This window comes from Xanthomonas sp. A1809 (assembly GCF_017746015.1).
Classification (GTDB): Bacteria; Pseudomonadota; Gammaproteobacteria; order Xanthomonadales; family Xanthomonadaceae; genus Xanthomonas; species Xanthomonas euvesicatoria.
On sequence record NZ_JAGHWZ010000002.1, the window covers coordinates 59,326 to 116,996 of the forward strand.

Below are 57,671 nucleotides of genomic sequence, written 5' to 3' on the forward strand. Positions count from 1 at the left end.
CGCAACTTCCGCAACGAAGGCGTGTCGACCCGGCACAACCCCGAGTTCACCATGCTCGAGCTCTACGAGGCCTATGCCACGTACCACCAGATCATGGACCTGACCGAGCAGGTGATCCGCGACACCGCACAGACGGTGCTGGGGACCACCCAGGTGAGCTGGGATGGCGCCGATATCGATCTGGCGCCGGCTTTCCGGCGCTGGCGCATGGATGAGGCCGTTCGCCACCACAATCCGGAGATCAGCGCCGCCGACTGCACCGACCGGGAGGCGCTGCTGCGCCATTGCGAGCGGCTGAAGATCCGGGTCAAGCCGTCCTACGGCTGGGGCAAGCTGCTGCTGGAGATCTTCGAAGCCACCGTCGAGCACACCCTGGTGCAGCCGACCTTCATCACCGACCACCCGGTCGAAGTGTCGCCGCTGGCGCGTTCCAGCGACACCGAGCCGGGGTACACCGACCGCTTCGAGCTGTTCATCAACGGCAAGGAGCTGGCTAACGGCTTCTCCGAGCTCAATGACCCCGAAGACCAGGCCGCACGTTTCCAGGCGCAGGTGCAGGCCAAGGACGGTGGCGACGACGAAGCGATGCATTTCGATGCCGATTACATCCGTGCGTTGGAGTACGGCATGGCGCCGACCGGCGGCCTGGGCATCGGGATCGACCGTCTGGTGATGCTGCTGACCGGCAGCACCTCGATCCGCGATGTCCTGCTGTTCCCGTATATGCGTCCGGAAGCCTGATTTTTTTGTGCCGGCGGTGTGCCGACGGCACAGATACTGCATATGCTAGGGCGGAGCCTCGAACAGCGTATCGTTCGGGGGAGTCGGCACAGGGGCCGGCGTCATCGCTTTTCCGTTCTCGAGATAGAGGAGCAACGGCTATGCAGGATGTTTTAGGGGGTCCGGGCGGCGCATTGTCGACGGATACATGGGGAAGCTGGGCGGAAAAGGCGGATCTGGGATTGAACATCGTCATTGTCGATGACCAGATGTCCGCGCGAACGATGCTGCGCCATGTCATCGAGGACATTGCGCCGGAGCTCAAGGTCTACGACTTCGGCGATCCGCTCGACGCCCTGGCCTGGTGCGAAGCCGGGCGCGTGGACCTGTTGCTGCTGGACTACCGCATGCCGGGCATGGACGGTCTGGAATTCGCGCGTCGGCTGCGCCGGCTGCCCAGCCATCGTGATATTCCGATCATCCTGATCACCATCGTGGGCGATGAGCCGATTCGTCAGGCGGCGCTGGAAGCGGGCGTGATCGACTTCCTGGTCAAGCCGATCCGTCCGCGCGAGTTGCGGGCGCGCTGCTCCAACCTGCTGCAGCTGCGCCAGCAGAGCGAAAGCGTCAAGCAACGCGCGTTGTCGCTGGAGCAGCGCCTGCTGGCCAGCATGAACGAGGTCGAAGAGCGCGAGCGCGAAACCCTGTCGCGGCTTGCGCGCGCGATCGAGTATCGCGATTCGGGCACCAGCGCGTTCCTGGAGCGCATGTCGCACGTGGCCGGCCTGATCGCCGAGCAACTGGGGCTGTCGGAAGAGGAGGTGCGCATCATCGAGATGGCCGCACCGCTGCACGACATGGGCAAGATCGCCATTCCCGATTCGGTGCTGCTCAAGCCCGGCAAGCTTACCGATGACGAAATGAGCGTGATGCGGCGCCATCCGCGCATCGGCTACGAGCTGCTCAGCGGCAGCCAGAACCGTTTCATCCAGGTCGGCGCGTTGATTGCGCTGCGTCACCACGAACGTTATGACGGCACCGGTTATCCGGATGGCCTGGTCGGTGAGGCGATTCCGCTGGAAGCGCGCATCGTCGCAGTGGCGGATGTGTTCGACGCCTTGCTGTCGCCGCGCCCGTACAAGGAGGCCTGGACCATGGACGCCGCGCTGGCCTATCTGTATGCCCAACGTGGCCGCCTGTTCGACCCGCGCTGCGTGGATGCCTTGTTGCGCGGCCGCGCGCAGTTGGAGCAGATCTGTGGCGAGTTCTCCACCGCATCGGCGCGACCCGGGGTGTGAGGTGAGGGCGGCGCTTGCCCAGCTGCGTCGGCGACTCGCACGGCGCCCCGACAGCGAGCACGGTCAGGCGGTGGTGCGCATCGTGATGCTCTGGCTGATCCTGGCCTACACGCTGGTCTGCGCCCCGCATTGGCAACTGAGCGATGGCCATCTGCAGCGATTGCTGTGCCTGGTCGCGATCGGGCACGGTGGGGCATTGCTGCTGTTTGCGTGGATCGTTGCGAAGCCGCGGCCCTCGCACCTGCGCCGGACGCTCGGCATGCTGGCGGACTATGGCCTGCTCAGTCTGGCGATGACCTGGTTCGCCGCTCCGATGGCCTGCCTGTACGTGGTGGTGATGTGGGTCACGATCGGCAATGGCTTGCGCTTTGGCAGGCATGCACTGCACACGGCGGTGGCCATGGCCGTGCTCAGTTTTGGCGCGACGCTTGCCAATGGCCCGTATTGGCAACAGCGGATCGAGCTCGGGATCGCCCTGTTGGCGGCGCTGGTGGTCATTCCTCTGTCGTTGTTGCGGCTGATGCAGGACAGTGCCGATGCCGCTGCGCGTATCGCCGCGTATGCCCATGGCGCCGATGCTGCAGGACCGCGCGGCCCACTTTCATCCCCATCGAAGCGACCGCAGGTCTGAGGCGTCTATGAAGTCTCCATTGCCATGGTTGAAGCGGCGTCTTTCGGGGCGGGCGGATTCGGAACACGCGCAGAACCTGATCCGCATCATCATCACCACGCTGTTCATTTCTTACCTGGGGTGGCGCTACCACCACACCCATGGCGATACGCTGATGGCCACCTGGTTGATCCTGGTCGGCGAGCTGGTGGTGTCGCTGGGGCTGATGGTGGCGATCCTGCTGCGGCCGCACGTGTCGCACACGCGTCGCCTGATCGGCATGGTGCTCGACTACACCTGCACCGGCGCAATCATGGCAATCCAGGGCGAACCGGCTTCGCCGCTGTATGCGGTCTGCATGTGGGTGACCATCGGCAATGGCTTGCGCTACGGCAGTCCCTATCTGCGTGCCGCCACGGCGATGGCCAGCCTGAGTTTTCTCAGCGCGATCCTGATTTCGCCTTACTGGAAGGCCAATCCCTATCTGAGCTGGGGGTTGTTGCTGGGCTTGATCGCCGTGCCGCTGTACTTCGACTCGTTGTTGCGTGCGATGACGCGCGCGGTACGCGAGGCGCGGCATGCCAACCAGGCCAAGAGCCGTTTCCTGGCCAATATGAGTCACGAATTCCGCACCCCGTTGAATGGGTTGTCGGGTATGACCGAAGTGCTGGCCACCACGCGTCTGGATGCAGAGCAGAAGGAATGCCTGAATACCATCCAGGCCTCGGCGCGCAGCCTGCTGTCGCTGGTGGAAGAAGTGCTCGATATTTCTGCGATCGAGGCGGGCAAGATCCGCATCGATCGCCGCGATTTCTCGCTGCGCGAGATGATCGGCTCGGTCAACATGATTCTGCAGCCGCAGGCCAAGACACGCGGACTGGATTACGCTACCGAGGTGGCCACTGACGTACCGGACCTGCTCAAGGGCGACACCGGCCATCTGCGCCAGGTGTTGCTCAACCTGTTGGGTAATGCGGTCAAGTTCACCGAGCACGGGCATGTGCTGCTGCGGGTCGCGCGGGTTTCCGGCAATGGTGCCGACACGATGCGGCTGCGTTTCGATGTCGAAGACAGCGGCATCGGCGTGCCGATGGACATGCGTCCGCGCCTGTTCGAGGCGTTCGAGCAGGCGGACGTGGGTTTGTCGCGCCGCTATGAAGGTACCGGCCTGGGGACCACGATCGCCAAGGGCCTGGTTGAGGCCATGGGCGGCGCGATTGGCTTTGCGCCCAATCCATCCGGCGGCAGCGTGTTCTGGTTCGAGCTACCGCTGGAGATCGGCGTATTGGAGACGGCGGCGCCGGCTCGCTCGCCGGTCGGGGCGTTGCTGGAGACTCCCGACGAGCTGGAAGCCTCCAACGTCATCGCCTTTTCCAACCCGTTCCTGCGTCACCGCGCGCGCGTGCGCAGCATGCGCATGCTGGTGGCCGACGACCATGAAGCCAATCGCATGGTGTTGCAGCGATTGCTGGAGAAGGCAGGGCATAAGGTGGCGTGCGTCAACGGCGCCGAGCAGGTGCTGGACGCGATGGCCGAGGAGGATTTCGATGCGGTGATCGTGGATCTGCATATGCCGGGCATGAGCGGCCTGGACATGCTCAAGCAGTTGCGCGTGATGCAGGCCAGCGGCATGCGCTACACCCCGGTGGTGGTGCTCAGTGCCGACGTCACGCCAGAAGCGATCCGCGCCTGCGAACAAGCTGGCGCACGCGCGTTCCTGGCCAAGCCCGTGGTGGCTGCCAAGCTGCTCGATACGCTGGCCGAACTCGCCGTCAGCACCCGTGCGCTGGCGACGCCGGCGACGGTGGTGCAGGCATCGACCAGTTTCGAAGGCGTGCTCGATGCCAGCGTGCTGGACGAACTGGCGGCGTTGGGCATGGGCGAAGAATTCGAACGTCAGTTCGTCCGGCAGTGTCTGGATGATGCGCACAACTGCGTGGGCGCGATCGAGCGCGATGGCACGCGCTCGGATTGGGAGCAATTGCGCGAAAGCGCCCACGCATTGCGCGGCGTTGCCAGCAATCTGGGGCTGGCCCAATTGGCCGGCAGTGGCGGTGAGCTGATGCGCATGGCCGATTGGCAGCTGCAGGCCGAATGGCGACAGCGGCTGTCGGCGTTGCGCGACCAATTGCAGACCGGAAAGGATGCACTCGCCGCGCGCGTACAAAGCGCCAACGACGACGAGCGCTCCCCCCGGAGTAGTGAATAGCCCGCCGACGCATCAGCCGGCGTCAAGCCCTGAGCGGCGCGATTGCGCGCGAACCAGACGGTCCATGGTGCGCAATGACTTTTCGCCCAACTGCATCGCCGTATCGACCCAGATTTCGGTGATGCGCATCATTTCCTGCAGCGGCACCGCCGTGGTCATTTCGCGCACTTGCTGCATTGCCGCCCAGGCATGCGGCGTGCGCTTGCTTTCGCGGATCACTTGTTCGACCGCCGCCACGCCCTGACCGCGCGGCACGACGCGATCGACCAGGCCCATGCCGAGCAACTCCTCGGCAGAATACAGATTGCCTTCGAGCATGATTTTTTGCGCCAGTTGCGCACTGACACGCTGGCACATGAAAGAGTAGGCGCCCATCCCCGGGAACAGGTCGAACAGCACTTCGGGCAATCCCATCATCACCCCTTCCTCGGCGACGATGGTGTGGCAGCTCAACGCCGCTTCGAATCCGCCGCCCAGGGCATTGCCCTGCACCAGGGCGATGCTGTGCGCGCGTGCGCCCAGGCCGACATGGAACGCGTGCACACCGCGTACACAGCGTTGGGCGTAATTAAGCAGTCGAGCACGGTCGCCTTCGCGAATGAGTTGACAGAACAGCGCCAGATCGCCGCCCAGGTTGAACACATCGCTGTCCGATGCCAGCACCACGTGCGGAGCCAGCACGCCGGCGTTGTTCAGGCGTTGACCAAGGTTGGTCTGATAGCCGGTAATGTCGTCGACCAGGCGCGTCGAAAAGCAGGCACGCCCCGGGTTTGTGGCCAGGTCGGCATGCATATGGATCCAGTACACGTCACGCTGCGGTTCTTCGATGATGCGTAGGGTCGAGCCGATGTTGGTGCGAATGAAGGGTTGAACTGCAGACATGGTGGTTCTCCGTGATGACCGTCCGGCCGGCCGCCTTTCGGACGGAGATGAGGTTGAACGCGTGAGCGTGCGCCGACATCGGATTCTATGCGTGCAAAAGCGAACGCCCGCAAGGCCTTGCGGCAATGCGGGCGTCAAAGAAGGCTGAACGCCTTCGGGCTGCGGTATAAGCGGTATTACGTCTTCGGCGCGTCCCGTAATTCGCGGCGCAGGATCTTGCCGACGTTGGTCTTGGGCAACTCCTTGCGGAATTCGATCACCCGCGGCTGCTTGTAGCCGGTGAGGTTAGCGCGGCAATGCGCCTTCACATCATCGGCCGTCAGGGCCGGGTCCTTCTTCACGATGACCGCCTTGACGATCTCGCCGGACTTGTCATCCGGCACGCCCACGGCGGCCACTTCCAGCACGCCGGGCATTTCGGCGATCACGTCCTCGATCTCGTTGGGGTACACGTTGAAGCCGGACACCAGGATCATGTCCTTCTTGCGATCGACGATGTAGACGAAGCCCTGTGCGTCCATGCGCGCGATGTCGCCGGTATGCAGCCAGCCTTGGGCATCCATGACCTTGGCGGTTTCATCGGGTTTCTTCCAGTAGCCCTTCATGACCTGCGGGCCCCTGATGCACAGCTCGCCGATCTCGCCCACGGGCAGTTCCGCGCCGGCGTCGTCCTTGATGCAGGCATCGGTGGACGGAATCGGCAGGCCGATCGAACCGTTGTAGTCCTTCAGGTCCATCGGGTTGATGCACGCGGCCGGCGAGGTTTCAGTCAGGCCGTAGGCTTCGACCAGGGTCAGGCCGGTGACTTTCTTCCAACGCTCGGCGACCGAACGCTGGACGGCCATGCCGCCGCCAAGGGTCATCTTGAGCGAGGAGAAATCCACCTGATCGAATCCGGGCGTATTGAGCAGCCCGTTGAACAGCGTGTTGACGCCGGTGAACGCGGTGAAGCGGGTCTTTTTCAGCTCCTTGACGAAGCCTGGCATGTCGCGCGGGTTGCTGATCAGGTGGTTGCAGCCGCCGATCTTCATGAAGACCAGGCCGTTCGCGGTCAATGCGAAGATGTGGTACAGCGGCAGCGCGGTGATCACCACTTCGTGGCCTTCTTCCAGCTTGCCGGTACCCGCCAGCCACTGGTGCGCCTGCTGCATGTTGGCGACCAGATTGCGGTGGGTCAGCATTGCGCCCTTGGCCACGCCGGTGGTGCCGCCGGTGTACTGCAGGAAAGCGATGTCGTCGGGTTCGATCTGCAGCGTCGGCACGCGGTGCTTGCGGCCCAGCGCCAGCGCCTCGCGGAAGCGAATCGCGCCATTGATGCGGTAATCGGGCACCAGCTTCTTGACGTACTTGACCACGAAGTTGAGCAGTGCCGCCTTCGGGAAGCCCAGCATGTCGCCCAGGCCGGTGGTGATGACTTGCCTGACCGGCGTGTCGGCGATGACCTGCTGCACGGTGGTGCCGAAGTTGTCGATGACCACCAGCACGGTGGCGCCGGAGTCGATCAACTGATGCTTGAGTTCGCGCGGGGTGTACAGCGGATTGACGTTGACCACGGTCAGGCCGGCACGCAGCACGCCGAAGGTCGCGATGGGGTATTGCAGGCAGTTGGGCATCATCAAGGCGACGCGGTCGCCTTTCTTCAACTGCAGCTCGCCAAGCAGGTAGGCGGCGAATTGCTCGACCAGCTGGTCCGCCTCGCGGTAGGTGATGGTCTTGCCGAAGCTATGGTACGCAGGCCGGTCGGCGAAGCGTTTCACGGAGGTGGCAAACACCTCGGCCACCGTGCGGAACTGCTCAAGATCGATTTCGGCGGCAACGCCGGCCGGATAACTTTGCAACCAAGGACGTGCCTGATTCATCTGCCCCCCTCCAGGGTGTTCTCGACGCGCCGCAGTGTGTTCCACGGCGTTACAACAGCTGGCAGCATACCGTCATGGATGGAAAAGGCGAAGCGTGATGCAGAGCAGCATTCAAGTGTCGTGGCGCCTGGCGTGGATGGGGTTTTGCATGCTGGTCTTGCTCGGGTGCACGCGTGCTGCGCCGGAACAACGTCTGCGCGCCACGCTGGAGCAGATGCATCAGGCGATCGAGGCGCGCGAGATCGGCGATGCGATGGCGCCGGTGGCCGAGGATTTTGTTGGCGAACATGGGCTGGACGCCGCCGGGTTACGGCGCTTGATGCAAGTGCAGATGCTGGGCAATCAACAGCTCGGCGTGACCATGGGGCCGGTCGATGTGGCACTGCGCGGTGATACCGCCACGGTGCGCTTCACCGCGCTGTTGACCGGCGGCAACGGGCGCTGGGTGCCCGATCAGGCGCAGACCTATCAGGTCACCACCGGCTGGCGATTGCAGGGCAGCGACTGGCAGCTGTACCACGCGCAATGGGTGCCGGCGGCGCGTTGACCGCGCAGATGCAGTGGAGCGCGGCTGCCGCTTGGTGCGGCCGGACGCATGGCGCCAGGGCATGGATGGGGGGCGTGAGGCATCTGGCCGAAGCGCGCATCGCCCGGTGACGCCGTTGCGTTGCGACAAGGTGGAAGGTGGCCCTCCGGCTGGCTGCCGTTGGCTGGGCAATGCAGCCTGTTGCCGCCTTCTTCTGCGCCAAATATCTCGGTGGTGAGATCGATGTCCGTGTGCCGGCGATGGTATCGGTCACCACCAACGGCGGGGGAGGGAATTCAGTTCGACGTCGGGATGCACGCGTCCTTTGCTCACCACCGCGTGATCGCCGTTTTTTTTGAGAGGCCGGAAACGCCACTCCCGCCGAGCGGCGGGAGTGCGTTGCATCGTTGCAGCGCAATGCGCGCTGTGGTCAGGCTGCCTTGCGTGCCGCCAGCTGCCTCAGCACATACTGCAGCAAGCCGCCGTGCTTGAAGTACTCCACTTCCTTGGGTGTCAGCAGCAGCACCTTGACCTGGAACTGCTTGACGCTGCCGTCGGACTTTTTCGCATTGACGGTGGCACGACGGCTGGCGCCATCCTGCAAGCCGGTGATGTCCAGCACTTCCGAGCCATCCAGGCCGAGCGTCTGTGCATTTTCGTTTTCCAGGAACTGCAAGGGCAGCACGCCCATGCCCACCAGATTGGAGCGGTGGATACGCTCGAAGCTTTCGGCGATCACGGCCTTGACTCCGAGCAGGTTGGTGCCCTTGGCGGCCCAGTCGCGCGAGGAGCCGGTGCCGTATTCCTTGCCGGCCAGCACCACCAGCGGCACGCCGTCGGCCTTGTACTTCATTGCGGCATCGTAGATGGCCAGCTTTTCCGGCTGGCCGCCACCGGCTGGGTAATACAGCGTGTTGCCGCCTTCTTCGCCGCCGAACATCAGGTTCTTGATGCGGATGTTGGCGAAGGTGCCGCGTACCATCACATCGTCGTTGCCGCGGCGGCTGCCGTAGCTGTTGAAGTCGGCCGGCTGCACGCCGCGTTCCTGCAGGAAGCGGCCCGCCGGCGAATCCTTCTTGATGTTGCCGGCCGGCGAAATGTGGTCGGTGGTGATCGAGTCCCCGAACAGGCCCATGATGCGTGCGCCGTGCACGTCGTCTACGTTGCCCACCTGCATGGTCATGCCGTCGAAGTAGGGCGGGTTCTTGATGTAGGTCGAGGCTTCGTCCCACGCGTAGAGCGCGCCATCGGGCGAGGCGATGGTGTTCCAGCGCGTGTCGCCCTTGAACACGTCGGCATAGTTCTGCTTGAACATCTCCGGGCCGACGGTGGCGGCGATGGTGTCGCCGATTTCCTTGTTGCTCGGCCAGATGTCGCGCAGATACACCGGCTGCCCATCGCTGCCGGTGCCCAGCGGCTCGGTGGTGAGGTCGATGTCGGTGGTGCCGGCGATGGCATAGGCCACCACCAGCGGCGGCGAGGCCAGATAATTCATCTTGACCTCGGGGTGTACGCGGCCTTCGAAGTTGCGGTTGCCCGACAGCACCGAGGTCACCACCAGCTCGTCCTTGGCAATGGCCGCAGACACGTCTTCCGGCAGCGGGCCGGAGTTGCCGATGCAGGTGGTGCAGCCGTAGCCCACCACGTAGAAGCCAAGCTTTTCCAGGTCGGTGAGCACGCCGGCCTTTTCAAGATAGTCAGTGACCACGCGCGAACCCGGCCCGAGCGAGGTCTTGACCCACGGCTGCGCCTTCAGGCCCTTGGCCGCCGCGTTACGCGCGAGCAGGCCGGCGCCCAGCATCACCGCCGGGTTGGAGGTGTTGGTGCAGGAGGTGATCGCGGCGATGACCACCGAGCCATCGCGCAGCTGCCAACCCGCACCGCTGGCGCCGGCGCTTTCTGCCTGCGACGCCTTCGCACCGACGGCGGTGCCGCCGCCACCTTCGTTCTTGAGGCGGTCTTCCTGCTTGAGATCGGCCAGCTTCTTGCTGCGCGCATCGGCGAACGGCTTGAGGCTTTCGCGGTAGTTGGACTGCATGTCTTCCAGCAGCACGCGGTCCTGCGGGCGCTTGGGGCCGGCCAGCGACGGCTTGACCTGGCCCATGTCCAGTTCCAGCGTGGCGCTGTACCGGGCGGGCGGGGTAGTGGCGTCGTGCCACAGGCCCTGCGCCTTGGCATAGGCCTCGACCAATGCAATCTGCTCCTCGCTACGGCCGGACAGGCGCAGGTAGGTCAGCGACTCCTCATCGACCGGGAAGATGCCGCAGGTGGCGCCGTATTCGGGCGCCATGTTGCCGATGGTGGCGCGGTCGGCCAGCGGCAGGTGCTGCAGGCCGTCACCATAGAACTCGACGAACTTGCCCACCACCCCGAGCTTGCGCAGCATCTGGGTGACCGTCAGCACCAGGTCGGTGGCAGTGGCGCCCTCGGGCAACTTGCCGGTGAGCTTGAAGCCCACGACCTGCGGGATCAGCATCGACGACGGCTGCCCCAGCATGGCCGCTTCCGCCTCGATGCCGCCCACGCCCCAGCCCAGCACGCCGATGCCGTTGATCATGGTGGTGTGGCTGTCGGTACCGAACACGGTGTCGGGGTAGGCGACCAGCGTGCCGTCCTTCTCGGCGCTCATCACCACGCGCGCCAGGTTTTCCAGGTTCACCTGGTGCACGATGCCGGTGTTGGGCGGCACCACCTTGAAGTTCTCGAACGCCTTCTGGCCCCAGCGCAGGAAGCCGTAGCGTTCCTGGTTGCGCTGGAATTCGATCTTGCCGTTGAGGTCGAGCGCGTCCGGCTTGCCGAATACATCGACCTGCACGGAGTGGTCGATGACCAGTTCGGAGGGAATCTGCGGGTTGATCTGGTCGGCATTGCCGCCGAGCTTGACCACCGCATCGCGCATGGCGGCCAGGTCCACCACGCAGGGCACGCCGGTGAAGTCCTGCAGTACCACGCGCGCCGGCATGAAGGCGATTTCGATATCGGGCTCGGCGGCGGGGTCCCACTTGGCAACCGCTTCGATGTGGTCCTTGCCGACGGTCACGCCGCCGTCTTCATGGCGTAGCAGGTTCTCCAGCAGGATCTTCATCGAATAGGGCAGGTGGCCGATATCGAAGCGTTCGCCCAGCTTCGGCAGGCTGTAGTACGCGTAGCGCTTGCCGTGGACCTCAAGTGAGGTGCGAGTGGAAAAGGAATCGCTCATGCATCACTCCTATGGCATCGAAGGCTTTAGGTAGGTGCCCATTCTGAGCGATTCAGTGTGTACGTACGGTGTGTCCAGACCGATCTGCCAACTTGAGTAGGGCGGTGCAAGTACGTATCATGCGTGCATACTTTCTGGAGCATGCTCATGGAAGCCACCGTTGCCGAACGCGGACAGATCACGCTGCCGAAGGCCGTGCGCGATGCCCTGGGCCTGACCAAGGGCACCACGTTGAAGATCGAGCTCGACGGCGGGCGCATCATCCTGCGCAAGGACGTCAGCGAGGCGCTGCGCAAGGTGCGCGGCAAGTTCAAGCTGGTCGACGGCCTGACCAGCACCGATGCGGCCATGCGCGTGATCCGTGGCCGCGCGCCCGGGGATCCGTTCGACCCATGATCGCCCTGGATTCCTCGGTCCTGCTGGACATCCTGATCGGCGACCCGGTCTATGGCGAAGTGTCGGAGGTCTGCATCGGCGACGCGCTGGCGCGCGACGAAGTGGTGGTCTGCGACGCGGTGGTGGCCGAGGTGCTGGCCATGCTCGACACCCAGGTCGACCTGATGGAAACCCTGGCCTCGATCGGCGTGCGCTACGAGGCCACCCAGGAAGCGGCGGCAGTGCGCGCCGGCCATATGAACAAGCGCTTTCGCGCGCGCGGCGGCAAGCGCGAGCGGGTGGTGGCCGACTTCCTGATCGGCGCCCACGCCATGCTCCAGTGCGACGGGTTGATCACCCGCGACGAGGGCTTCTTCCGCGATTACTTCAAGGGTTTGAAGATCATCGTTCCCAAACCCGCACCCTGATCCACGTTCGCGCTTTACCACCTTCACCGCTGCTTTTTTGGAGAACCCGCATGTTGGAAGCCTATCGCCACCACGTTGCAGAGCGCGCCGCGCTCGGTATCCCGCCGCTGCCGCTGACCGCGCAGCAGACCGCCGAGGTCATCGAGCTGTTGAAGGCTCCGCCGGCTGGCGAGGAAGAATTCCTGGTCGAGCTGCTCAGCCAGCGCGTGCCGGCCGGCGTCGACGACGCTGCCAAGGTCAAGGCCTCGTACCTGGCCGCGGTTGCCTTCGGCACCGAGACCACCGCGCTGATCAGCCCCACCCGCGCCACCGAGCTGCTCGGCACCATGCTGGGCGGCTACAACATCCAGCCGCTGATCGACCTGCTGGACAACGCCGAGCTGGGCGCCACCGCTGCCGAGGCGCTCAAGCACACCTTGCTGGTGTTCGATGCGTTCCACGACGTGCAGGAAAAGGCGCAAGCCGGCAACGCCCACGCCAAGGCCGTGCTGCAGAGCTGGGCCGATGCCGAGTGGTTCACCAGCAAGCCGGAAGTGCCGCAGAGCCTGACCGTGACCGTGTTCAAGGTGCCGGGCGAAACCAATACCGACGACCTGTCGCCGGCGCCGGATGCGACCACCCGTCCGGACATCCCGCTGCATGCGCTGGCCATGTTGAAGAACAAGCGCGACGGCGCGGCGTTCGAGCCGGAAGAAGACGGCAAGCGCGGCCCGATCCAGGCCATTGCCGACCTCAAGGCCAAGGGCCATCTGGTGGCCTACGTGGGCGACGTGGTCGGTACCGGTTCCTCGCGCAAGTCGGCGACCAACTCGGTGCTGTGGTGGACCGGCGAAGACATTCCGTACATCCCCAACAAGCGCTTCGGCGGCGTGTGCCTGGGCAGCAAGATCGCGCCGATCTTCTACAACACCATGGAAGATGCCGGCGCCTTGCCGATCGAGCTGGACGTCTCGCAGATGGAGCACGGCGACGTGGTCGAGCTGCGTCCGTACGACGGCAAGGCGCTGAAGGACGGACAGGTGATCGCCGAGTTCGCGATGAAGTCGGAGGTGCTGTTCGACGAAGTGCGCGCCGGCGGCCGCATTCCGCTGATCGTCGGCCGTGGCCTCACCGCCAAGGCGCGCGAATTCCTGGGCCTGCCGGCGTCGGACCTGTTCCGCCTGCCGATGGACCCGCCGGACACCGGCAAGGGCTTCTCGCTGGCGCAGAAGATGGTCGGCCGCGCCTGCGGGCTGCCGGAAGGCCAGGGCATGCGCCCGGGCACCTATTGCGAGCCGAAGATGACCTCGGTGGGTTCGCAGGACACCACCGGCCCGATGACCCGCGACGAGCTGAAGGACCTGGCCTGCCTGGGCTTCTCGGCCGACCTGGTGATGCAGTCGTTCTGCCACACCGCCGCCTATCCGAAGCCGGTGGACGTCAAGACCCACCACACCTTGCCCGAGTTCATCTCCACCCGCGGCGGCGTCTCGCTGCGTCCGGGCGACGGCGTGATCCACAGCTGGCTCAATCGCATGCTGCTGCCCGACACCGTGGGCACCGGCGGCGACTCGCACACCCGCTTCCCGATCGGCATTTCGTTCCCGGCCGGCTCCGGCCTGGTGGCCTTCGCCGCCGCCACCGGGGTGATGCCGCTGGACATGCCCGAGAGCGTGCTGGTGCGCTTCAAGGGGCAGATGCAGCCGGGCGTGACCTTGCGTGACCTGGTCAACGCGATCCCGCTGTACGCGATCAAGCAGGGCCTGCTGACCGTGGCCAAGCAGGGCAAGAAGAACATCTTCTCCGGCCGCATCCTGGAAATCGAAGGCTTGCCGAACCTGAAGGTGGAGCAGGCGTTCGAACTCTCCGACGCCTCGGCCGAGCGTTCGGCGGCCGGTTGCACCGTGCACCTGGATAAGGCGCCGATCATCGAGTACCTGACCAGCAACATCACCCTGCTGCGCTGGATGATTGCCGAGGGCTATGCCGATGCGCGCACCCTGGGCCGCCGCATCAAGAAGATGGAAGACTGGCTGGCTGACCCGCAGCTGCTGCAGCCCGATGCCGACGCCGAATACGCGGCGGTCATCGAGATCAACCTGGCCGATATCCATGAGCCGATCGTGGCCTGCCCGAACGACCCGGACGACGTGAAGACGCTGTCGGAAGTGGCCGGCGCGGCCATCGACGAAGTATTCATCGGCTCGTGCATGACCAACATCGGTCACTTCCGTGCCGCGGCCAAGCTGCTGGAAGGCAAGCGCGACATCCCGACCCGCCTGTGGGTGGCACCGCCGACCAAGATGGACGCCTCCGAGCTGACCAAGGAAGGCCATTACGGCACCTTCGGCGCGGCCGGTGCGCGCATGGAAATGCCGGGCTGCTCGCTGTGCATGGGTAACCAGGCGCAGGCACGCGAGGGCGCCACGGTGTTCTCGACCTCCACGCGTAATTTCCCGAACCGGTTGGGCCGCAACACCAACGTGTACCTGGGCTCGGCGGAACTGGCGGCAATCTGCTCGCGCCTGGGCCGCATTCCGACCAAGGACGAGTACATGGCGGATGTCGGCGTGATCAAGACCAGTGGCGATCAGATCTACCGCTACATGAACTTCGATCAGATCCAGGAATATCAGGACGTGGCAGAAACCGTCGCCGCCTGATTCTTCCGGCAGGTTTGCTGTCCCGAAATGCCCGGCACTGCCGGGCATTTCGCTTTTCGGGCAATGGTTTCGTGTAGTCGTCACGATGCCCGGCGTTAAAGCAAATACCAGCTGACTGGATTGTGGCATTGCAACAAAAATCTGAAGTGCGCAGGTCTAGAGTCCCGCCGCTCTACCACTGCCCGTTGATGCCCATGCCCACTTGCACAATCTCCGGTCAAACCCTGCATTACACGCAACATGGCCGCGGTTTCCCGGTCTTGCTCGGCCACAGCTATCTCTGGGACGCTGCGATGTGGGAGCCGCAGATCCAGGCGCTGTCGCAGCATTACCAGGTCATCGTTCCCGAGCTATGGGGACACGGGCAGTCAGGTCCGTTGCCGCACGGCACGCAGCAGATCGGCGATCTTGCCGGGCACATGCTGGCCCTGCTGGACGCACTGAAGTTGCCGCAGTGCGCGGTGGTCGGCCTGTCGGTGGGCGGCATGTGGGCCGCCGAGCTTGCCCTGATGGCGCCGGAGCGCGTGCGCAGCCTGGTGTTGATGGATACTTTCCTGGGCGCCGAGCCAGCCGCCACGCGTGCGCGCTATTTCGGCCTGCTTGATGCCATCGAGACGGCCGGGCAGGTGACGCCTGCGCTGATCGAGGCGATCGTGCCGATCTTCTTCCGCCCTGGTATCGATCTGAGCTCGGCATTGCCGGCCGCCTTCGCGCAGCGTCTGGCGGCGATGTCGGCCGAGCAGTTGCGCGCATCCATCGTGCCGCTGGGCCGGCTGATCTTCGGCCGAGCCGACCGACTGGATGCCCTGTCCGCGCTGGATCCGGCCAATACCTTCCTGCTCGGTGGCGCCGAGGACATTCCGCGCCCGCCCGAAGAGGTGTGGATGATGGCCGAGGCAATCTGTTGCGATTACGAGCTGATCCCGGACGCAGGCCATATCGCCTCGCTGGAAAACCCGGCCTTCGTCAACGCGCAGTTGCTGGGATGGCTGAAGCGGACGGTGGGTGAGACCGAGGTGGAGCTGATGCGAGTGGGATGAGGGTGAGGAGGCTCATGACTTGCCACGCCATGGCCCGCCTTTCCTGGCTGGAAGGAAGTTCGAAGCGGTGATCGTTCGGCGGTTGCGTTATGACGGTTGCGCGCCCAGCCAGGCTTCCAGTGCCTGGGCCGGTAGCGGCCGCGAGAACAGATAGCCCTGCAGCACCTCGCAACCCAGGTCGGCGAGGAACAGGCGCTGCGCTTCGTTTTCCACACCTTCGGCGACCACGTGCTTGCGCAGGTGCTCGCCGATGCGCAGCACCGAGGTGGTGAGCGCGCGTGCGTCTTCGCTGTGTTCGATATCGCGGACGAAGCTCATGTCCAGTTTGAGTTCGTCGATCGGCAGACGATGCAAGTGGCTCAGGCTGGAATAGCCAGTGCCGAAATCGTCCAGCGACAGCGAGATGCCGGCTTCGCGAATGGCGTGCAGGTTTTCCAGCACGCCCGGTTGCCCGGACAGCATCACGCTTTCGGTCAGTTCCAGGGTGAGATCGGACGGCTGCACGCCCAGTTCGGCGATCAGCTGCAGCAGGTCGGGAAGCATGCGCGGGCTTTCGAAGCCGCTCGCCGACAGATTCACCGACACGCGCGCCACCGGCACGCCACGCTGGCGCCAGTCCGCGACCTGTTCGCAAGCACGTCGCAGTACCCAAGCGTTGAGCTGCGGCATCATGCCTTGCTCTTCAGCCACCGGCAGAAACCGCGCCGGCGATACCGCGCCCAGTTGCGGATGATTCCAGCGCAGCAGCGCTTCCACGCCATACAGGGCATGCGGCGCGGCGCTGTGCATCTGCGGCTGGTAGTGCAGCTGCAATTGATCGCGGCCAATGGCCTGGCGCAGCTCGGCCTCCAAGGCCACGCGTTCCTGCGCCATGCGGTTCATGTCGGAACTGAAAAAGCGGAAGCGCCCACCGCCTTCCTTCTTGGCGCGATTCATCGCCAAGTCGGCATGGCGCAGCAGGATGTTGATGTCGTGGCCATCCTCGGGAAACATCGCCACGCCGATACTGGCCGAGGGATGCACGGTCATATGGCCAACCGGCAGCGGGCTGGCGATGCTGACCAACAAACGCTCGGCGGCGGCACTGGCCTGCTCTGCGCTGCATTGCGGCAGCGCGAGCGCGAACTCGTCGCCGGATAGCCGCGCCAGCATCGCCGTGGCGGTGATCTGGTCGTTGACGCGCAAGGCGATATCACGCAGCAGGCCATCGCCTGCGGCGTGCCCCTGGCTATCGTTGATGAGCTTGAAGCGATCGATGTTGATGAACATCAACGCGGCCGGTTCGCCGGCGTATTCGGCCTGAGTCAGTGCCTGCTCGGCACGCGCGCTGAACATGATGCGGTTGGGAAGGCCCGTGAGCGTGTCGTAGAACGCCAGTTGATGCACGCGCTGGCGGATCTGCTCGCGTTCTAGCGCCAATGTGCACAGCTGCTGGCACAAATCGGTGAGCCGCATATGCCAGGCATCGGCACGTTGCGGCTTGCGGTAATACAGCGCGAAGGTGCCGAGCACGCGCGCGCTGTTGGAGCGGATCGGCGTGCTCCAGCAGGCGCGCAGGCCCCAAGGCAAGAGCGTGTCGCGATATGCCTCGAACAATGGGTCGGTGGCGATGTCTTCCACCATCACCGCGCGACCGCGCCAGGCCGCGGTGCCGCAGGCGCCAGTGCCCGGGCCGATCTTCAAGCCGTTGACTGCGTCGGCGTATTCGGGCGGCAGGCTGGGCGCAGCCAGCGAATGCAGGCGACCTTGATTGTCCGCACTCATCACCGTGGCCAGCACATCCGGTGCGATGCGTTCGACCTCGGTGCAAATCAGCGTCATCACCTCGATCAACGGGCGTTCCTGCACCAGGGCCTCCAGCACGCGGTGCTGCAACACCTCGTGCATCTTGGTGTCGGTGATGTCGGTCAGTACCGCCACGTAATGCGAGGGAGCGTGGTTGGCGTCGTAGATCGGGTTGAAGTTCAGCGAGATCCACAGCGGCGTGCCGTCCTTGCGATAGACCAGCAGGTCGGCACGGGTGTGCTGCAAGGCATCGGCGCGATCGCGAACGCGAGCGACCTCGCTTTGGTCGCTTTGCGCGCGGGTCAGGACATCGGAGGGACGCAGACCGACCAGCTCGGCTTCGGTGTAGCCGAACATGCGCTGGAAGCCGTCGTTGGCGTACAGCAGGCGCGATTGCAGGTCGCAGATGAGAATGGCGCTGCTGCTGCCATCCAGGGCTTCGGCGAGCAGACGCGCGCGGCGTTGGTCGGGCTGTTCGCCGGCCTTGGCCATGCCGGCGGTGACCGGGCCGGGCCTGATCTGGCCCGTGCCTGGGGCGTTGGCATGGATCGGCTCAGCCGTCAGCGGGGTGCGGTCCATCGCTGCATCCACGCCAGCGCCCACCACGCTTCCCGGTGCCGGAGGAAGCGTTGGGTTGGTCGGGTGCGAGGGATGCGCGGCCATGCCGGATCAGCGCGCCTGCGCCGACAATGCGAGCAAGCGCTCGGCCACGCGGTCCAGCGGCACCACTTCCTGCGCGGCGCCAAGTTTGTACGCGGCACCGGGCATGCCCCAGACCACGCTGCTGGCTTCGTCCTGCACCAGCGTCGGCGCGCCGGCCTGCAGCATTTCCAGCAGGCCGCGTGCGCCGTCGTCGCCCATGCCGGTGAGGATGGCGCCCACCGCATTCGGGCCGGCATTGGCGGCAACAGAACGAAACAGCACGTCCACTGCCGGCTTGTGGCGATTGACCGGCGGGCCATCGTCGATGCGGCAGCGCCAGCGCGCACCGTCGCGAATGATGCGCAGATGCTGGCCGCCCGGCGGCAGATACGCATGGCCAGGCAGGATGGCCTCGCCATCGGTGGCTTCGCGTACCGACATGGCCGAGTGGCGGTTGAGGCGCTCGGCGAATGCGGTGCTGAAGCTGGCAGGCAGATGCTGGGTCATCACCACCGCGGGCGCATCGGCGGGCATGTGTTCGAGCACCACGCGCAGCGCTTCGGTACCACCGGCGGAGGCGCCGATGGCGATCAAGCGGTCGGTCGTGCGAAAGCGCAGCGCGCTGCCGGCCACCGGTGCCGATTGCATATCCAGCGTGACTTTGGGCGTGCTCGGACGATTGAGTGCGCTGACCTTGGCTTTGGCGGCCATCTTGACCTTGCTGACGATCTCTTCGGCGTAGCCTTCCAGCCCGCGTGCGACGTCGATCTTGGGCTTGGACACGAAGTCCACGGCGCCCAGCGACAGGGCCTGCAAGGTGGTGTCGGCACCGCGCTCGGTCAGCGATGAAATCATCACCACCGGGGTAGGGCGCAGGCGCATCAGGTTTTCCAGAAACACCAGGCCGTCCATGCGCGGCATTTCCACATCCAGCGTGATGACGTCCGGATTGAGGCGCTTGATCTTTTCGCGCGCCAGCAACGGGTCGGCGGCCGAGCCGACCACTTCGATGCCGGCGTCGCGCGATAAAATCTCGGTGAGCATCTGACGCACGACCGCCGAATCGTCGACGATCAATACACGCACAGGGGTTTCCAGCGTCATTCGAACAACTCCACTCCACCGGTAACCGGTGCTTTGGACAGACGGGCGCGCACGGCCGATTCGGTGGCGGCGACTTCGGCTTCGTGTGCGTGCGGCAAGCGCTGCACGACGACGCGGCCAGTGGTCGCGAAGAACCACACCTTGCGCGGATGGATGCCACACAGATCTTCAGCGATGATGGGAATATGTTCGGCCTGCAGGTACTGGCGCACGAACTCGGCGTTGCGGGTGCCGACCGGGTTGCTGGTGAAGCCCTTCAGCACGTTGGCGCCACCGAAGACCTTGGCTTCGATGCGTTTGCGGTGCGCGCCGCGCTTGAGCATGTCGTTGATCAGCAACTCCATGGCATAGCTGCCGTAGCGCGTGGGCGCTCCGTCGCCGACCTGGCCTTCGGGCAACAGAAAGTGGTTCATGCCGCCGATCTTGAGCACCGGGTCGCGCAGGCAGGCTGCAACGCACGATCCCAAGGTGGTCGTCAACGCGGTGTCGTCGTCCACCACCAGGTATTGGGTGGGCAGCAGTTTGGCGGCAATGGTCTGGAACCGCGAATCGCGGTAGCGCATGACGTCGTCGACTTGCACGGCAGTACTCATGCTCAGGCTCCTGCGCGCGGAGCGCGCCGATACAGCGTGCGCCCGCACGGCTGGATCAGATCGGCCGCGTGCAGGTAGTTCTCCGAGTGCCCGGTGTAGAGCAGACCGTCCTCGCCCATGTGGCTGACCAGGCGCGACAGGATGCCGCGCTGGGTGGGCTTGTCGAAGTAGATCATCACGTTGCGGCAGAACAGTGCCGCATACGGACCGCCGACGTCGTAACGCGGTGCCAGCAGATTCAACTGGCGGTATTCGATGAGCTGGCGCAGCGCCGGAATGACCCGGCATTTGCCTTCATTGGGGCCACTGCCGCGCTGGAAGTACTTGCGCTTGATCGCTGCATCCAGCGAGGCGACACGGTCGATGGCATAGACACCGCGCGAGGCGGTTTCCAGTACCTGCGTGTCGACGTCGGTGGCGACGATGCTCACCGGCGGGGTCAGCGTGCCGAAGGCTTCGCAGGCGGTGATGGCGATGGAGTAGGGCTCCTCGCCGGTGGAGGCGGCGCACGACCAGATCTTCAACGGCGCCTGCGAGGCGCGCTTTTGCAGTTCTTCGCGCAGCTTGTCGAAATGGTGCGGCTCGCGGAAGAACGAGGTCAGGTTGGTGGTCAGCGCATTGGTGAATGCCTGCCACTCTTCTTCATCGTTGCCGGCTTCGAGCTGGTCGAGGTAGTCGCGGAACGAGCGCAGGCCGAGCACGCGCAGACGACGCGACAAGCGGCCATACACCATGTCGCGCTTGGCCGGCGCCAGTGCGATGCCGACACGCTGGTAGATCAGGTCGCAGACACGCTTGAAGTCGCGGTCGCCGAAATCAAATTCGCGTGTGTCTGAAGCGGAAGTCGTTGTCGTCATATCCATACGCGTCGTGAGCTATAACTGGATATCGGCCACGGAGCCGCGCAACTGAAGCGCCAATGCGTGGATTGGGCGCGGTTGGGCTCGCTAGCTCGTCCGATGGGGACGGCGGCTGGTGATGGGCGCACAGAGGCAAAGATGCCCCATCGGCGTGCTGCCGCAGCGTACGCGGGGATCAACGCAGGTGCCTGGCCCAAATGCACAACGCCCCGGCAGTGCCGGGGCGTTGTGGTGACAGCGGTGAATCAGAACTCTTGCCAGTTACCGTCGGCCAGTGCGGCCTGGGATTTGGCTGGCCGCGACGCGCTTGCTGCTGCGCGTGCCACCGGCTTGGCGGCGCTCTTCACTGCAACCGGGCGCGAGGCGATCGGCCGGACGCGTGCGCTTTGTGGCGCCTGCGTAGCCGAGTCGTCCAGCTTGAACACCGACACCGCTTCGGCCAGATGACCTGCCTGCTCTTCCATCGAGCGGGCGGCAGCAGTGGCTTCTTCCACCAGCGCAGCGTTTTGCTGGGTGGTTTCGTCCATCTGGGTGATGGTCTGGTTAACCTGCTCGATGCCGGACGACTGCTCCTGCGAAGCGGCAGAGATCTCGCCCATGATGTCGGTCACGCGCTGCACGCTGGCCACGATGTCGGCCATGGTGGCGCCAGCCTTGCGCACCAGTGCCGAGCCTTCGGCCACCTTGTGCACGGAGTCGTCGATCAGGCCCTTGATCTCCTTGGCCGCACCGGCCGAACGCTGTGCCAGCGTGCGCACCTCGGAGGCGACCACAGCAAAACCGCGACCCTGTTCGCCGGCACGCGCTGCTTCCACCGCTGCATTCAACGCCAGGATATTGGTCTGGAACGCGATGCCGTCGATGACGCTGATGATGTCGGCGATCTTCTTGGACGAGGCTTCGATGCCGGACATGGTGGTGACAACTTGCGACACCACTTCACCGCCTTGCGAAGCCACGCCGGTGGCGCCGATGGCAAGCTGGTTGGCCTGACGGGCGCTTTCGGCGTTCTGCTTGACGGTGGAGGTGAGCTCCTCCATGGAGGCGGCGGTTTCTTCCAGATTGGCGGCCTGCTGCTCGGTACGGTGCGACAGGTCACTGTTGCCCGAAGCGATTTCGCCAGCGGCCGAATTGATCGCAGTGGACGACATCTTGATGCGCCCGACGATGTCGGCCAGCTGCTCGGCGGTGGCATTGGCATCGTCACGCATCTGTGCGAACACGCCGCTGAACTCACCATGCATGCGCACGGTCAGGTCGCCACGCGACAGCGCGGACAGCAGGGTCGAAATCTGTTCCAGGCTGCCGGCATTGGCATCCAGCAAGCCGTTGAGCTGCTGCGCCAGCTGCAGGAAGAAACCCTGCTTGCCGTCGGTTTCCACACGCCCGCTCATGTCGCCACTGGCGGCAGCGCGCACGATGCGGGCCACTTCTTCTTCCACCTGCACTTCGATGGTGCGGTCGCGCCATTCGCAGACTTCGCCGCTGGTCTCGCCCTGTTCGTTCTTGATGGAGGTGACGGTCTGCGCCAGCACCACTTCGCCGAAACGCTCTTCGAAGCTGGTGACGCCATCGCGTTCCAGTGCGGCAATGGCCTTGCGCACGGTCGCATCCGACAAACCCAGGTAGCTGATGTGCTGGCCGATGACCTTGCTTGCGTCGAATTCGGGCGATGCCAGGCGGATGCTGCTTTCGTACTGCGCCACGATCTTCTTGAAGGCGTCGTTGGCGTAGATCATCACGCGCTCTGGATCGGTGATGAAGGTGCCGGTCGAGGACTTGTCCAGCGCGGTGCGGATGCGCAGGTTTTCGTCGGCAATCTCCTGGTCGCGTTCAATGCGTTCCTTCAGGTCGCGCTGCATGCGCTGCATGGAGCGCATCAACTCGCCCACTTCGTCCTGGCCCTGTACGTTGATCTGGCCGTCCAGCTTGCCGCCGGCAATTTCGGTGGCCGTGGTGACCGCGCCGCGCATGCTCTTGACGATGGAACGGGCGAACAGGAAGGCCAGGCCCAGGCCGCCGGCGATGCCGATCAACAGCACCACCAGGGTCAGCGTGACGGAGGTGGCGTGGACCTTTTCGGCCTTGGTCTTGGCCGCCTGCGCGAGCAGGTTATCTTCGGCAATCAAGGCAGCCAGCGAATCCTTGGCCTTGTTGTGCAGGGTACGGGTCTCGCCGACGAAGGTGTCGATGGCGTCGTCGGGCAGATTCAGCTCCATCATTTCGTCGACGCTGGCATAGGAGGCCGATGCCTTCTTCCAGTCCGCCACGAACACGTCGAACAGCTTCTTCTGTTGCGGGCTTTCGATCAGACGCGGGTAGCCCTTGATGGTGGCTTCGATCTCGCCATTGAGCTTCTTGGCGCGGACCTTGGCTTCCTGCTTGACCGAATCGCTGGCGCGCACCAGGTTCTGGTAGGCCGCATTCCGGTATTCGCCGAGCATGCCGCGCAGATCGCCCGCCTCGCGCACGCTGGACATGGTGTTGCCGGCCAGGTCGCGGGTGACATTATTGAGCGAAGCCAGGCCCGAATAGGCGATGACGCCCTGGACGAGCATGATCAGCAGCACGATGCCGAACGCCAGCATCAGCTTGGGCATCAGTTTCAGATTGTTGATCCATTGCATTGACACGATTCCCCGTAGAAGTCAGTCCGCATAGCCGCAACAGCACATCGCCACGCGCGAGGGCGTGGCGATGTGCGAGGCGATTACTTGATGGTGGCGAGCTTCAGGCTGGCCGGGGAGCTGACTTCGATTTCGGCGCGCGAACTGTCGCGCTGGATCTTGCCGAGGACGCAGACGTCTTTGCCTTCGAGCGTTTCGGGGGCGAAGCTGAACTTGCCGCGGTTGGCGCCGTCGATGCGTGCGGAGAAGGTGTGGCGCGGGAACATGCCGCCCATGTACAGGAAGGTGGGTTCGCCTTCCGAGCTCTGCGCGTACTTGGCCTTTTCGACCTTGCCGCACACCATGCCGTCCTTGCCGACGAAGCGCGTCGCCATTTCCGGCGGAATCATTTCCTGCGACTGGGCCGACAGCGTGGGAGCAACGATCACGAGAGCAGCGACGGGGAGGAGCGAGAGCAGGAACTTCATTGGGATTCTCCAGAAATCAAAAGTCGAACGGTGACCCGTTGTGTGGACGCGGGCTTCATTCAGCTATCGGCTAACCGCCGTTCAACTTGAATCCGGAAAACGTGATTGTTATCTCATTTCCATCGAGTGGTGCGTCGCGTGTCGGGAGCTTCCTGACACGCGATCGTCGTAAATGCGATCGCACAAAAGCGTTGCGGCCGCCGGAGCGGTGCAGTGGGTGCACGGCGCCACCGCATACGCTGAAAAGCGGCTACCGAACGGAGCGAATCAGCCAACAGTGGCGAGGGGCGCAGAAGCCGGAGTGCACATGTGCGACATCGGGATTCGGAGCGCCGACCACGCGCGTTCTGGCGGCCTGGCAGTCGTTTGGTAGCCGCTTGTCGTACATGGCGGCTCCTGCATTCCTCTACACCTCTCCGGCGACCGCAGGCGAGGCAACGCAGCCGTTTGAATCAGGCGGCTTCTTCCACCAGCTGCTGACCCAGCTCGGTGCTGTCCAGCAGCGTTTCGATATCCAGCAGGATCAACATGCGATCGTCCTGGGTGCCGATACCGGAGATGAAACGGGTGTCGACCGACGCACCGAATTCGGGGGTAGGACGGATCTGGTCGTCGTTGAGCGGAATCACGTCGGACACGCTGTCCACGACGATGCCGACCACGCGGTCCTCGACGTTGAGCACGATCATCACGGTGAAAGCGTCATAGCGCGCTTCTTTCAGGCGCAGCTTCAGGCGCAGGTCGATCACCGGCACGATGGTGCCGCGCAGGTTGATCACGCCCTTGATGTAGTCCGGCGCGTCGGGCAGACGCGTGACCGAATCGTAGCCGCGGATTTCCTGCACCTTCAGGATATCCACGCCGTAGTGTTCTTCGCCCAAAGCGAAGCTGAGGAATTCACCACCTGTGCCGGTGGCAGTGCTTTTATCGTTCATGGAAACTCCGGGCGTTGCGGCTAAGTGTCGGGTTGAGGCAGGACTGCGGCAGCAGAGACGGATGCGGGATGCCCTAGCAACATCGGCGGGGTAGGCGGCAACTTTAGGTGCCGGCCCCGCGTGGTACGCGAGGGTTCAGAACACGCCGCTCTTGCGCGCATTGCGCTGGCGGTCGACACGGAAAATGTAGCGCTGGATGGTTTCGTCGGCGCCGCGCGGCAGGTCGCTGAACTGCATGCCGATCCGGAAGCCTTCGCTGCCGTTGGGCAGGGCCTGCTTGTGCTGGCTGCACACGGTCAGCGGCAGCGTGATCGGGGCGGTGTCGGGCAATTGCAGGATGCAGTTGCGGTAGGTGCGTTGCAATTCGAGCAAGGGCATCCCGTCGGTGAGGGACACCGCCAGGCCGCCGCTGCTGATGTCGATCACGCGCAGCTGCAGGTTGAACTCGTTTCCCTGCGCCGCTTCCTGGCGGATGGTGCAGACGGGCGAATCGGTGATCGGCGTTTCCAGCCGGTACGATTCGCGCCGCTGCATGTGGTACATCGCGGCAGGCAGGTCGACGCGGAAGGCGACGTGGATGTCGCGCTCGATCCGTTCGGCGTTCTCCAGGCGGAAGCGGATATTCACCCGTTCCAGTTGGGCGTAGCACAGCAGGTATTTGGCGCCCTCGATGGCGCGGTTGGAGGCATCGTTATGGCTGCCGTCCAGGATCACGCAGTCGTCGTCTTCGTCCACTTCCAACACGGCGGTGGGCACGGCCATGTCGCGGCCAGCCACATGCATGGTCACGATGGCGCGTTGGTCGAGCAGCTGGCGCAGCAATCCACGGATCTGCCGCTTGTTGCGCAGCAGGTAGCGCTCGTCACCTTCGGCGAGGTGATCGGCGTCGTGGTCCAGCTCTGAGGTATCGCCTTGGGACATGGGCACAAGCACAGTAGAAGCGGGAAGGCGCCTGGCGGGTTGTCCCGGCGTCGCCTTGATATCGGCGGCAAAGCCAAATCTTTAAGGCGGCCGACCAAACTCTATGCCGATCGGTGGCCAGGCGCAGCCGCGATGGTCTGTGTGCAGCGCGTTCAGCCAAGCAAGCGTCAACGTCTGGCGCGAGGTCTTCGTTCTTCAATACGCCACCAGCGAACTATCTGGTGAGGGCACGGTGCCCTCTACGTGTTGTCGCTCGCTGCAGGATCCTTGCCCGCCCACCATCGCAGGACACGCTGCAACTACGTCCTTGTAAGCTCCTTGGCGGCATCCAAGCCGCCAAGGGTCCCGCGACGGTGGGCGGGCAAGGACCAGTCGCGTTGGTCGGTGTGCAGGGTTTCAACACCGCAACCAGCAACCCCAAGCCGCGCGAAGCGGTGTCCTAAGCACTTCAGCACCGCCACCAGAAAACTGTCTGGCGAGGTGTCCTTGCCGGTAGCCGGGCCGTTGGCGGCATGGATGCCGCCATCGAGCCGCCATGGACGGTTTTATGGCATGTCCCGCGGGCGGTGAGGGCAGCGCGCCCTCGATGCTGTGATCTGGCTGCAATGAATCGTCGTTGCCGTCTCAGCTGTAGGCATGGCGTGCGTTGGACAGCAGGGTGCTCAGGCGGTCCTGTGGCTCCAGGCGGAACACTGCCACCGCATCCACCAACTGTGCGGCCTGGTCTTCCATCGAGCGCGCGGCGGCAGTGGCTTCTTCCACCAGCGCGGCGTTCTGCTGGGTGGTTTCGTCCATCTGGGTGACGGTCTGGTTGACCTGGGTGATGCCTGCGGCCTGCTCGCGCGAAGCGCTGGTGATTTCGCCCATGATGTCGGTGACGCGCTGTACCGAGGTCACCACCTGCTGCATGGTGCTGCCGGCTTCGGAAGCCAGTGCCGCGCCGTTGCCGATGCGGGTGACCGAGTCTTCGATCAGGTGCTTGATCTCCTTGGCCGCGCCGGCCGAGCGCTGTGCCAACGTACGGACCTCCGAGGCCACCACAGCAAAGCCACGACCCTGCTCGCCGGCACGCGCCGCTTCCACCGCCGCGTTCAAGGCCAGGATATTGGTCTGGAAGGCGATGCCGTCGATCACGCTGATGATCTCGGCAATCTTTTTCGACGAGGCGTCGATATCGGCCATGGTGGTGACCACGCGGTTCACCACATCGCCGCCCTTTGCCGCCACACCGGCAGCATCCAGCACCAGGCGATTGGCCTGGTCGGCGTTGTCGGCGTTCTGCTTGACGGTGGCGGTGAGCTCTTCCATGGAGGCTGCGGTTTCTTCCAGCGCGGCCGCTTGCTGTTCGGTGCGACGCGACAGGTCGCCGTTGCCGGTGGCGATTTCGGTGGCGGCCGAATTGATCGTCAGCGACGAGTCCTTGATGCGGCGCACGATACCGGCCAACTGGTCGGCGGTGGCGTTGGCGTCGTCGCGGATGGTGGCGAAGACGCCCTGCAGCGCGCCGTCCATGCGTGCGGTCAGGTCGCCTTGCGACAGCGACGAGAGCAGGGCGGAGACGCGCGACAGACCGTCTGCGTTGTTGTCCAGCAGCGTGTTGAGCTGTTGGGCCAGCAGCAACAGGAAGCCCTGCTTGCCGCGCACGTCGATCCGCTCGCTGAGGTCGCCGGCCGCGGCGGCTTCCACCACGTGCGCGACTTCCTGTTCCACCTGCACTTCCTGGGTACGGTCGCTCCATTCGACCACATAGCCCATGCGCTCGCCGGTGGCAGCCACGACCGGGCTGACCACTTCCTGCACGATGCGGCCGCCGATTTCGACCTGTGCGGTGTGCGTACTCTTGAGTTGATCCAGCAGGCGTGCCTGCTCGGGATTGCGATGGAACTGGTCGATGCGGGTATTGCCCAGTGCAGCGGCATCGAAGTTGGGAAGATCGTGCCGCAGGACGTCCTGCATCTCCGACAGCATGCGCTGCAGCGGTCGATTGACGTAAATGATGCGGCGCTCGGCGTCGGCGATCATCACATTGGTGCTGACGTCGTCCAAGGCGGTGCGTACGCGCAGTGCTTCGCTGGCGATCAGGTGGTCGCGTTCCAGGCGCGCGCGCAGGTCATCGCGCATGGTGCGCGCGTTGAGCAGCAGGCGACCGAGTTCGTCATGCCGGTCGATGTCAATCGCGTTGTCCAGGCGGCCGGCCGCCACGTCGCCAAGCACGCGTTCCACTGCCAGCAGCGGGCGGGTGACCATCTTGCGCGCGGCAATGAACACCACCGCGATGCACAGTGCCAGCACCACCAGCGAGAACAGCAGCATGCTGCCCATCAGCGCGTCCAGCGGTCCGTCGATGGCACTGCGCGGCTGCGCGCCAATCACCGCCCACTGCCACGGCGCGTAGCGCTGTGCGGTGACTTCGAAGGCCTGGCTGGCGCCCTTGCCATCGCGCAGCTGCAGGTTGGCACTGGGCTGCTTGCCGTCCAGCACTGCCTGCAACAGGGCCTGCTGTTCGGCCGGCACCAGTGCCGCCAATGTGGCCGGGGTGCCCGGCGGAGCCGCGATGATCTGGCCCTGGTGATCGCCCGGCGCCATGTCGGCAATGACGAAATAGCCGTCCTGGCCCAGTTTGGTGGTGCTGACCTGGGCCTTGAGCGCGGCCAGGCCTTGGGTGTAGTTGCGCCCGACGAACAGCGCGCCAATGACCTCGCCGGCGGCATCGCGCAGCGGCTGGTAATGGGTCATGTACTGCTCGCCGAACAGCTGCGCCTGGCCGGTGAAGCTCTTGCCTTGCGACAGGGCGGCGTAGGCCTTGCCCTTGCGATCGAGCAGGGTGCCGATGACGCGTTCGTTCTGCTTGTTACGCAGCGAGGTGGTGATGCGCACGAAGTCGTCGCCGGTACGGGCGAAGATCGTGGCAACGCCGCCGGTCGCCTTGGCAAAGCGGTCCACGGCGTCGAAATTGAGATTCAATGCCTGCTTGCCGGCACGCAGCGAGGGGGTGTTCTGCTCGCCGATGGTGACCGTGCTGGCGCTATCGAGTTCGCGCGCGCCGGTGGGGAGCATGTCGTCGAACACGCTGCCCAGACGCTGGGTGCCTTCGCTGAGCGTGACGTCGTACATCGCCACCGACTGCTGCATCAGTCGGGTGCTGGAGCGCAGCTCGGCCTTGACCTGCGATTCGATATCGCCAGCGGACTGGCGATAGATGGTCAGGGCCAGCAGCCCCAGCGAAATGGCGATGACCAGCGTGAGCAGTGCGGAGAGCCGCGTACCGACCGAGAGGCGGTTGAAGGAATGCATGAGGAATCGACCTTGCCCGGGGGAGGGCGTTACGAATGCGTGAGCTTGGTAGCGGCCGTTTATGCTCGAAATTGATTGTTCCCGTTGAAATCAGCACAAAATTAGGCATTCCATTCAGCATTCGCTGGCTGAAAGCGGTTTCACATCGTCCACCTTGTCACCGACGATTGTAAATTTTGGGTGAAACCAAAAGTGTCCTTGAGGGAGGCGACGGGCCGCATACGGCGGGCGAAATGGCGCCTTGCGGCCGCCCGTCCGAGCAACATCCTGGGCAACCAATGCGAGGGTTGCGCAGTCGCCAGGCGGTTATGGCCGGAGCCGGAATTGGCTCACATCCTCGGTTGCTACGCACCGCTTCGCCTGAAGAGCGCTGGTGCGGTCTGTCGGTCTTACTCCGGGTGGGCAGCACAAAAAAAGGGCCGCTTCCCCTCGCAAGGGAAGCGGCCCACAAGATCTGCGGAGCGCGGATCAAAGGCTCTCGAAACGTCTGTGTTGCTGGACAACGGTGTTGCGTGAAACGCGCAGCGGCAGCTGCGACCGGTTGACGATGAGTACGGCGGCCGAATGCACCATAGCGACTAAAAACGATCCCGCTGGCGGTGCCGGTCGCCCGCCACTGCCGGCGACCGGTGGGCTCCGGCGCCGTCGCTTAAAACTCCTGCCAATTGCCATCGCCAACGGTCGACGTGGTTGCACTCACTGCCACGCGCCGCGGTGTCGCCGCGACCACGGCGGCACGTGCAGCCGGGCGCGTCGCCGGCCGCTGGTGGCTCACGGCGCTGGCGATGGCTGACAACTTGCGTGCCACCGGTGCGTTCGCATCGACCTTGAAGACCGCCACCGCTTCGGTGAGTTGCTGTGCCTGTTCTTCCATCGCGCGCGCGGCGGCAGTGGCTTCTTCCACCAGGGCAGCGTTCTGTTGGGTGGCCTCATCCATCTGCGTGACGGTGAGGTTGACCTGTTCGATGCCGGCCGACTGCTCCTGCGAGGCAGCGGAAATTTCGCCCATGATGTCGGTGACGCGCTGCACCGATGAGACGATTTCGGCCATGGTGCGGCCCGCCTGGTCCACCAGCTGCGAGCCGTCGGTGACGCGCTGCACCGAGTCGCCGATCAGGTCCTTGATCTCCTTGGCGGCGGCTGAGGAACGCTGCGCCAGCGTACGCACTTCACTGGCCACCACGGCAAAGCCGCGGCCCTGCTCGCCGGCACGTGCCGCTTCCACCGCCGCATTCAAGGCCAGGATATTGGTCTGGAACGCGATGCCGTCGATGACGGAGATGATGTCGGCGATCTTCTTCGACGAGGCCTGGATGCCCGCCATGGTGTCCACGACCTTGCCGACGACCTCGCCGCCTTGCGACGCCACGCTGGCCGCACCGATCGCCAGTTGATTGGCCTGGCGTGCGCCCTCGGCATTCTGCTTGACGGTAGAGGTGAGCTCTTCCATCGAGGCAGCGGTTTCTTCCAGGTTGGCGGCCTGCTGTTCGGTACGTTGCGACAGGTCGTTGTTGCCGGCGGCAATTTCGCTGGCAGCCGCATTGATCGAGACCGCCGAGGTCTGGATGTGCCCGACGATACCGGCCAGTTGCGTCACCGTGGCATTGGCATCGTCGCGCATCTGCGCAAACACACCCTGGAATTGGCCATCCATGCGCGCAGTGAGATCGCCCGCAGCAATGGCCTGCAACATGCCCGACAACGCTTGCAGGCTGCCATCGGCAGTGGCCATCAGCTGGTTGAGGCTCTCGACCATGATGCGGAAGTCGTACTGGAACTGCACTGCGTCGCCGCGAGCACTGAAGTCGCCGGCCGCGGCGGCCTGTGCCAGCTGCTTGATCTGCCGATTCATCGCGGCCAGGTTGTGTTTGACCTGCGCCATGGTCTCGGTGAGTTTGGCCTGTTCGCCGGGCAGGGCGTCCATGTCGTCGCTGAGGTCGCCGATCGCATAGCGGCCCATGATCTGCGCCAGGCGCGCGGTGACCTGGATGTGGCTGTCGACCAGCGCATTGGTGTCGCCGGCCATGCGGCCGTAGTCACCGGGGAACACGCCGGCATCCATGCGGAAGCTCACCTGGCCCGCATCGTGGCGCTTGGCCATGTCCAGCTGGGCGGTAATGAGGTTGCGCACCTGCGACTGCATCTTGTCCATGGCCTGCAGCAGACGCCCGGTTTCGTCGCTGGCATCGCTATGCACGGCGTTATCGAGCCTGCCCTCGGCAATCGCTTCGGCAGCGCGGGTGGCGCGGCTCAGCGGCCGGGTGAGGCTGCGGGTGATCAGCAAGCCCAGGGTGCCGCTCAGCAATACCACCATCAGCGAACCGCCCACCAGCAACTTGCGCGAATCGTCCATGGACTGCAATGCCACTTCGGCTGCTTCGGAGGCGAGCTTGTCCTGAAGGGCAATGTTCTCGCCGATCTTGTCCTGCCATTTCTGCATCGCCGGTGCGGCCTGGGTAAGCATCAGCGGCAATGCTTGATCGCTGTGGCCAGACATCACCAGGTCAACGACCTGGTTGTTCAAGTCACGCACCGGCTGCCCGAGGCGGTCGATCTCAGTACGGATGCCGATGCCCTGCGGCGAAGACGGGATGGCATACAGCGCATCGTGCGCCTTTGCGTAGTCGGCGCGCGCCTGCTTGATGGATTCGATGAATTTCAGATTGTCTTCGTTGCTGGTCGGCAACACGACATTGCGTAGCTCCGCGGCGATGACGTAGTTGGCATTCATCATGTCGTTGGAGAGGCGGATCTTGGTCATGTTCTGGTGCACCAGGGCATCCACCAGCGCACGTGCAGAGGTCAGCCCGCGATAGCCGATGAAAGCGATGAACCCGGACAGCAGGATCAGCACGGTGAAGGCGGCAGCCAGGCGCGGCCCGACATTGAAACGCAGCAGAAGAGAGTTCATGGAATCGCTCGGCTCTAAAAGGTGGAATGCGGTTGCGCTGACAGGCTGGAAAAACGCATTGCGCTCACGTTGCTTGTCGCCAAAGCAGCGTTATCGGCGCTGCCTGCAATCGATTGAGTGAGCTCGGACGCTTGATACAGCTGGTTCTCAGGAATAAACACGGCAGTCGTTCGCAACCGACTGCCGTGCGTGACGCTGCCTTTGCGATCAGAACTCCTGCCAATCGCCCAGCTCTGCGGCCGATGTGGCGTTGCCCGCAGGACTGCGACGTGGCGATGCGGCCGCCGGGGTGACGCGTGCTGCCGGGCGCGGCGCGAAGCGGGCATTGGCCGGTGCGCTGGCAATGGCCGACAACCGACGTGCCACCGGTGCATGCGCAGCCACCTTGAAGACCGCCACCGCTTCTGTCAGCTGCTGCGCCTGTTCTTCCATTGCGCGTGCGGCGGCGGTGGCTTCTTCCACCAATGCGGCGTTCTGCTGGGTGGTTTCGTCCATCTGGGTCACGGTCTGGTTGACCTGCTCGATACCCGCATACTGTTCCTGCGAAGCCGAGGAGATCTCGCCCATGATGTTGGTGACGCGCTGCACGCTGGCGACGATCTCGGCCATGGTGGTACCGGCCTGATCGACCAGGGTTGCGCCTTGCGTGACCTTTTCGACCGAGTCGTCGATCAGGTGCTTGATCTCCTTGGCAGCACCGGCCGAACGCTGCGCCAGCGTGCGCACCTCGGAGGCGACCACGGCGAAGCCGCGACCCTGTTCGCCGGCGCGCGCCGCTTCCACCGCCGCATTCAAGGCCAGGATATTGGTCTGGAATGCGATGCCGTCGATGACGCTGATGATCTCGGCGATCTTCCTGGACGAGCCCTGGATGTCGGACATGGTGGTGACCACCTTGGCCACCACATCGCCGCCTTGCGAGGCCACCGCAGCGGCGCCGATGGCGAGCTGGTTGGCCTGGCTGGCGTGCTCGGCGTTCTGCTTGACGGTGGAGGTGAGCTCTTCCATCGAGGCGGCGGTTTCTTCCAGGTTGGCGGCCTGCTGTTCGGTACGCTGCGACAGATCCTGGTTACCGGAAGCGATTTCGCCCGAGGCCAGGCCGATCGCGTCGGCTGCGATCTGGATGCGGCCGACGATGCTGGCCAGTTGTTCGGCGGTGGCATTGGCGTCGTCGCGCATCTGCGCGAACACGCCCTGGTATTGGCCACTCATGCGCGCGGTGAGGTCGCCGGCAGCGATCGACTGCAACAAGCCGGAGAGCGATTGCAGGTTGCCGTCGGCGGTGGCCATCAAGGTGTTGAGGCTTTCCACCATGATGCGGAAATCGAACTGGAACTGCTCGGCATTGCCACGCGCGGTGAAGTCGCCGTTGGCCGCAGCCTGCGCCAGCTGCTTGATTTCGGTGTTCATGGTCGACAGGTTGTGCTTGACCTGGTTCATTGCCGCGGTGATGGCCGCCTTCTCGCCGGGCAACTGCTGCATGTCTTCGGACAGGTCGCCGATGGCATAACGCTCGATCAGGTGGATGGTCTGCATCTTCACCTTGATGTGCGCGGCCACCAATTCGTTGGTGTCATTGGCCATGCGGCCGAAATCGCCCGGGAACGCGCCGGCATCCATGCGGAAGCTGATCTGGCCTTCTTCATGGCGCTTGGCCATGCCCAGCTGTGCGGCAATCAGATTGCGCAGCTGGCCCTGCATGTTGTCCATGGCATGCAACAGGCGACCGGTCTCGTCGTTGGAGTTCGCGCTGACGTCGTTGTCCAGGTTGCCTTGGGCAATGGCTTCGGCCGCGCGCGTGGCGCGCGTCAGCGGAACCACCAGGCTGCGGGTGATCAGCCATGCCAGCAAGCCGCTGATCAGCACCACCGCCAGGCCGCCACCAATCAACATGGCTCGCCCGCGGGCCATCGCCGTGGTGGCCAGCGCATTGGCTTCCTGGGCACGTTGGCGCTGCAACGCCGAATACTCCAGCAGCGCGTCCTGCCATGCCTGCGTGGCCGGTGCGGCACGCTGCAACAGCAAGGGCATCGCTTCGTCGGTTTTGCCGGCCAGGTCCAGGTCGATCACCTGCTGGTTGAGCGCGCGGGCGGCCTGATTGTTGGCATCGATCCTCTCACGTAGCGCCTGAGCTACAGGCGTTGCCGAGAAGGTGTAGAGCTTGTCGTGTGCTTCCTTGTAGATGCGGCGCTGCTCTTGGATGATCGCCACGAAGTGTTGATTTTCTTCGTCTGGCGTCGGCAATACGATGTTGCGCAGCTGCACGGCAATGACCGACACCGCGTTGTTCATTTCCTGCAGCCGCTGGACGATCACCATGTTGCGATTAGCGAGCGTATCCAGGCTTTGGCGCGCCTGCGCCAGCGTATACAGGCCAGCGACGACCAGGGCGCAGGACAGCAGGATCAGCGTGCCGAAGGCGAAGCCCAGGCGCTTGCCGACGTTGTAGCGTTGAAGAAGAGCAATCATGTTGGGATCTCGAGGGCGATGGGCAGGAAAGGGGCAGTGCGCAGGGCGGGGAGGCGTACTGGGTACGCTGGTGGCGCCGATGCGGGCATGCGTCGAACCGATCCATCGATCGTTGCGACATCAAAAGGTCGCAACGCCAGCGATTGCAGGGCAGGTACACGTGCTTGAGGTTGGTAACGGCGCCCTGTCGGTGCTGCTGAACTCGCTAGCCCGGACGCGTATGGGTTGGCGTCACCGAGGTGAGCCTGGTGTGCACAACCGCCTGGAAATGCCTGTCAAACGGGGCATTCCTGGGGCTCTGAAAGATCGCGCCTTCACTTCCTGCTCACAGGCCTGACAGCCCATCAGGCGTCTGGATCCAGGGCGGTTTGGCATGTGTGGCTTGGATCTGCGCTCGCGCAGGGCCGCTCGACGCATGCGCGCTGGCAATAGCGCTCTGCCGATCGCACTGGGCGAAGCGCGTGCGCGTTGATGATGTGCGGCCGTTGCGCCGGTGCCTGACCGATGCAGGCAGCGGGCAGTGAAAGGTGGGACGCAGGCGTGCGCGCAGCGTCCCAGGGGCCGATCGACCGCCAGGCGTTGCCTCAGGCAGCGTGGCCCAGGCGGCGATGCGCAGACCCGGCCTGCAACTGGAACACCGAGACCGCATCGCGCAATTGCTGCGCCTGTTCTTCCATCGACCGGGCGGCGGCGGTGGCTTCTTCCACCAGCGCGGCGTTCTGCTGGGTGGCCTGGTCCATCTGCGCGACGGTCTGGCCAACCTGTTCGATGCCTTGCGACTGCTGCTGCGAGGCCTCGCTGATCTCATGCATGATGGTGGTGACGTTCTGCACCGAATCGACGATGTCCTGCATGGTGCGACCGGCCTGGCCCACCAGCTGGCTGCCGTGTTCGACCCGGCTGACCGAGTCCTCGATCAGGTGCTTGATCTCTTTTGCCGCGCCGGCCGAGCGTTGCGCCAGCGTGCGCACTTCACTGGCCACCACGGCAAAGCCACGGCCTTGTTCGCCGGCGCGTGCCGCTTCCACCGCCGCGTTCAAGGCAAGGATATTGGTCTGGAAGGCGATGCCGTCGATGACGCTGATGATGTCGGCGATCTTCTTGGATGCAGTCTGGATGCCGGCCATGGTGCCCACCACCTCACCCACCACCGCACCGCCTTGCGAGGCGACCGTGGCCGCACCGACCACCAGCTGGTTCGCGCGGCGCGCATGCTCGGCGTTGTTGCGCACGGTGGAGGTGAGTTCTTCCATCGAGGCAGCGGTTTCCTCCAGATTGGCCGCTTGCTGTTCGGTGCGCTGCGACAGGTCCTGATTGCCGGTGGCAATTTCGCTGGCGGCATCGTTGATGGCATTGGTGGACTGCTGGATGCGCCCGACGATATTGGCCAGCTGGGTCACGGTGGTATTGGCGTCGTCGCGCATGCGCGCGAACACGCCATGGAAATCGCCGTGCATGCGGGCGGTGAGGTCGCCCGCCGCAATCGCCTGCAACACCGTCGAGAGCGCGTGCAGATTCGCATCGGCGGTGGCCATCAAGTGATTGAGGCTGTCCACCATCGCGCGGAAATCGTACTGGAAGCGCTGTGCGTCGCCGCGTACGCTGAAATCGCCATTGGCTGCGGCCTGCGCAAGCAGCTTGATCTGGCTGTTCATCGCCGACAGGTTGGCCTTGACGGTATCCATGGTGTCGGTGAGCACGGCCTTTTCGCCAGGCAGGCGCTCCATGTCCTGGCTCAGGTCGCCGATGGCATAGCGCGACATGATCTGCGCAAGATTCATCTTGACCGCAATGTGCGAGCCCACCAGCGCGTTGGTGTCGTGCACCATGGTGGCGTAGGCACCGGGGAAACTGTCTGCCTGCATGCGGTAGCTGATCTGGCCGGCATCGTGGCGCTGCGCCATTTCGCTTTGCGCGCTGAGCACGCGCTGCAGTTGCCCTTGCATCTGGCGCATGGTGTCGAGCAATTGACCGGTTTCGTCGCGGCCGGCGGCACTGACCTGATCGTCCAGCCGACCCTGCGCGATATTGGCGGCCACCGTCGCGGCACGGCGCACATTGCGGGTCAGGCGCGACAAGGTGTACCAGCACAGCGCGGCGATCAGCAGCGCCAGCACCGACAGGCCGGCGATCGCTTGCCACATCGCGTTGCGTGCGTCGACCAGGTGACGTTCGGATTGCCGCTGCAGCGCTTGCAGGGACACGTTGCTGAGTTCGCGCATGGTCTGGCCCAGCGCATCGAGTGCGGCATTCCACTGTGCGTCTGCCTTGGCATCGTTGCCGTCCAGGGCGGACCCCAGTGCGGCCAGTGCGGCGCTTGCCTGGGTCGCTTCGGCCTTGGCGGCATCGGCCAGCGCGGGGTCGGGCTGTTCCAACAAGCCCATCGCCTTGTCCAGCTCATGGCGGAAACGCACATGGTTTCGGTCAAGTTGATCGAGCTGCTCGCGCAGCATGGCGCGGCTGTCGCCCGCCTGCGAGGGGTCGCTGGCGGCGTCCAGACGGGTTAGCGATTCGGTGGTCTCGGGGCTGTAGATCAGCGTGGACACCACCAGGTGGTAGCTCTCGAGGTACGGGGTGTAGACCAGCTGGCTGTCGTCGCGCAATGCATCGAGCGCGGCGAAGGCCTGCTCGCTCACGGCGGCGTAGCCTTCTGCGGCGGCACCGGCAACATGGCGCTGCTGCAAGGCCAGCAATTGCTTCTGGCTGCGTTCGAAGCCGGGCATGCCGGCCGTGGTGGCGAGCAGCTGGGCGAGATCGCGCTCGGCGCGCTGCGCGGCGTCTTTGGCGGCGCTGCCGCTATCCACATGGGCTGCGTGCAGGTCGGTGATCAGGCCCAGCATTTGGCCAAGCGGCGCGTAGCTGCGCAATTCGTTGCTACTGATGGCGACGCTTTCATTGAGCTTGCCGCTATAGAGCAGCACCGGAATGACCAGCCCCACCAACGCAAGCACGCCGATGATGCCGAGTTTCCTGGCGATGGCCAGGTCGTCCCAACGGCTGGTCCAGCGGCGTGGCGAAGCGGGAATGGTCTGCGGCGACAGCGTGGGTGAGGTGGTCATTGTTGCGTCTCATGGATGTAAGCAGGCTATCGGCTAACGACGTGTACGTCTTTAACGGGTCGGCAGCGCTGCCGACCCGTCCGGTTCAGTCAGTGCTGGCGATCTGTTCAGAACTCCTGCCAGCTGCTGTCGTTGCTGGGCGCAGCGACGACGGCGCGCAGCGTGGCGGCAGGGGCGCGGCCGGCTGCCGCCGCCCTGGCCGAAAGCGCGGGCGCTGCTGCCGGGCGTCGTGAGGCTGCACGCGATGCCTGCGATGCATCACTGCTGTCGGTCTTGAAGACCGCCACGGCCTCGGTCAATCCGAGCGCCTGTTCTTCCAGCGCGCGTGCGGCGGCAGTGGCTTCTTCCACCAGCGCGGCGTTCTGCTGGGTGGTTTCGTCCATCTGGGTGACCGTCTGGTTGACCTGCTCGATGCCCGACGACTGCTCCTGCGAGGCCGCGGAGATCTCGCCCATGATGTCGGTGACGCGCTGCACGCTGGTCACGATTTCGGCCATGGTGGTGCCGGCGCTGTGCACCAGCAGCGAGCCTTCGGCCACGCGCTGCACCGAATCGTCGATCAGGCTCTTGATCTCCTTGGCCGCTGCGGTGGAGCGCTGCGCAAGCGTACGCACTTCGCTGGCCACCACGGCAAAGCCGCGGCCTTGTTCGCCGGCGCGCGCCGCCTCCACCGCGGCGTTGAGCGCCAGGATGTTGGTCTGGAACGAGATGCCATCGATGACGCTGATGATGTCGGCGATCTTCCTGGACGAAGACTCGATTCCGCTCATCGTCTCGACAACCTTGCTGGCGATCTGCCCGCCTTGCGCTGCAACGCGGGCGGCGCCGATGGCAAGCTGGTTGGCCTGGCGTGCGCTTTCGGCATTCTGCTTGACGGTGGAGGTGAGCTCTTCCATCGAGGCAGCGGTTTCTTCCAGGTTGGCGGCCTGTTGTTCGGTGCGCTGGGACAGGTCCTGGTTGCCGGCGGCGATTTCGCCGGTGGCTGCGCTGATGTTGCCGGCCGCGCCCTGGATCCGCACCACGATGCGCGTGAGCTGCTCGGTGGTGGCGTTGGCGTCGTCGCGCATCTTGGCGAATACACCGTGGAAGTTGCCGTGCATGCGGGCGGTGAGATCGCCGGCGGCGATCGACTGCAACACCGACGACAAGGTGACCAGGCTGGTGTCGCTGACCTCCATCATCGCGTTGAGGTCCTGCACCATGCGCAGGAAATCGTGCTCGAACCGCTGCGCATCGCCGCGTGCGCTGAAGTCGCCGGCCGCAGCCGCGCTGGCCAGGCGCTTGATCTCGGTATTGATCGCCAGCAGGCTGGCCTTGGCCGCATCCATCGATTCGTGCAGCACCGCGCGGCTGCCCGGCAGGCGCCGCGCATCGCGGCGCAGATCGCCGCGGGCGTATTCGTTGAGCACTTCGATGGCATCGACGATGGCGTCCAGGTGCTCGAACATCATCGTGTTGATGCCCTTGCTCAGCTCTCCGTACACGCCGGGGAAGTCCTGCGGCATGCGGTGCGTCATGTCCTTGTCGGCGTGCAGCGCGATCATCCGCGTGGTTTCGCCGGAGAAACGCTGCAACTGCGTCTGCATCCTGGCCATGGCGCTGAGCAGCCGGCCGGGCTCGTCGGTGGCGGTGGTGTACACGTCGCTGTCCAGGCGACCTTCGGCGATGGCCTCGGCGGCACGGGTGGCACGGCTCAACGGCTGGGTCAGGCTGCGGGTGATCCACCAGGCCAGCAGGCTGCTGACCAAGATCACCGCAAGGCCGCCGGCGATCAGCAATGCCCGGCCACGATCCATCGCGGTGTTTGCATCGGCATAGGCCGCCGCGCCACGGCTGCGCTGGCGTGCGGCATATGCATTGAGCGCGTCCTGCCACTGCTGGTTTGCCGGTGCGGCCTGCTGCATCAGCGCCTTGAGTGCCTGGTCGGGCTTGCCGTTCATGCCTAGGTCCAGCACCTGCTGATTGGCGACACGCGCCTTTTCGCGGGCAAGATCGATTTGCCGACGCATTGCCGCACCATTGGCGTCGGACGGCGGGATGGCGTACAGCTTGTCGTGGATGTCGCTGTAGTACTGCCGCTGCTGCTCGACGATTTTTGCGAAGCCGATGTTCTCTTCCTGCGTGGTCGGCAGCACGATGTTGCGCAGGTTGACGGCAATGTCCGCACTGGCGCTGCGCATCTCGCCGACATATTCCAGGATCGTCATGTTGCGCTTGACGATCGAATCCATGCGCCCGCGCGCTTGCGCCAAGGTCGTCAGGCCCGCGACCACCAGGCCGCAGGACAACAGGATCAGAAAGCCGAACGCTGCGGAAAGGCGGGTACCGACGTTATAGCGTTGGAGAAAGCCGATCATGAAACATACCTGCCGGGAAGGAGGAGAGGGAGGCGCTTGGAGGCAACGGCGGCGGCCTCGCGATCACGGTCGGCACCCGCTGCAAGCTAGGTCGGCCGCATGACGCCTGGCGCTGGCGCTGCTGGCGCGCGTCGGCTCCGTCCCGATTGCAGGGCAGGTAGCGGCGACCTGGTCGTATACTTGAGCTCGCTATTTAGCGTTTGTTATAGCTGGCATCGTTCACGGAAGCGGGCAGCGACGCGTGCCGATGCAAGGCCCTGCCGGGCGAGGTGCAGCAGCGATGAGCGCGCGCGAAGGGAAGGGCGCTCGACATGCACGCCGGTCGGGGCGCCAATGCCACCTTGCGGCTGATGTTCCAGTGGGTCTTTGGGGAAGGGCCGATCAGAAAGGGGCAAGTCAGCCGACGCGTGCCGGCTGCAGGCGCGTGTCGCCCTGGCGGTTCGCGCTGGCAGTCGACGCCCTCCAGGGCGCAGCAGTCTGGCCCATCGCCAGCGGCGCCCATCAATGCAATGAGGGCCCGAGCCAGCGCATGCGGGTTGCATATGCTGGCTCGGGCCCTGCGTGTTGCAACGACTGATGTGTGGAGCGGCTGCCTGGCGCACGGCATCAGTGAGCACTCCCACCGACGCCAGTGCGTGCTGATCAGAACTCCTGCCAGCTGGTGTCGACGGTCGTCGATGCAGCAACCGCGCGCGGCTTGGCGGCAGCGCTGCCGCCGATCGAGGTCAGCTTGGCGCGCACGGCCGGCGCCGCCTTGGCGACGGATGCCGTGCGGACCGTGCTGGTGGTGCCTTGCTCGGTCTTGAAGACCGCCACGGCCTCGGTCAATCCGACCGCCTGTTCTTCCAGCGAGCGCGCGGCGGCAGTGGCTTCTTCCACCAGCGCGGCGTTCTGTTGGGTGGTTTCGTCCATCTGGGTGACGGTCTGGTTGACCTGTTCGATGCCGGCCGACTGTTCCTGCGAGGCGGCAGAGATCTCGCCCATGATGTCGGTGACCCGCTGCACGCTGGTCACCAGCTCGCCCATGGTCCTGCCAGCGGTATTGACCAGCACCGAACCGGCGGCCACACGTTCGACCGAGTCGGCGATCAGGTCCTTGATCTCCTTGGCGGCGCCGGAAGAGCGCTGCGCCAGCGTGCGCACTTCGGAAGCCACCACGGCGAAGCCGCGGCCTTGCTCGCCGGCACGTGCCGCTTCCACCGCCGCGTTCAAGGCCAGGATATTGGTCTGGAAGGCGATGCCGTCGATGACGGAGATGATATCGGCGATCTTCTTGGACGAGGCCTCGATGCCGGCCATGGTTTCGACCACCTGGCCGGCGATCTCACCGCCCTGGGTGGCCACGCTGGCCGCGCCGATGGCGAGCTGGTTGGCCTGGCGTGCGCTTTCGGCGTTCTGCTTGACGGTGGAGGTGAGCTCTTCCATCGAGGCGGCCGTTTCTTCCAGGCTGGCAGCCTGCTGTTCGGTACGCTGCGACAGGTCGCTGTTGCCGGCAGCGATCTCGCTGGCAGCGGCCTTGATCGAGATGGCCGACGCCTTGATGCCGGTGACGATTTCGGCCAGCTGCACGGCGGTGGCATTGGCATCGTCGCGCATCTGTGCAAACACGCCATGGAACTCGCCGCTCATGCGGGCGGTGAGGTCACCGGCAGCGATCGACTGCAACAAGCCAGAGAGCGATTGCAGGTTGCCGTCGGCAGTGGCCATCAAGGTGTTGAGGCTTTCCACCATCACCCGGAAGTCGTGCTGGAAATTCTCGGCATCGCCGCGGGCGCTGAAGTCGCCATTGGCGGCGCATTGAGAAAGGTGCTTGATGGCGTGATTGACCGAAGACAGGTTGCCCTTGACCTTGGCCATGGTGTCGCTGAGCACGGCCTTGTCACCGGGCAGGGCTTCCATGTCTTCGCGCAGGTCGCCGACAGCGTATTGGCCCATGATCTGCGCCAACCGCATCATCACGGCCACATGCGAGGCGGCCAGGTCGTTGTTGCCGCGCACGATGGTGGCGTAGTCGCCAGGAAACGCTGCTTCGTCCAGGCGGAAGTTCAGCTCGCCCTGATCGTGCCGGCGCTTCATTTCCTGCTGGCCGTGCAAGACTTTCTGCAACTGCTGCTGCATCTTGCTCATGCTGGCGAGCAGGCGACCAGTCTCGTCGGTGCCGCTGCTGTCCACGCTGATGGACACGTTGCCGGCGGCAATCGAATCGGCCACGTGCGAGGCCTCACCCAGGCGATTGATCAGGCGACGACGGATCAGCCAGCCGCTGGCCAGCGCCACCAGCACCGCGACGCCGCTGCCGATGATCATCGACCAACGGCTGCTGGCCTTGGCGGCCTTCAAGGTTGCGCTGCGCTTGACCAGCAATTCGTTTTCCTGCGCTTCGAAGTCGACCAGCAGCTGACGGATCTGGCCCATCGCCGCACGTTCATGGCCGGCCTTGAATTGCGTCAGCAATGCGGACAGCTCTGTATCGCTGCTTTTGCCACGCAGCGCGATCAGGTTGTCCTCAAAGCCCATGAACTGCTCATACGCCGCATGCAGGCGCTGCAGGCGTTCCTGCTGCACCGGGTTGTCGGCGGTCAAGGTCTTGGCGTTGGTGAATTCCTGTTCGAACTGCACCTTGCCGTTGTTGTACGGCGTGAGATGCGTTTCCTGCCCGGACAGCAAAAAGCCGCGCGCGCCCGTCTCGATGTTGACCGTGGCAATGGACATGGCGCGGCCGGTGCCGATGACCTGATAGGTGTGGTCGTTCATGGCCACCGCGTCCGACAGCTGGGACTGCCCACGTAGGCCTACCGTTGCGACGATCAAGAGCACAAGAACAACTGTGCCGAAACCCAGTGCCAGTTGTGTCGAAAGACTTAGCTGTTTCATCGAATGTGCCTTGAGCTGGTAACAATCTGAGTAGTGGGAGCCATCCGTTCGGCCCCCGTGATCGGCCGTGTGGTGGCGCAGTGCAGTGAGGCGTTTTCGCGCTCGCAGGCGTGCCTCGTTGCTGACATAGCTAGCGGCGCAACCACTCTCGACTGAAGAGTTTCGTCACGCATTCGTCACGCAATTTCGATGGCATTTATGTTCGAAAAAGCGGGCTCTGCCGATGCGGGCTGTTGGCGATGGCACCCCGGTCTGATCAAGCGCATGCAAAGCCGGGGCGGGGCGTCAGTGCAGGCGCCACCGGAGGTTTTTTGTGTGTGCGCAAGCCCCATGCGGCCGTGCTGCCGCGACGCATGTGATGCCCGGCAATGCGCCTGGCGCCAGAAGCACTGCCCATAAAAAAACACCGCGCTCGCCGGCGAGCGCGGTGTCCAGGTGCAGCCCCGGGGCCGGTATTAGAACTCGGCCCAATTGGACGCGTCGTTTGCGACCGACGCGACAGCGGCGCGTGCCGTCGGGCGCGCGACAGGCGGCTTGATTGCAGGCTTGCTCACCGCAACCGGACGCTTGGCGGCAATCTGGCGCACCGCCGGCGCGGTGCGGGTCACCGTTTCCATGTCCGCCGACAGACGGAACAGTGCCACCGCTTCGGTCAGTTGCTGGGCTTGTTCTTCCATTGCGCGTGCTGCAGCGGTGGCTTCTTCCACCAGCGCAGCGTTCTGCTGGGTGGTTTCGTCCATGCTTGTCACGGTCTGGTTGACCTGCTCGATCCCGGCAGACTGCTCCTGCGAGGCCGCGGAAATCTCGCCCATGATGTCGGTGACGCGCTGCACGCTGGCCACGATCTCGCCCATGGTGGTGCCGGCGCTGTGTACCAGTACCGAGCCTTCGGCCACCCGCTGCACGGAGTCGTCGATCAGGTCCTTGATCTCCTTCGCCGCGCCCGAAGAGCGCTGCGCCAGAGTGCGCACTTCCGAAGCGACTACCGCAAAGCCACGGCCCTGTTCGCCGGCGCGTGCGGCTTCCACTGCCGCGTTCAAGGCCAGGATATTGGTCTGGAACGCGATGCCGTCGATGACGGAAATGATGTCGGCGATCTTCTTGGACGAGGCTTCGATCCCGCTCATGGTGCCGACTACCTTGCTGACGATCTCGCCGCCCTGCGAGGCCACGCTGGCCGCGCCGATGGCGAGCTGGTTGGCCTGGCGTGCGCTTTCGGCGTTCTGCTTGACGGTGGAGGTGAGCTCTTCCATCGAGGCAGCGGTTTCTTCCAGGTTGGCAGCCTGCTGCTCGGTGCGCTGCGACAGGTCCTGATTGCCGGCGGCGATTTCGCTTGCCGCACCCCTGATCGACGTGGCCGAGGCCTTGATGCCGCTGACGATCTCGGCCAGCTGCGTGGCGGTGGCATTGGCATCGTCGCGCATCTGCGCGAACACGCCGTGGAATTCACCGCTCATGCGGGCGGTGAGGTCGCCGGCAGCGATCGACTGCAACAAGCCAGAGAGCGATTGCAGGTTGCCGTCGGCGGTAGCCATCAAGGTGTTGAGGCTGTCCACCATCACGCGGAAGTCGTACTGGAACCGCTCTGCATCGCCGCGGGCACTGAAGTCGCCATTGGCCGCCGATGTCGCCAGGTGCTTGATTTCATGGTTCATCGCCGACAGGTTGGATTTGACCTGCGCCATGGTGTCGGTGAGCACGGCCTTTTCGCCGGGCAGCTTGTCCATGTCCTCGCTGAGATCGCCGATCGCGTAGCGGCCCATGATCTGCGCAAGCTTCAACTTCACCGCGATATGCGATGCGACCAGATTGTTGGTATCGCTGGCCATGCGTCCGTATTCGCCTGGGAACGCCTCGGCATCGATGCGGAAGCTGATCTGGCCTTCATCATGGCGACGGGCCATGTCGGTCTGCGCGCTGAGCAGATTGCGCAACTGCTGTTGCATCTTGCTCATCGCCTTGAGCAGGCGCCCGGCCTCGTCGTTGAACTGGGTGTCGACGTCGTTGTCCAGCTGGCCGCCGGCGATGGATTCGGCGGCGCGGGTCGCGCGGCTCAGCGGCTGGGTCAGGCTACGGGTGATCAGCACGCCCAGCGCGCCGCTCAGCAGCACGACCAGCAGCGAGCCGCCGATCAGCAGCTTGCGCGAGTCGTCCATGGACTTGAATGCGACAGCCGATGCATCGGCTGCCTGCTTTTCCTGCAGGGCAATGTTTTCGGCAATTTTGTCCTGCCAGACCTGCATGGCGGGCGCCGCCTTGTTCAGCAGAAAGGGAAGTGCTTCGTCGCTGTGACCGGTCATCACCAGATCCATGACCTTGTCATTCAAACCCTTGACTTCGGCGCGGCGCGCATCGATCTCTGCACGCAGGATCTTGCCTTGCTCCGAGGCCGGCATGGCATACAACGCTTCGCGCGCTTTGTTGTAGTCGGCACGCGCAGACTGGATCTTGGCGACGAACTGGCGATTCTCTTCATCGCTGGTAGGCAATACCAGATTGCGCAGCTGCGTGCCGATAATGAAATTGGCGTTCATCATGTCGTTGGACAGGCGAATCTTCTCCATGTTCTGGTTCACGATGCCGTCGACCAAAGCACGTGCTGACGTCAATCCGCGATAACCGATCAAGGCGATCAGGCCCGACAGCACAATCAGCACAGCGAAGGCGGCCGCTAGACGTGGGCCGACGTTGTAACGTTGAAGAAGTGAGGTCATGACAGGGTTCCTGGCAAGCGTTGCGCGATAAAAGCGAGCGATGCGGAAACGCCAGTCGAGTGCAGTCTGACGTCTCGCTATGCCCAATAACGGCGCTTGAGAGCATCTACTGAATACCTCGATATCAAAAAAAATATAACTCAAGTTAGGCTTGTGAAATAAATTTTTATTCTGTCGGAGTTTTCCTGTGGATTATGGTCGGCAATGCGGGCTCTACAGTATAAATTTAATTCAAATATAAAATTTATCTAAAATTATATTGAATCGTACTGAAGAGTCTGTTTTCGAGTGTGCGCCAAAATGAAAGCCGCGCTTTTTGAGGGCGCGGCTTCGATAACAGTTACCTTTCCAAGGCCATGCGGTTGATTGAATGGCCGTACAACATGGCGAATAGTCCTGCGCTCGGAGATAGACTTCAGGATCCGCATACCTACGTGGTACTTGCCAGACCCGGCACCGGTCGCGCCCACCTGGCGGTGAGCGCAGCCGTCTCGCGCGCTTAGAACTCGGACCAATCGGATTCGTTGGACGGTGCCATTGCCACTGCGGCGCGGCCTGTCGGGCGCGCGGCGTGCGGCTTGGTGGCAGGCCTGCTGGCCGCCACCGGGCGCTTGGCGGCGATCTGGCGTACCACCGGCGTTGCGCGGGTGACCGCTTCCAGTTCGGCCGAGAGGCGGAACAGCGCCACCGCTTCGGTGAGTTGCTGTGCCTGCTCTTCCATCGAGCGTGCAGCGGCGGTGGCTTCTTCCACCAACGCGGCGTTTTGCTGGGTGGCCTCGTCCATGTGGGTGACGGTCTGGTTGACCTGCTCGATGCCGGCCGACTGCTCCTGCGAGGCGGCAGAGATTTCGCTCATGATATCGGTCACGCGCTGCACCGAGGAGACGATCTCGGCCATGGTGCTGCCGGCCTGATTCACCAGTGCCGAGCCTTCGGCCACCTTGCTCACCGAGTCTTCGATCAGGCCCTTGATCTCCTTCGCTGCACCGGCCGAACGCTGCGCCAGCGTGCGTACTTCCGAGGCCACCACGGCAAAGCCACGGCCCTGCTCGCCGGCACGCGCCGCTTCCACCGCGGCATTCAAGGCCAGGATGTTGGTCTGGAACGCGATGCCGTCGATGACGCTGATGATTTCGGCAATCTTCTTGGACGAGGTTTCGATGCCGGACATGGTGGTGACCACCTGGCCGACCACGTTGCCGCCGTGCGATGCCACGCCTGCCGCGCCGATGGCCAGCTGGTTGGCCTGACGCGCGTGCTCGGCGTTCTGCTTGACGGTGGAGGTGAGCTCTTCCATCGAAGCGGCGGTTTCTTCCAGGTTGGCCGCCTGCTGTTCGGTACGTTGCGACAGGTCGTTGTTGCCGGCGGCAATCTCGCCGGCGGCCGTGTTGATCGCCAGGGTGGAGTGCTTGATGCGGCCCACGATGTCGGTCAGGCGCTGGGTGGTCGCGTTGGCGTCGTCGCGCAGCCGTGCGAACACGCCGTGGAATTGCCCGTCCATGCGCGCGGTCAGGTCGCCCTCGGCCACGGCGCCGAGCAGCTGCGACAGCTTGCCCAGGTTGCGGTCGCTGACTTCCATCATCGAGTTCAGATCCGACACCATCACGGCGAAGTCGTACTTGAAGCGCTGCGCATCGCCACGCGCACTGAAATCGCCGGAGGCGGCCGCCTGCGCCAGGTGCTTGATCTCGGTGTTGATCGACAACAAGCTGGCCTTGGCCGCATCCATCGCTTCATGCAGCACCGCGCGGCTGGCCGGCAGGCGACGCGCATCTTCGCTCAGGTCGCCCTGGGCATATTGATTGAGGATGCGCACCGCATCGATGATGGCGTCGAGATGCTCGAAGATCATCGTGTTGATGCCGGTGGCAAGGTTGCCGTACACGCCGGGGAAATCTTCCGGCATGCGGTGGGTGATGTCTTCGGCAGCATGCAGGTGCGACATGCGCGCGGTTTCGTCGGAGAAACGGCGCAGCATCTGGGTCATGCCACCGGTGGCTTCCAGCATCTGGCCGATCTCGTCCTTGCTGGTCTTGCCGACCTGCACGCCCAGATCGCCGCGCGAGACCGCCTGGATGGCGCCCAGCGCCTTGGCAAGCGGGCTGGTGATGCTGCGCGCGATCAACCAACCGAAGGTCACCGACAGGGCGGCCATCAGCAAGGTGCCGATCAGCAGCACCGCGCTGGTCAGCTTGAACGAGCTGGCGCTGGCAGTCACCATGTCGCCCAGCGCCTTGGATTGTTGTGCATACAGCTTGTCCACCGAGGCGAACAGTTCCTTGCGGATCTCGCCCGATTGCTTGCGCGAGAACTCCATCGCAGCGGCGCGGTCGGGCTCTGCATAGAGCTTGCGCAGCTGCTGGTTGGCGGCGAAATAGCGGGCGCTGGCATCGGTGAGCCTGGCGTACTCGGCCTTCAACGGCGAGGCCGCATCGATCTTGGCGTCCAGCTGCTTCTGGGTGTCGGCGTACTTGGCCTGGATTTCATCCATGCGCTTGAAGAAATACGCGTAGCGCTCCGGGTCTTCCAGATTGAGGAACTGGCCCACTTCGTAGACGCGGAATTCGCCGGCAAAACCGCGCAACTCGGACAGGCGGCTCAACACCGGCACCACGTCCTGGTTGATCAAGGTGGTTTCGCTCTGCATCTGCTTCATGCGCGAAAAGCCCAAACCGCCCAGTAATGCGGTGAGCACGGCACTCAGACAGAAGGCAAACATGAGTTTGCGGCGGATTGGCCAGTCGTTGAACTTATTCATCACTTGCTCCGAAACATTGCCTAGCGGCGTTATCCAGCAAGCTAACGGCTGAAACCCCAACTTCTTTAGTTGTGAAGTATTAACGGGCAGGCAAGCGCCTGCCGATTACGCGAAAACGCCGCAATACAGTTGTCGCGGCGATGTGGCCGAGTCGCAGGGCCGCTAAATAGCGCTCTGCGTCACGGCGCCAGATCCGGGCCGCCGTTGCGCACCGGTCTTGCTCAGAAGTCCTGCCACTGGCTGTCGTTGCCGGCGGTGGCGGTGGACGCGCTCACTGCCGGCTTGCGAGCGCTAGGGGCACGCGTGCTGGGCTTGCTTGTCCGGGCAACGGCGACCACGGCGGGCGTTGTGGCCACAGACATTGCAGCCTTCGCCTGCGGCGCATCGGCCAGGGTAAAGCGCGACACTGCGTGCGCCAGCTGGCTGGCCTGGTCCTCCATGGTGCGCGCAGCGGCAGTGGCTTCTTCCACCAATGCGGCGTTCTGCTGGGTCGCCTCATCCATCTGGGTGATGGTGAGATTGACCTGCTCGATACCCGACGACTGTTCCTGCGACGCGGCAGCGATCTCGCCCATGATGTCGGTGACGCGCTGCACGCTGGCGACGATATCGGCCATGGTGGTGCCGGCCTGATGGACCAGCTGCGAGCCCTCGGCGACCTTGCTCACCGAATCGTCGATCAGATGTTTGATCTCTTTCGCGGCACCGGCCGACCGCTGCGCCAGCGTGCGCACCTCGGAGGCGACCACTGCGAAACCGCGGCCCTGCTCGCCGGCGCGCGCCGCTTCCACGGCGGCGTTGAGCGCCAGGATGTTGGTCTGGAACGCGATGCCGTCGATCACGCTGATGATCTCGGCAATCTTTTTCGATGAGACTTCGATGCCGGACATGGTGGTGACCACCTGCGCCACCACCGCGCCGCCCTGCGAAGCCACACCAGCCGCACCGATCGCCAACTGGTTGGCCTGGCGTGCGCTTTCCGCATTCTGTTTGACGGTGGAGGTGAGCTCTTCCATCGAGGCGGCAGTCTCTTCCAGATTGGCCGCTTGTTGTTCGGTGCGCTGCGACAGGTCGTTGTTGCCGGCAGCAATTTCGCTGGAGGCGGTATGAATGCTGCCGGCGGCCTGCTGGATACGCCCGATCACCAGCGCCAGTTGCTCGGCGGTGGTATTGGCGTCGTCGCGCATCGTGGCGAAAACGCCATGGAACTGGCCCTGCATGCGCGCACTCAGGTCGCCGTCGGCCAGCGCGCTCAGCAGGCGCGACACTTCGGCGATGCTGACCGCGTTGGCATCGAGCAAGGCATTGAGCTGTTGCGCCAGTTGCAGGAAAAAGCCTTGTTTCCCGGTACTGTCGATGCGCTTGGATAGATCGCCGGCAGCGGCGCTGCGCACCACGTCGGCAACGTCGATTTCCACGCGCGCCTCGGCCGTGCGGTCGCGCCACTCGCAGACAAAGCCCAGATGCGCGCCGGCCTCGTCGCGAATTGCCGAAACGTTCTGTGCGATGCAGGTGCTGCGGTACTGCACCTCGCGCTGGGCAGCGCCCTGGCGGTCCAGACGCTGATAGATCTCCGCGTCCTGTGCGTTGCCCACTTCCAGCAGCGAGACCGGTTGGCCGACCAGGTTGGCGGTGCGATTGAACGCAGGCGCGCAGGCCTGGATATCGTCTGCGTAGGTGTGCAGCAGGTTTTGCAGCGCACCATTGGTGTAGATGATGGTGAGGTCCGGGTCGGCGATGTACATGCCAGTGGAAGCGTTATCCAGTGCGGTGCGGATGCGCAGGTTTTCGGCTGCGATGCTGCGCTCGCGCTCCAGACGCTCGCGCAGGTCGCGCTGCATGCGCGCCAATGCGGCCATCAGGCTGCGCGAGTGCTTTGCGGCGACCGGGATCGGTTGGTCCAGGCGGCCTTCGGCGATGTGTTGCGCGGCAGCCATGGCCAGTTGCGGCTCGCCGCCAAGCAGGCCGAACACCGAGCGCAGAATCCAGCCGGCCGCCAGCGCCAGGCACACCAATGCCAGCACCACGGCGCTACCCTGCTGCCACATCACGCGGTGGCTGTATTGCTCGGCCTGGCGGCGGCTGGCCTCGTTCAAGGCCAGGATGCGCTCGCTGATGGCGCCCATGCGGGTTTCAAGCTGGCCGAATTTATCGTTGAAATCCGCGTAGGCCGCTGCGCTGTCCGCCTGCGTTTCGGCAGCCTTCACCACCTGGTCGGCGGATGCGAGATAGGCCTGCAACGCCGGCGTCACCGCGTCCAGATCGGCGCGCAATGCGGGGGCCAGCGCCAGTTTGCGGTTGGCTGCCAGCGACTCGCGGAATTCGCCGGCGTGTTCGCCCAATGCGCTGCGCGCGGCCGACACGGCTTTATCGTCTTTCGTGGAGGCAGCAAGCAACGCGGCGGTGACATCGCCGCGTAGGGCGTCGTGCATCATGTCCGCCTGCATATGGTTGCGCAGCGCATCGGAGGAGATGACCTGTGCGGCAATCGCATCGAGCAGGCCGCGTTGGCCGTTATAGCCCACGCCGCCCAAGGCGAGCAGCGCCAATGCGGCCACCAGCACCAGGACGCCCAGCATGTGCATGATCTTCATGGTGCAACCCGTGTCAGAAGCGGAAAGACAGGCCCACGCCAAGCGCGTGATCCGGTGAGCGGTCGTTGAGTCCGCGGCTGTAGACAGCGTCCAGTTGGACGTCGTTGCTCAGCAGCCAGGCCGAGCCGACATCGAGCAGGGCCACGGTGCCGCCATCGTCGCTGTTGGCGATCTGCGGCAACGCCACTTCGACGAACGAGCGCACGCGGTCGTTCCAGGCCTTGCCGAGAACGGCACCGAAGATGCCGGCGGTATATCGATTGCCCTGGCCATCGTCGTCCCAGATCACTCCGGGCATCATGCCGGCGGAAATGCTGTCGCTGAGCTCCCATTCGGCCACCAGCCGGAACGAGGGGCGCGCACCATGGCCGCGCAACGCCTGCGCGCCGCTGGGCAGATCCACATGCAGCAACCAGGCCAGCGAGGTCTTGCCATCGTCGGAGCTGGCCAGGTGGTGCTTGATGCCGAGCGAGACGTCGGACATGCCGCTGACCTGCGCATCGCCGGGCAGGTCGATGCGCTGCCAGCCATCGGTTTCCAGCCGCAGTTCCCAGGTCTGGCCCAGGCCGTAGCGCAGTAGGGTGGGTGTGGAATACGCATCCACCGCATCATCGCGTTCCCACGCGACGCTGGTTTCCACCTGCACGCGGCGGTCGCCGACAGTGAGGCTGGATTCCACGAAATCGGGGCGGTCGGTCGCGATCGGGTCTTCAGCGCGGGCATGACCCATCACACCCAACAGCACAAAACAGCTGGCGATAACAGACGGCTTCATGGCATCCCTTGCGTGGCGACCTGCGGAAACAACTATCCGGATGCATGCGCTGGCTGCGTTGGTCGCGACAGCACGCATGCACTGCTGGACCGGCTGCTGCGGTGTGGCGCAGGCAGTCGATGTCATCCACACTAACGGCAACGCTGCATGATTCTTGATGCGCGTCGGACGATCGGAAGGGGCAGGGCATGCACGGCGCGCCGATGACGCGCCGTGCGGGATGCAGCTGTGGAATGCAAGTAACGCTGCGTGCGTGCGATTACGCTTGTGTTCGCTTGCAATCCACTGCGCGCAGGGCGGTTAGAAATCCTGCCACTGGCTGTCGTGACCGGCAGTGCCGGAGGACTTGCCCACGGAGTGAGGCAGCAGTGTCGCCACGCGCTTGCCGCGGGCGGCTGCCGGCTTGGTGGTGACCACCGCGCGCACCGCTGGTTTGACAGTGGACGCAGCCAGCACGGGCTTGACCGCATGATTGAGCTTGAAGACCGCCACCGCCTCGGTCAGCTGGCCGGCCTGTTCTTCCATCGCACGCGCTGCGGCAGTGGCTTCTTCCACCAGCGCGGCATTCTGCTGCGTGGCTTCATCCATCTGCGTCACGGTGAGGTTGACCTGCTCGATGCCCGACGACTGCTCCTGCGAGGCGGCGGAGATTTCGCCCATGATGTCGGTGACGCGCTGCACGCTGGCGACGATCTCGCTCATGGTGGTGCCGGCCTGATGCACCAGCGACGAGCCTTGTTCCACCTTGCTCACCGAATCGTCGATCAGGTGCTTGATCTCCTTGGCAGCACCGGCCGAACGTTGCGCCAGCGTGCGCACCTCGGAGGCGACCACGGCAAATCCGCGGCCCTGTTCGCCGGCGCGCGCCGCTTCCACCGCCGCATTCAAGGCCAGGATATTGGTCTGGAATGCGATCCCGTCGATGACGCTGATGATCTCGGCGATCTTCTTGGACGAGGTCTCGATGCCCGACATGGTGGTGACGACCTGCGCCACCACCGAACCGCCATGCGATGCCACGTCGGCTGCGCCGATGGCCAGCTGGTTGGCCTGACGCGCATGCTCGGCATTCTGTTTGACGGTGGAGGTGAGTTCCTCCATCGAGGCGGCGGTTTCTTCCAAATTGGCGGCCTGTTGTTCGGTGCGCTGGGAAAGATCGTTGTTGCCGGCAGCAATTTCGCTGGCGGCTGCGCTGATCTGCGTGGCCGAGGTCTGAATGCCGGAAACAATGCCGGTGAGCTGCGCCACCGTGGCGTTGGCATCGTCGCGCATGCAGGCGAACACGCCCTGGAAGTCGCCGTCCATGCGCACGGTGAGGTCGCCTTCGGCCAGCGCACTGAGCAGGCTGGAAATCCGCTCCAGGCTCAGCGAAGTGGTTTCCAGCAGGCCATTGAGCTGCCGGCCGAATTCCAGATAGAACCCATGCTTGTCGTCCAGCGCCAGGCGCTGGCCGAAATCGCCCATCAAGGCGGACTGCACCAGCTCGGCCACTTCCTGTTGGGTGCTGACTTCGGCACTGATATTGCGCCACAGCAGCATGCTGCCGCTACGACGGCCATCGGGGGCATACAGCGGGGTCATGGTCAGATCCAGCGTCACCGGCCCGAAGCGGTAGCGCTCGGTGGTGGTGGACTGCAGCTGCCGCAGACGCTGCGTCCGCGCGGTGCCTTCGCCATCGTTGCCGAACACGTAGTCCATCGGCTTGCCGACCACCGCATCGGCACTGAAGCCGGTCTGGCCCTTGGCATGGAAGGCGGGCTCGCCCTGCTTGAAGGAGGTGTGCAGCGCCTGGGTGATGAACACCGCGTTGTGCTGTTCGTCGGCCAGCAACACTTCCATTTCCGAATGTTCCAGCGCGGTGCGGATGCGCAGGTTTTCGTTGGCCACCTGCGCATCGCGCTCGATGCGCTCGCGCAGGTCGCTCTGCATGCGTTGCATGGCGCCCATCAGGCGGCCCACTTCGTCCTGGCGCTGCACGGCGATCTGGTTGTCGAGCTTGCCCGAGGCGATCGCATCGGCCACGTGCGCAGCGGCCTCCAGCGGCTGCACCACCTGGCGACGCAGCAGCGCAAACAGCGCCACGCTGAGCACCAGCGCCGAGCCAAGGCCGACGGCAAGGATGGTCCACAGCAGGTGATGCGCCTGCTGCATGATCGTGGCATACGGCACCACCACGCCCAGCGCGAAGCGCTCCTGCGCCTTGCCGATCTGTAGCGGAACGTAGGCGCTGACTGCGCCGTCTGCATCGGGGGTGAAATCCAACGCGTCCTTGCCGGCCTTGATCGCCTCCAGCATGGTGCGGTGGCGTGCGTCGGTGACCTGCTTGCCGATGCGCGTGGTGTCGTGCGATGCCAGCACCACGCCGGCAGGCGAGAGCAGTTCGACATAACCGTCCTGCATCGGGCGCAAGGCGCCAAGGCGCTGCTGCAATGCCGCCAGTGCCACGTCCACGGTGACCGCGCCCAGATACTTGCCGTCCTGCAGGATCGGCGTGGACAAGGTGGTCATCAGCACGGTCTTGCCGCCGATCTTGTAATCGTAGGGTTCGGCCACGGTCTGCCGCAGCAGTGCACGCGGTTTCAGATTCCAGTCGCCCAGGCCGGGGGTTTCGTAATCGGTGAGCGGCTCGCGGACCAGTGTCTGCTCACTGCGTCCCCAGTAGGTCATGAAGCGGCCGGTGGCGTCGTGGCCCTTGGCATTGGCAAATGCGCTGTCCTTGCCATCGAAGGCCTGCGGCTCCCACAAGGTGCCCATGCCGACCCACTCGGGGTGGTCCAGCAATTGGTCGTGCACCACTGCCGCGGCGCTGTCGCGGCTGATGCCGCCATTGGCGCGTTGCACCAGCAAGGTGGTGGCCAGCGATTGGCCGGTCGTCAACGCCTGGCCAAGCTCGCTGCCGATCTGCTCGGCCTGGTAGCGCGCGGAATTTTGCATCGTGGCCTGCGCAGAGGCGCTCAATGCGCGACTGCTTTGCCAATAGGTGATGGCTGCGGTCAAACCGAAGCACAGCGACGCAATGACTGCCGTACCGAACATCAGGCGGTACGCCAGGCGTCCGCTGAAACGTGAGTGGGTGGAAGGCGAGGTCATGGGCGTAGCCGCGGAAGGAAAAAGGAAAAGGGAGAAAACAACCCCGCCGGAGCGGGGCATGTGCGGTCAGTAGGCGGCCAGCGCAGCCCGCGCAGGCGCGCGTGTGCCGACATGGCCGAACGTCTTGGAGGTGGCCGCGACGATCCGGAAGCTAGACACCGCCTCATCCAGCTGCTGCGCCTGCTGCTGCATGGCATTGGCCGCTGCGGTGGCTTCTTCCACCAGCGCCGCGTTCTGCTGCGTGCTTTCGTCCATCTGGGTGACGGTGAGGTTGACCTGTTCGATCCCGGCCGACTGTTCCTGCGAGGCGGCAGAAATTTCGCTCATGATGTCGGTGACGCGCTGCACCGAAGAGACGATCTCGGCCATGGTCTTGCCGGCCTGATCCACCAGCAGCGAGCCCTCGGAAACCTTGCCCACCGAATCGTCGATGAGGTGCTTGATCTCTTTGGCCGCGTTGGCCGAGCGCTGGGCCAGCGTGCGTACTTCCGAGGCGACCACCGCAAATCCGCGGCCTTGTTCGCCGGCACGTGCGGCTTCCACCGCGGCATTCAGCGCCAGGATATTGGTCTGGAAGGCGATGCCGTCGATGACGCTGATGATCTCGGCGATCTTCTTGGACGAGGTCTGGATACCGGACATGGTGTCCACCACCTGGCTCACCACCTGGCCGCCCTGCGAGGCCACGCTGGCGGCGCCGATCGCCAACTGGTTGGCCTGGCGTGCGCTTTCGGCATTCTGCTTGACGGTGGAGGTGAGCTCCTCCATCGAGGCGGCGGTTTCTTCCAGATTGGCGGCCTGCTGTTCGGTGCGCTGGGACAGATCGTTGTTGCCTGCGGCGATTTCGCTGGCCGAGCCGGTGATGGAACTGGCGGCCTGCTGGATGCGCCCGACGATGCCGGCCAGTTGGGTGGCCGTGGTGTTGGCGTCGTCGCGCATGCGCGCGAACACGCCATGGTACTGGCCATCCAGGCGCGCAGTGAGGTCGCCTTCGGCCAGGGATGCCAGCAGCTCGGACAGCTTGCCCAGGTTGCGGTCGCTGACCTCCATCATCGCGTTGAGGTCGTTGATCATGCGCGCCGAGTCGTGCTTGAAGCGCGTGGCATCGCCGCGTTGACTGAAGTCGCCGTTGGCTGCAGCTTGCGCCAGTCGCTTGATCTCGGTGTTGATCGCCAGCAGGCTGGCCTTGGCCGCGTCCATCGCTTCGTGCAGCACCGCACGCGTGCCGGGCAGGCGCGCGGCATTGCGCGACAGGTCGCCTTGCGCATACTCGTTGAGGATGCCGATCGCATCGACGATGGCATCCAGGTGCTCGAAGATCATCGTGTTGATGCCGGTGGCCAGTTCGCCGTAGACGCCCGGGAAATTGGTCGGCATGCGGTGGGTGACATCGTCGCCGGCATGCATGTGCACCATCACCTTGGTCTGCGCGGAGAAGCGCTCCAAGGTGTGGACCATCTCGTCGGTGGCCTTGAGCATCTGGCCGATTTCATCGGTGCCGTGTTCGGCAGTACGCACGCTCAGGTCGCCGCGCGCCACGCCCTTGATGGCCGCCAGGGCACGCGACACCGGCTCCAGGATGGAATTGCCGATCAGCCAGCCCACCAGCAGGTTGATCAGCACCAGGGCGCCACCGGCGAGCGCAACGATGCCGGTGAAAACCAGCGCCTGCGATTGGGTGTCGTCCAGGTACACGCCGGTGCCGATCACCCAGCCCCACGGCTTGTACAGCGCCGCGTACGAGGTTTTCTGCACCGGATCCTTCTGCCCTGGCTTGGCCCAGGTGTAGTCGACATAGCCGCCGCCGGCCTGCGCTGCGGTGACGAATGCTGGAAACACGCGCTTGCCGTCCGGGCTGAGCACGTCGCTCAACGGCTTGCCGACCAGGTCCGGGCGGGTGGGGTGCATCAGCATCGTCGGCGTCTGGTCGGTGACGTAGATGTAATCCACACCGCCACGTGCACGCATGGTCGACAGGGTATGCAGCGCACTCTTCTTTGCGGTCTCCACGTCGATCTCGCCCTTTTCGGCGCGTTCGGCATAGCCATTGACCACCGCAGTCGCCATCTCGATCTGGCTCTTGAGCCCATCGCGGCGCGTATCGGTCAGATCGACATACTGCATGCGTGCGGCGATCACCGCCAACGCAATGATGCCCAGCGCAACCAGGGCAGTCTGGGCGAAGAACTTGCGCTTGAGCGGTACATTGGCCAGTGTTTTTGCAACCGTGGTCTTCAGCGTCATGGCAGATATCCAGCAAAGGAATGTGACCGGTGTAAGTCGAATAGCGACCTGATTCCGAAAATGTTGAGCCGGACACAACTCAGGTGGCGGCCGATTCGTGGCGGAGTCGACCTGCGAATGGCGTGGCTTTGCTCAGTGCGTTAATGCGCTGGCCCGGCGCGTTGCGTGCTCGGCGCAGTGGCAGCGCGCTGGGCATGACAGCGAACCAGACAGTGCCTGAAAGACATGCTGTCACGCGATCGCCGACGGCGTGGGCACGGTGGCGGTTTGCACTTTCGGCGACCATTGAACGGCTCACAGCTGCCCGGCGAATTCATCAGGCAATGCGGTGACGGCGCTCAGCATCCTGGCGCAGGCGCTGCGCATGCAGCACCGGGCAGCGCGCACGGTGTGAACGGCACCGGCGGGCGGGCCGGGAGATTGTGCAGTCGCCGCGCCGATGAACTCGGCCGCACAAGGCGTGATGGTTCAGCGTGAACTGGCGCGTGCTACGCGTGATGTTGCCCGGGCGCTGCGTGGCAAGGTTTGCCTGCAGCGGCTCAGTTGCGCTGCGCAACGTTCACGCTGGCGACCGATTGCTGCAGGCTCTGCAGTTCGGTCCACAAGACGTGGCGGGTATCGCCGCTATGGCCCAGCGACAAGGCTTGTGCGTATTGCAGGTCGCCTTCGTGCAGGGCGCGATTGGCCTGACGGTGCTGTGCCAGATACTTGCCCAGCTGCTGCTGCACCAGCGCGAATTTGCGTGCCTGTTCGCCCTGCGGCGCGGTGGCCTGGAAGTAGCCGGCATGCCGTGCGATCCGCTGGTGCAGA

General features: G+C 64.4%; 33 protein-coding genes and 2 pseudogenes (2 of these 35 only partly in view). 9 read left to right on the top strand and 26 right to left on the bottom strand.

All coding sequences use genetic code 11. The features are described 5' to 3' along the window. The 4 genes from lysS to J7396_RS00820 form a co-directional block, all read left to right on the top strand. Positions 1 to 741, top strand: the 3' end of a protein-coding gene (gene lysS / locus J7396_RS00805; RefSeq protein ID WP_008571485.1) for a lysine--tRNA ligase. It extends 777 nt beyond the left edge of the window; the window shows 741 of its 1,518 coding nt (coding positions 778–1,518); its start codon lies off the left edge, out of view; it ends in the stop codon at positions 739 to 741. A gap of 140 nt (positions 742 to 881) precedes the next feature. Further along, positions 882 to 2,018, top strand: coding sequence for a two-component system response regulator (locus J7396_RS00810; protein ID WP_007963604.1), 1,137 nt, complete (start codon positions 882 to 884; stop codon positions 2,016 to 2,018). 1 nt (position 2,019) lies between these two features. Then, the gene (locus tag J7396_RS00815) at positions 2,020 to 2,649 is read left to right on the top strand and encodes an RpfH protein (RefSeq protein ID WP_209260814.1); all 630 of its coding nucleotides are present in this window, start codon (positions 2,020 to 2,022) and stop codon (positions 2,647 to 2,649) included. 7 nt (positions 2,650 to 2,656) lie between these two features. Next, positions 2,657 to 4,837 carry an ATP-binding protein gene (locus J7396_RS00820; RefSeq protein WP_011347214.1) on the top strand — a complete coding sequence of 727 codons (2,181 nt, stop codon included), beginning with the start codon at positions 2,657 to 2,659 and terminating at the stop codon, positions 4,835 to 4,837. Positions 4,838 to 4,849: 12 nt separating this feature from the next. Here the strand turns inward: J7396_RS00820 and J7396_RS00825 are convergent, their stop codons facing one another. Together J7396_RS00825 and J7396_RS00830 are read right to left on the bottom strand one after the other, a co-directional pair. Next, on the bottom strand, positions 4,850 to 5,719 hold the full coding sequence (locus J7396_RS00825) for a crotonase/enoyl-CoA hydratase family protein (protein ID WP_011347215.1): 870 nt from the start codon (positions 5,717 to 5,719) through the stop codon (positions 4,850 to 4,852). 176 nt (positions 5,720 to 5,895) lie between these two features. Next, complete coding sequence (locus J7396_RS00830; RefSeq protein ID WP_209260815.1) at positions 5,896 to 7,578, bottom strand: long-chain fatty acid--CoA ligase; 1,683 nt, start codon at positions 7,576 to 7,578, stop codon at positions 5,896 to 5,898. Between the two features lie 97 nt (positions 7,579 to 7,675). On the opposite strand from J7396_RS00830, the gene J7396_RS00835 reads away from it, so the two are divergent. Continuing rightward, positions 7,676 to 8,125, top strand: a complete 450-nt coding sequence (locus tag J7396_RS00835) for a hypothetical protein (protein ID WP_031422452.1) — start codon at positions 7,676 to 7,678, stop codon at positions 8,123 to 8,125. A gap of 37 nt (positions 8,126 to 8,162) precedes the next feature. On the opposite strand, the pseudogene J7396_RS00840 reads toward J7396_RS00835, so the two are convergent. Both J7396_RS00840 and acnA read right to left on the bottom strand, forming a co-directional pair. Further along, positions 8,163 to 8,400 (bottom strand): annotated as a pseudogene (locus J7396_RS00840) (hypothetical protein); the annotation flags it as partial. A gap of 134 nt (positions 8,401 to 8,534) precedes the next feature. Continuing rightward, positions 8,535 to 11,303, bottom strand: a complete 2,769-nt coding sequence (acnA, locus tag J7396_RS00845; RefSeq protein ID WP_209260816.1) for an aconitate hydratase AcnA — start codon at positions 11,301 to 11,303, stop codon at positions 8,535 to 8,537. Positions 11,304 to 11,450: 147 nt separating this feature from the next. On the opposite strand from acnA, the gene J7396_RS00850 reads away from it, so the two are divergent. The 4 genes from J7396_RS00850 to J7396_RS00865 all read left to right on the top strand — a co-directional run bounded on the left by J7396_RS00850 (position 11,451) and on the right by J7396_RS00865 (position 15,788). Continuing rightward, complete coding sequence (locus J7396_RS00850) at positions 11,451 to 11,699, top strand: AbrB/MazE/SpoVT family DNA-binding domain-containing protein (protein WP_003486316.1); 249 nt, start codon at positions 11,451 to 11,453, stop codon at positions 11,697 to 11,699. Next, on the top strand, positions 11,696 to 12,106 hold the full coding sequence (locus J7396_RS00855) for a type II toxin-antitoxin system VapC family toxin (RefSeq protein WP_008571495.1): 411 nt from the start codon (positions 11,696 to 11,698) through the stop codon (positions 12,104 to 12,106). Before J7396_RS00850 ends, J7396_RS00855 begins: the two co-directional genes overlap by 4 nt. 50 nt (positions 12,107 to 12,156) lie before the next feature. Further along, positions 12,157 to 14,748 (top strand): bifunctional aconitate hydratase 2/2-methylisocitrate dehydratase, encoded by a 2,592-nt coding sequence (gene acnB / locus J7396_RS00860; RefSeq protein WP_209260817.1) that lies wholly within the window; start codon positions 12,157 to 12,159, stop codon positions 14,746 to 14,748. A 194-nt stretch (positions 14,749 to 14,942) separates the two neighbouring features. Continuing rightward, positions 14,943 to 15,788 (top strand): alpha/beta fold hydrolase, encoded by an 846-nt coding sequence (locus tag J7396_RS00865; protein WP_014090072.1) that lies wholly within the window; start codon positions 14,943 to 14,945, stop codon positions 15,786 to 15,788. 87 nt (positions 15,789 to 15,875) lie between these two features. Here the strand turns inward: J7396_RS00865 and J7396_RS00870 are convergent, their stop codons facing one another. From J7396_RS00870 to J7396_RS00975, 22 genes and pseudogenes are all read right to left on the bottom strand, one after another. After that, positions 15,876 to 18,164, bottom strand: coding sequence for an EAL domain-containing protein (locus J7396_RS00870; RefSeq protein ID WP_031422456.1), 2,289 nt, complete (start codon positions 18,162 to 18,164; stop codon positions 15,876 to 15,878). Positions 18,165 to 18,242: 78 nt separating this feature from the next. Next, positions 18,243 to 19,319 carry a chemotaxis response regulator protein-glutamate methylesterase gene (locus tag J7396_RS00875; RefSeq protein WP_184422812.1) on the bottom strand — a complete coding sequence of 359 codons (1,077 nt, stop codon included), beginning with the start codon at positions 19,317 to 19,319 and terminating at the stop codon, positions 18,243 to 18,245. After that, a complete protein-coding gene (cheD, locus tag J7396_RS00880; RefSeq protein ID WP_003486330.1) occupies positions 19,316 to 19,912 on the bottom strand; it encodes a chemoreceptor glutamine deamidase CheD in 597 nt (198 codons plus the stop codon). The genes J7396_RS00875 and cheD overlap by 4 nt, the downstream gene beginning before the upstream one ends. Before the next feature lie 2 nt (positions 19,913 to 19,914). After that, positions 19,915 to 20,775 (bottom strand): CheR family methyltransferase, encoded by an 861-nt coding sequence (locus J7396_RS00885; protein ID WP_008571499.1) that lies wholly within the window; start codon positions 20,773 to 20,775, stop codon positions 19,915 to 19,917. A 242-nt stretch (positions 20,776 to 21,017) separates the two neighbouring features. Then, the gene (locus tag J7396_RS00890; RefSeq protein ID WP_057680744.1) at positions 21,018 to 23,399 is read right to left on the bottom strand and encodes a methyl-accepting chemotaxis protein; all 2,382 of its coding nucleotides are present in this window, start codon (positions 23,397 to 23,399) and stop codon (positions 21,018 to 21,020) included. A gap of 83 nt (positions 23,400 to 23,482) precedes the next feature. Beyond that, positions 23,483 to 23,866, bottom strand: a complete 384-nt coding sequence (locus J7396_RS00895; protein WP_003486337.1) for a hypothetical protein — start codon at positions 23,864 to 23,866, stop codon at positions 23,483 to 23,485. A gap of 452 nt (positions 23,867 to 24,318) precedes the next feature. After that, on the bottom strand, positions 24,319 to 24,801 hold the full coding sequence (locus tag J7396_RS00900) for a chemotaxis protein CheW (RefSeq protein WP_003486339.1): 483 nt from the start codon (positions 24,799 to 24,801) through the stop codon (positions 24,319 to 24,321). A gap of 135 nt (positions 24,802 to 24,936) precedes the next feature. Beyond that, positions 24,937 to 25,722: a flagellar brake protein gene (locus J7396_RS00905; RefSeq protein ID WP_071118594.1), complete on the bottom strand. Its 786-nt coding sequence runs from the start codon at positions 25,720 to 25,722 to the stop codon at positions 24,937 to 24,939. A 624-nt stretch (positions 25,723 to 26,346) separates the two neighbouring features. Next, the gene (locus J7396_RS00910) at positions 26,347 to 29,016 is read right to left on the bottom strand and encodes a Cache 3/Cache 2 fusion domain-containing protein (protein ID WP_065613278.1); all 2,670 of its coding nucleotides are present in this window, start codon (positions 29,014 to 29,016) and stop codon (positions 26,347 to 26,349) included. 649 nt (positions 29,017 to 29,665) lie between these two features. Beyond that, positions 29,666 to 31,927, bottom strand: a complete 2,262-nt coding sequence (locus J7396_RS00915) for a methyl-accepting chemotaxis protein (protein WP_209260818.1) — start codon at positions 31,925 to 31,927, stop codon at positions 29,666 to 29,668. 207 nt (positions 31,928 to 32,134) lie between these two features. Beyond that, entirely contained in the window at positions 32,135 to 34,396 is a 2,262-nt protein-coding gene (locus tag J7396_RS00920) for a methyl-accepting chemotaxis protein (RefSeq protein ID WP_209260819.1), read from the bottom strand. Positions 34,397 to 34,980: 584 nt separating this feature from the next. Further along, positions 34,981 to 37,455 carry a methyl-accepting chemotaxis protein gene (locus J7396_RS00925; RefSeq protein ID WP_209260820.1) on the bottom strand — a complete coding sequence of 825 codons (2,475 nt, stop codon included), beginning with the start codon at positions 37,453 to 37,455 and terminating at the stop codon, positions 34,981 to 34,983. A gap of 107 nt (positions 37,456 to 37,562) precedes the next feature. Further along, positions 37,563 to 39,812 (bottom strand): methyl-accepting chemotaxis protein, encoded by a 2,250-nt coding sequence (locus J7396_RS00930; RefSeq protein ID WP_209260821.1) that lies wholly within the window; start codon positions 39,810 to 39,812, stop codon positions 37,563 to 37,565. 193 nt (positions 39,813 to 40,005) lie between these two features. Further along, positions 40,006 to 40,298, bottom strand: a pseudogene (locus J7396_RS00935) (hypothetical protein). A gap of 156 nt (positions 40,299 to 40,454) precedes the next feature. Then, the gene (locus J7396_RS00940) at positions 40,455 to 42,566 is read right to left on the bottom strand and encodes a methyl-accepting chemotaxis protein (protein WP_057680771.1); all 2,112 of its coding nucleotides are present in this window, start codon (positions 42,564 to 42,566) and stop codon (positions 40,455 to 40,457) included. 575 nt (positions 42,567 to 43,141) lie between these two features. Beyond that, positions 43,142 to 45,400, bottom strand: a complete 2,259-nt coding sequence (locus tag J7396_RS00945) for a methyl-accepting chemotaxis protein (protein ID WP_209260822.1) — start codon at positions 45,398 to 45,400, stop codon at positions 43,142 to 43,144. Positions 45,401 to 45,899: 499 nt separating this feature from the next. Continuing rightward, positions 45,900 to 48,158, bottom strand: a complete 2,259-nt coding sequence (locus tag J7396_RS00950) for a methyl-accepting chemotaxis protein (protein WP_209260823.1) — start codon at positions 48,156 to 48,158, stop codon at positions 45,900 to 45,902. A 221-nt stretch (positions 48,159 to 48,379) separates the two neighbouring features. Beyond that, positions 48,380 to 50,752 carry a methyl-accepting chemotaxis protein gene (locus tag J7396_RS00955; RefSeq protein WP_209260824.1) on the bottom strand — a complete coding sequence of 791 codons (2,373 nt, stop codon included), beginning with the start codon at positions 50,750 to 50,752 and terminating at the stop codon, positions 48,380 to 48,382. A gap of 13 nt (positions 50,753 to 50,765) precedes the next feature. Continuing rightward, positions 50,766 to 51,527: a transporter gene (locus J7396_RS00960; RefSeq protein WP_008577050.1), complete on the bottom strand. Its 762-nt coding sequence runs from the start codon at positions 51,525 to 51,527 to the stop codon at positions 50,766 to 50,768. Positions 51,528 to 51,827: 300 nt separating this feature from the next. Next, positions 51,828 to 54,617 carry a methyl-accepting chemotaxis protein gene (locus tag J7396_RS00965; RefSeq protein WP_209260825.1) on the bottom strand — a complete coding sequence of 930 codons (2,790 nt, stop codon included), beginning with the start codon at positions 54,615 to 54,617 and terminating at the stop codon, positions 51,828 to 51,830. 66 nt (positions 54,618 to 54,683) lie between these two features. Next, entirely contained in the window at positions 54,684 to 56,861 is a 2,178-nt protein-coding gene (locus J7396_RS00970; protein WP_136733196.1) for a methyl-accepting chemotaxis protein, read from the bottom strand. 539 nt (positions 56,862 to 57,400) lie between these two features. Continuing rightward, positions 57,401 to 57,671, bottom strand: the 3' portion of a protein-coding gene (locus J7396_RS00975) for a hypothetical protein (RefSeq protein WP_008577780.1). The gene runs 263 nt beyond the window's last position; the window shows 271 of its 534 coding nt (coding positions 264–534); the start codon falls outside the window, past its right edge — the gene reads right to left on this strand; the stop codon is at positions 57,401 to 57,403.

Excerpts from the sequence above, each read along its gene's own strand:
- J7396_RS00810 (WP_007963604.1), top strand. The coding sequence starts at position 882 with ATGCAGGATGTTTTAGGGGGTCCGGGCGGCGCATTGTCGACGGATACA.
- J7396_RS00900 (WP_003486339.1), bottom strand. The coding sequence starts at position 24,801 with ATGAACGATAAAAGCACTGCCACCGGCACAGGTGGTGAATTCCTCAGC.
- cheD (WP_003486330.1), bottom strand. The coding sequence starts at position 19,912 with ATGAGTACTGCCGTGCAAGTCGACGACGTCATGCGCTACCGCGATTCG.
- J7396_RS00835 (WP_031422452.1), top strand. The coding sequence starts at position 7,676 with ATGCAGAGCAGCATTCAAGTGTCGTGGCGCCTGGCGTGGATGGGGTTT.
- J7396_RS00820 (WP_011347214.1), top strand. The coding sequence starts at position 2,657 with ATGAAGTCTCCATTGCCATGGTTGAAGCGGCGTCTTTCGGGGCGGGCG.
- J7396_RS00825 (WP_011347215.1), bottom strand. The coding sequence starts at position 5,719 with ATGTCTGCAGTTCAACCCTTCATTCGCACCAACATCGGCTCGACCCTA.
- J7396_RS00830 (WP_209260815.1), bottom strand. The coding sequence starts at position 7,578 with ATGAATCAGGCACGTCCTTGGTTGCAAAGTTATCCGGCCGGCGTTGCC.
- J7396_RS00940 (WP_057680771.1), bottom strand. The coding sequence starts at position 42,566 with ATGAACGACCACACCTATCAGGTCATCGGCACCGGCCGCGCCATGTCC.
- J7396_RS00915 (WP_209260818.1), bottom strand. The coding sequence starts at position 31,927 with ATGAACTCTCTTCTGCTGCGTTTCAATGTCGGGCCGCGCCTGGCTGCC.
- J7396_RS00890 (WP_057680744.1), bottom strand. The coding sequence starts at position 23,399 with ATGCAATGGATCAACAATCTGAAACTGATGCCCAAGCTGATGCTGGCG.
- J7396_RS00895 (WP_003486337.1), bottom strand. The coding sequence starts at position 23,866 with ATGAAGTTCCTGCTCTCGCTCCTCCCCGTCGCTGCTCTCGTGATCGTT.
- J7396_RS00905 (WP_071118594.1), bottom strand. The coding sequence starts at position 25,722 with ATGTCCCAAGGCGATACCTCAGAGCTGGACCACGACGCCGATCACCTC.
- acnB (WP_209260817.1), top strand. The coding sequence starts at position 12,157 with ATGTTGGAAGCCTATCGCCACCACGTTGCAGAGCGCGCCGCGCTCGGT.
- J7396_RS00945 (WP_209260822.1), bottom strand. The coding sequence starts at position 45,400 with ATGACCTCACTTCTTCAACGTTACAACGTCGGCCCACGTCTAGCGGCC.
- J7396_RS00875 (WP_184422812.1), bottom strand. The coding sequence starts at position 19,319 with ATGACGCTGGAAACCCCTGTGCGTGTATTGATCGTCGACGATTCGGCG.
- J7396_RS00965 (WP_209260825.1), bottom strand. The coding sequence starts at position 54,617 with ATGACCTCGCCTTCCACCCACTCACGTTTCAGCGGACGCCTGGCGTAC.
- J7396_RS00955 (WP_209260824.1), bottom strand. The coding sequence starts at position 50,752 with ATGAAGATCATGCACATGCTGGGCGTCCTGGTGCTGGTGGCCGCATTG.
- J7396_RS00855 (WP_008571495.1), top strand. The coding sequence starts at position 11,696 with ATGATCGCCCTGGATTCCTCGGTCCTGCTGGACATCCTGATCGGCGAC.
- J7396_RS00910 (WP_065613278.1), bottom strand. The coding sequence starts at position 29,016 with ATGCATTCCTTCAACCGCCTCTCGGTCGGTACGCGGCTCTCCGCACTG.
- acnA (WP_209260816.1), bottom strand. The coding sequence starts at position 11,303 with ATGAGCGATTCCTTTTCCACTCGCACCTCACTTGAGGTCCACGGCAAG.
- J7396_RS00850 (WP_003486316.1), top strand. The coding sequence starts at position 11,451 with ATGGAAGCCACCGTTGCCGAACGCGGACAGATCACGCTGCCGAAGGCC.
- J7396_RS00950 (WP_209260823.1), bottom strand. The coding sequence starts at position 48,158 with ATGAATAAGTTCAACGACTGGCCAATCCGCCGCAAACTCATGTTTGCC.
- J7396_RS00885 (WP_008571499.1), bottom strand. The coding sequence starts at position 20,775 with ATGGATATGACGACAACGACTTCCGCTTCAGACACACGCGAATTTGAT.
- J7396_RS00925 (WP_209260820.1), bottom strand. The coding sequence starts at position 37,455 with ATGACCACCTCACCCACGCTGTCGCCGCAGACCATTCCCGCTTCGCCA.
- J7396_RS00865 (WP_014090072.1), top strand. The coding sequence starts at position 14,943 with ATGCCCACTTGCACAATCTCCGGTCAAACCCTGCATTACACGCAACAT.
- J7396_RS00930 (WP_209260821.1), bottom strand. The coding sequence starts at position 39,812 with ATGATCGGCTTTCTCCAACGCTATAACGTCGGTACCCGCCTTTCCGCA.
- J7396_RS00970 (WP_136733196.1), bottom strand. The coding sequence starts at position 56,861 with ATGACGCTGAAGACCACGGTTGCAAAAACACTGGCCAATGTACCGCTC.
- J7396_RS00920 (WP_209260819.1), bottom strand. The coding sequence starts at position 34,396 with ATGATTGCTCTTCTTCAACGCTACAACGTCGGCAAGCGCCTGGGCTTC.
- J7396_RS00960 (WP_008577050.1), bottom strand. The coding sequence starts at position 51,527 with ATGAAGCCGTCTGTTATCGCCAGCTGTTTTGTGCTGTTGGGTGTGATG.